Below are 51,569 nucleotides of genomic sequence, written 5' to 3' on the forward strand. Positions count from 1 at the left end.
ATGACTGGGTTGACAGGCCAGATATGGAAGCACAGTAATGTGTGGAGTTGACTGGTGCTGATAGGCCGAGGACTTGTTCACAAAGATTGCTCGCACCCACTATATGGTGTCTGAGACAACAACCATGTTGGTTGTTTGATCCAGGCTTCAATTGAATATGTGTGTCATCACCAGTGGATGGCGACCTAAGGTTTCCTGCCCTTGTGGGTGGGTTTGAGGGTTGTCGGTGGCGATGGCGGGGAGGGTCCGCCCGGTCCCATTCCGAACCCGGTAGCTAAGCTCCCCAGCGCTGATGGTACTGCACTCGACAGGGTGTGGGAGAGTAAGACACCGCCGACACACTAATTGGAAGAAGCCCTTTCTTCTTGGTTCCGACCAGGAAGAAAGGGCTTCTTTCTTTTGTGCGACCGGGTTTCCGCGTTGATCGTTCTCGTGCGGGGAACCCGGATCGGTGGGTTCCCCGCACGGGGAGAGCGGGCCTTCCGGCGTCAGGACAGCTTGCGGCGGAGCAGCTCGAAGCAGAGCACCGCTGCGGCGCTGGCGACGTTGAGCGATTCCACGTCACCGGCCATCGGGATGGCCAGCGGCTGGGCGATCCGGGACTGAACCTCCTCGGACAGGCCCGCGGTCTCGCTGCCCAGCACGAACACCGCGCGCGAACCGAAGTCGGTGGGTTCCCCGCACGGGGAGAGCGGGCCTTCTGGCGTCAGGACAGCTTGCGGCGGAGCAGCTCGAAGCAGAGCACCGCTGCGGCGCTGGCGACGTTGAGCGATTCCACGTCACCGGCCATCGGGATGGCCAGCGGCTGGGCGATCCGGGACTGAACCTCCTCGGACAGGCCCGCGGTCTCGCTGCCCAGCACGAACACCGCGCGCGAACCGAAGTCGGTGTTGTAGATGGTGTCGGTGGCGTCGGCTTCCAGCGCGTACAGCGGATATCCCGCATCGCTGAGCATCTCCGCGGCTTCCCCCGCCGTGCGGGAACGCAGCACCGGCGCGTGGAACGCGACTCCGGCCGAGGCCTTGATGACCAGCGGGTCGAGGCCGGCGACGCCGCGGTGCGGCACCACGATGCCGTCGATGCCCGCCGCGGTAGCGGTGCGCAGGATCATGCCGACGTTCGCCGGTGTCGTCAGCCCGTCCAGCAGCAGGATCGTGCCCGGGGCCTTGGCCGGGTCTTCGAGCGCATCGGAGAGCGGGCGCATCTTGCGGGCCACCACGTCGGCCAGCACGCCCTGGTCGTGGCGGCCGTTGCCGGCCAGCACCTTGACCCGGTGGGCGCTGGCCCGCTGGACGCGGACCGCGCGGTCGGCCGCGGCTTCCTTGATCTCCTCGATGACCGGTCCCCGCAGGCCCTCGGCCAGGACGACCTTGTCGACGCGGAGGTCGCGGTCGGCCAGGGCCTCCAGCACCGGCTTGCGCCCGTAAACGGTCAGGAAACGGTCTTTCGGGGAAACATCGCTGGTCACGCAACCAAGTGTCACATGCGGTGCGGCGCGGCAGACGACTGGAGCCCTCGGGCTCCGGCGGTTGTGTGCCAGGATCGCGGCATGCCCGATCGTCTCTCCGCCGTCGACGCGTCCTTCCTCTACCTGGAGGACTACACCACGCCGATGCACGTCGGCGGTGTCGCGGTGTTCCGGCGCCCGCGCAGCGGCTTCGACTACGACCGGGTGCTGTCGCTGATCGACCGCCGACTGGGGTTGGTGCCCCGCTACCGGCAGCGGGTGCGGCAGGTCCCCGGCCGGCTGGCGCGGCCGGTGTGGGTGGACGACCAGGACTTCGACCTGACCTACCACGTCCGCCGCTCCGCGCTGCCCAAGCCCGGCAGCGATGAGCAGCTGCACGACCTGGCCGCCCGGTTGATGTCGCGCAAGCTCGACCACACCCGCCCGCTGTGGGAGGTGTACCTGGTGGAGGGCCTGTCGAAGAACCGCGTCGCGGTGATCACCAAGACGCACCAGGCGATGGTGGACGGCATCGGCGCGATCGACATCGGCCAGGTGATCTTCGACGTGGCGCGCAACCGGGAGATCCCGGATCTCGACGAGCTGTGGATGCCGCGCCCGGAGCCGAGCCCGGCCGAGCTGGTGGTGGAGGCGGTGACCGATGCCGTGCAGCGGCCGGGCGAGGTGGTCGAGAACGTCCGCGCGGCGATGGTGGACGTGACGGCCACGGCGCAGAAGCTCTCCCGCGCGTTGGGCGGAGTCGCCTCGGCCCTGCGCACCGCTGTGGTCCCTGCGCCCAGCGGGCCGTTGAACGCGCCGACCTCGACGCAGCGCCGGTTCGCCGTGGCGCGGGCGAGGCTCGACGACTTCCGCGCGGTCCGGCGGGCCCACGGCAGCACGGTCAACGACGTGGTGCTGTCGGTGGTCACCGGTGCGCTGCGGAACTGGTTGATGTCGCGCGGTGAGGTGGTCGCGCCGTCGACCACGATTCGCGCGATGGTCCCGGTGTCGGTCCGCTCCGACGACGCCGAGGCGCGGGCCACCTACCCGGAGACGGGAAGCCTGCCGGTCGGCTCGGTGGGCAACAAGGTCTCGGCGTACCTGGTGGATCTGCCGGTCGGCGAGGGCAATCCGACGGTCCGGTTGCACCAGGTCAGCCATGCCATGCGGGCGCACGCCGAGTCGGGCCAGTCGGTGGCGGCCGGGGCCCTGGCGAAGGTGTCCGGGTTCGCGCCGCCGACGCTGCACGCCCTCGGGGCGCGGGTCGCCAACCAGCTCTCGGACCGGCTGTTCAACGTCCTGGTGACGAACGTTCCCGGACCGCAGGTGCCGTTGTACGCGGCGGGGGCGAGGATGGTGGAGATGTTCCCGGTGGTGCCGCTGGCGAAGAACCAGTCGCTGTCGGTAGGGGTGACCTCCTACGACGGCGGCGTCTACTTCGGGCTGAACGCCGATCGGGACGCGATGCCCGACGTGGACGTGCTGGCGGCGATGATCGGAGAAGCGGTGGACGAGATGATCGCCACGGTCGAGGCGTGAGCACCGGTCGGCACCGCACGATCTGCGAGCCTGAGAGTCTGTCGGCGAAGTGGTCATACATCAGGAGGGGCACCCGCAGTCCAGGGGGCCTCTCAGGTTCCGCTAAGCGACCACCCGAGCAAAGCAACCAGAATATAGGCTCTTATCGGTGATGCAGTGGCAGAGGAAAAGATGAGGATGGTCGAGGCATGAGGGTTTACCTGCCTGCCACGCTGCCGATGCTTCGGCAACTGGCGGAAGACAAGCAGTTGCAGCCGTTGGGGGGCACCGCGTTCGCGCTGACGCCCGCCCTGCGCGAGTCCTACGCCAGCGGTGACACCGAAGAGCTCGAGTACGCCGCGATGCGGGAGGCCGCGCGCGCCTCGCTGCGGTTGATCGCCGGTGAGGAGAAGCCGGAACTGCGCCGGGTGGTGATCTCCGCCGACGTCGACGAGGTGACGCTGCGCCCGGACCTGGACCACGCGGTGGTGAAGATCTCCGGGCCGGTTCAGTGGAAGCAGATCGCCGCGGTGCACGTGGACGCGGCGGAAGCGGAGGACGCGGTGCGCGCGGCAGCGGAGGTGATCGACGCCGCCGATCTCGGCGATCCGGACGCGGAGTTCGCGCTCGGCGACGCCGAGGACCACGAACTCGCCTGGTACGCGCCGCAGGAAGTGCCGTTCCTGCTGGAGCTCATGTAGTGCGGTGCGGCCGCCGGGCGGTGACCGCCCGGCGGACGCCGGCCGGCATCAGCCGGGCATGCCCGGCATGCTCGGCATGTCCTGGACCTGGTCGGCGGGCGGCACGGTGATCTGCACCGGCTTGCCCCAGTCCGAGTAGCGCATGCTCAGCTGGCTCTCCGGGATCTCCTGACCCTGGAACTTCAGCGCCGGCGTGGTCGAGTCGACCTTCAGCGGCAGCCCGTCGGAGTCGACCCAGACGGTCTGCTTGAGCTCGGTGACGCCCGAGTCCAGCATGATCTTCAGGCCCGCCTGCTGGGCCCCGGTGGCGTTGGCGGAGGCCTGCTTGAGGTCGGTCGTGACCTCGTAGCGGGTCGCGTCCTTGCCGTCGACCTGCTCCTCGGTGGTCGAGGTGATGGTGGACCCGGCGGGCAGCATGGCCTCGAAGTCACCGATCTTGCCCAGCTCGCCGAACTGCTGGGCCATCTCCTCGTTCGCGGGCACCTTCAGCCACGGCTTGCTCGGGTCACCACCGAGCTGGGCCAGCTGCGGGCTCTTCATGTAGATGCCCTCGGCGCTGACCACCATCTCGGAGGGGCCGCCGGCGCAGCCCATCGCGGCCTTCTCGACGTCCACCTCGCACTTCATGCTGGAGTACAGCTGGGCGATCGGCCCGGTGCCCGCGAAGGAGACGGTGACCGTCTTCTTCTCGTCCATGCTGGTCTTCGCCGTCTTGACCAGCGACGAGATGTCCTTGACCGGGGCGTCCCCGGCGGCGGGCGTTCCGGTGGGGGATCCGCCCTGGCTGCACGCTCCGAGACCGGCTGCCAGCGCGACAGCGGTGAGGGCGGTGGCGATGCGACGCACGAATAGTCCTCTCTGAGTGGACAAAGCAATACTCGGAACGTAGCAGCGCCTTGATCTGTTCAGGTGTGGTTTCGAGATGAATGTGGGCTATGTCGGCGTCATCGCGGGCCGTCCTGGAACACGCCGACCTGGTGCGCCGGCGGCACCGGGACTTCGACGGGTGCGCCCCAGTCGCGGTAGGTCGAGGTCAGCGACACCTGACCGGCCTGGGCGACCTGGCCGGTGGCCGCGAACCGCGCGGGCAGACCGGATTCGTCCAGCCACAGCTGGTACTCCAGCTCGGGTTCGCCGGAGTCGGCGGCCTTGCGGAACCGGGTTCGCTGCTGCGCATCGGTGGCCGCGTCGGCGGCTTGCGCGGTGACGATGCGCAGCTGGTAGCGGGTGGCGGGTCTGCCGTCGACCTGGTCGGGGGCGCTGCTCTGGATCCGGGTGGCCCGTTCGACGCCGCTGAAGGTGGCGCGCGGGTCGACGGCCTCGTGCACCTGGTCCAGGGCGGGGCTGAGCAGCTTGGAACCGAAATCGCCCGCACCGGGGGAGATGCGCAGCCAGGGCTTGTCCGGTGCCGGGCGGGCCAGCGGGGTCTGCAGGTAGCCGACGCCGTCCACGATGGACAGGTTGAGCCGCTGCGGTGGCTGGTTCCGGGTGTTGCGGGTCTGCCCGTCGAGCGCGAGGTCGGCTTGCGGGCCGCGGTAGCGCACGACGCCGTCGGCGGTGAGCTCACCCACCACGCCGAGGCTTCCGCGCACCTCGCTGCGCGTGCTGCCGCGTTCGCTGATCTTGCTGATCACCTGGGACAACATGGCGTCGGCTGCGGGACGGGGATCTGGGTTGGCGGCCAGGGCGTTCGTCGGCACCGGAGGTTCTCCGGCGCATCCGGCGGTTGCTGCGATCAGGGCGAGACCAGCGGAGATCACCGCGGTCCTGGTGCGGGCTCGGGACATCGGGCACGCTCCTCGGGCCGTTGTCGGCTCTTGGGCTCGTGCGGTGGGAACCGCACGGCGGCCTGCGTGAGCTGCGGAAACATCAACTTCCCACGTCGGCCTCGCGACCACGCTAACAACGAAGTCGTCATGCCACAGGGGACGATCGCCGCTCTAAAGGGGGAAATATTCGCGTTTTCCGGGAGCGATGCCTGTTGGTGGCCGGTCTGCGCGGGTGGTCGCTTGGCGGAACCTGAGTGCTTCCCTGGACCGCGGCTGCCGCCGCTTGCACAAGCGCGGACGGCTGCGCCGACAGGGCTCTTAGACGTCGTCGATCCCGGCGCGGGAACGCAGCAGGCGGCGCAGCGAGGCGAGCTGTTCCAGACCGCCGCCGTCGGCCGCGAAGGTGTCCAGGTGGCAGTCCGGATCGTCGGAACCACCGAGATGTCCGCAGTTCGGCGGGCACTCCTCGGCGGCCGCGGAGAAGCCCTCGAAGGCCGCGATCACGTCGTCCGCGGTGACGTGCGCCAGCCCGAACGAGCGGATGCCCGGGGTGTCGACCACCCAGCCCCGCTCCGGCAGCGGCAGGGCGACCGCCGAGGTCGAGGTGTGCCGGCCCTTGCCGACTCCGCTGACCTCGCCGGTCGCCCGGTCGGCGGTCGGGACCAGCTGGTTGACCAGAGTGGACTTGCCGACGCCGGAGTGGCCGACCAGCGCGGACACCCGGTCGGCGAGCAGCTCGCGCAGCTGCGCCGGGTCCTCGCCGAGACCGGTGATGGTGATCGGCATGTCCAGCGAGGAGTAGATCTTGATCCACTCGCCGGGATCGGCGAGGTCGGCCTTGGTCAGGCACAGCACCGGCTCGAGCCCGCCCGCGTACGCGGCGACCAGGCAGCGGTCGATGAAACCCGGTCGCGGCTGCGGGTCGGCGAGCGCGGTGACGATGACCAGCTGCTCGGCGTTGGCGACCACCACCCGCTCGTAGGGGTCGGTGTCGTCGGCGGTGCGGCGCAGCACGCTGGTCCGCTCGGAGACGCGCACGATCCGGGCCAGCGTGTCGGGCTTCCCGGAGGTGTCGCCGACCAGGTCCACCAGGTCGCCGACGACCACCGGGGTGCGGCCGAGTTCGCGGGCGCGCATGGCGGTGACGATCCGGTCCGGAGAACCGTCCAGCGCGCAGGTCCAGCGGCCGCGGTCGACGGCGACGACCATCGCGGCCTCGGCGTCGGCGTGCTTCGGGCGCTGCTTGCTGCGCGGTCTGCTGCCCCGCCCGGGGCGGACCCGCACGTCGGACTCGTCGAGGTGGCTCCAGCCGCGCTTGCTCATCGGTTCGCCTCCGGCCTCACACCGCTCCTCCGAGCATCGCCGACCACATCCCCGGGAAGTCGGGGATGGTCTTGCCGGTCGTGGCGATGTCCTCGACCAGCACGCCGGGAACCCGCAGCCCGAGGATCGCACCGGCGGTGGCCATCCGGTGGTCGGCGTAGGAGTGCCAGCTCCCGCCGGTCAGCGGCCGGGGCTCGACGACCAGCCCGTCCTCGGTCTGCTCGACGGCGCCGCCCAGCTTGGTCAGCTCGGTCTGCAGCGCGGCGAGCCGGTCGGTCTCGTGCCCGCGCAGGTGCGCGATGCCGCGCAGCCGGGAACGGCCGTCCGCGAGCGCGGCCAGCGCGGCCACGGTGGGGGTGAGCTCGCCGACGTCGTGCAGGTCGAGGTCGACGGCGCGGAGCTCGGCGGGACCGGAGACGGTCAGACCCGCGTCGGTGAGCTCCACCTGCGCGCCCATCCGGGCGAGGATGTCGCGGATCGCGTCGCCGGCCTGCGTGGTCCGGGTCGGCCAGCCGGGGACGGTCACGGTTCCGCCGGTGGCGGCAGCGGCGGCGAGGAACGGGGTGGCGTTGGACAGGTCCGGTTCGACGTCCAGGTCGAGCGCCCGGATGGGCCCCGGGAGCACGCGCCAGGTGTCGGCTTCCTGGTCGTCGACCTCGACACCGGCGGCGCGCAGCATCGCCACCGTCATCTCGATGTGCGGCAGCGACGGCACGGGCTCGCCCACGTGCCGGACCACGACGCCCTGCTCGAACCGCGGAGCCGACAGCAGCAGCCCGGAGACGAACTGCGAGGACGCGGAGGCGTCGATGGTCACCGAGCCGCCGGGCAGCTTCCCGCCGCCGCGGACCTGGAACGGCAGCGCGTCGCCGTCGATGTCGGCACCGAGCGCGCGCAGCGCGTCCAGCACCGTGCCGAGCGGGCGCTTCCGGGCGTGCGGATCACCGTCGAAGGCGATGATCCCCGAGGCGAGCGCGGCCATCGGCGGGACGAACCGCATGACCGTCCCGGCCAGCCCGCAGTCGACCTCGGCCGGTCCGCGCAGCGCGGCGGGGGTGACCTGCCACGACCCGTCCGGCCCGTCCTGCACCGCGACGCCGAGCGCGCGCAGCGCGCGGGCCATCAGCTCGGTGTCCCGGCTGCGCAGCGGAGCCCGCAGCGTCGAGGGGCCGTCGGCGAGCGCGGCGAGCACCAGGGCCCGGTTGGTGATCGACTTCGAACCGGGCACCGGGACGGTCGCGCGCACCGCGCCGGCGGCGGTAGGAGCAGGCCAGAGCTGGGTCATGAGGCAATGATCCCCCACCTCGCCCGGCGAATTCAGCGCCGGGGGCGCGTTGACCACCGCGTGTTGGCCGAGTGGCCCGCCGTGGCAGCTGTGGCACCGGCGGCGCGGCCGGGGGTTGAAGGCATGGGAACTTTCCTGTCACTCGCCGCGGTCGGTGGTGCGAGCACGGGAACCTTCCTGTCACGGCAGCGCGAGGATGGGAACTTTCCTGTCATCCGGCCCGCTCGGAGTTGCGAGCACGGGAACCTTCCTGTCATCCACCTCGAGGCGCGCGGAGATCTGCTCGTGCCGCTCGCCTGCGACGATCGGGACTGCCAGGATGGGTTCCGACACACCACCACTAGGTGACGGAGGTTCGTCCGGACATGTGCGGTAGGTACGCCTCCACGAAGGATCCGGGCAAGCTCGCGGCCGAGTTCGCCGCGCTGGACAGCACCGGCGGTGCCGCTCCCGGTGCGGACTTCAACGTCGCGCCGACCAAGCGGGTGCTGACCGTCGTGCAGCGGCATCCTGAGGACGACGCCGGGGAGCGGGACCTGGAGCGGACCGAGCGCAGCATCCGCGTGATGCGCTGGGGACTGGTGCCGATGTGGGCCAAGGACAAGTCCATCGGCAGCCGGATGATCAACGCCAAGTCCGAGACGGTGACGACCAAGCCCTCGTTCCGCACCTCGATCAAGCGCTACCGGTGCCTGCTGCCCGCCGACGGCTGGTACGAGTGGAAGCGCGAGGGCAACCGCAAGCAGCCGTTCTTCATGACCTCCCCGGACGGTTCCAGCCTGGCGATGGCGGGCATCTTCGCGACCTGGCGCGATCCGCAGGTCGAGGACGCCGAACCGCTGGTGACCTGCTCGGTGCTGACCACCAGCGCGATCGGGCAGCTGTCGGAGGTGCACGACCGGATGCCGCTGCTGCTGCCGCCCACCGCCTGGGACCACTGGCTCGATCCGGATCAGCCGGACGTCACCGACCTGCTCGCTCCGCCGTCGGAGGAACTGGTGGCCGCGCTGGAACTGCGCCCGGTGTCCACCACGGTCAACAACGTCCGCAACAACGGTGCCGAGCTCGTCGAACGCGTGCCGCTCGACCCGCAGCCGCAGGCGGTAGGTTTGGATCCCGGGTCGAAGTGAACCGGGAGCACGACGCGGGGTGAGTTCTGATGTGTGGGCGTTACGCCGTCGAGCAGGATCCGGCGGCGTTGGCCGAGGAGTTCGACGCGGCCGACCGCACCGGTGGTGAGGTGGTCGCGGACTTCAACGTGACCCCGACCAAGACGGTGCCGATCGTGGTCCAGCGCGGTGCCGAGCGCAGCGTCCGCCCGGTGCGGTGGGGGTTGATCCCGACCTGGGCGAAGGAACCGGGCAGCGGGCCGCCGATGATCAACGCCAGGGCCGAGTCGATCACCGAGAAGCCCGCGTTCGCCGAGTCCGCGCGGCGGCGGCGCTGCCTGATGCCTGCGACCGGCTGGTACGAGTGGCGGCCGGGCGACCGGCGGCGCCAGCCGTTCCTGTGCAGGCACCGGGACGGCGCGAGCTTGGCGATGGCCGCGGTGTTCTCCGCCTGGTGGGCGCCGGATTCGACCGATCCGCCGGTGGTGACCTGCGCGGTGGTCACCACTGATGCCGTCGGTGAGCTGGCCGACGTCCACCACCGGATGCCGCTGGTGCTGCCCCGGGAGCGCTGGGCGGACTGGCTCGACCCGCGCCGGACCGAGATCGGCGAGCTGCTGACCCCGGACGAGGGGATGCTCGACGAGCTGGCGCTCCACCCCGTCTCCACCGAGGTGAACAGCATGCGCAACAACCACCCGGACCTGCTGCGGCAGGTCGAACCGGCGCCCGAGCCCGCCGAGCAGGCAGCGCTGTTCGAGTCATGACCAGCGTCGACGTCGAGACCCCGCACGGCCCGGCCCGGGCGGAGCTGCACTGCGCCGAGGAGGGACGCGCCGCGCTGCTGCTCGGACACGGCGCGGGTGGCGGCATCGCCGCGCCCGACCTGGTCGCGGCGACCCGCGCGGCCACCGAATCCGGCGTGCACGTGGCGCTCGTCGAGCAGCCGTACCGGGTGGCCGGCCGACGAGCCCCGGCCCCGGCCAAGCAGCTGGACGCGGCGTGGCTCGCCGTGGCGGAGGACCTCGGCGAGCGCTGGTTCGCCGATCTCCCGCTGATCTTCGGTGGCCGTTCGTCGGGCGCGCGGGTGGCGTGCCGGACCGCGGAGGCCGGTGCGGCGTCGGCGGTGCTGTGCCTGGCGTTCCCGGTGCACCCGCCGGGCAAGCCGGAGAAGTCCCGGCTGCCGGAGCTGGACGGGGTCGAAGCTCCGGTGCTGGTGGTGCAGGGCGAGCGCGACGCGTTCGGGCAGCCCGAACCGTCGCACAACCGCGAGGTGGTGCTGGTTCCCGGCGACCACTCGCTGAAGGCCGACGTCGACGCGGTCCACCGGGCCACCCAGGAGTGGCTTGGCCGGGTCCTCCGCCTGCTCGACTAGCCGAACGGGGAAGCGGTTCCCAGCGCCAGGGATCGAGGGCGTGCTCGCCGATCGCCTACTTCGCGGTCTTGACGATGCTGTCGACCGCGGTGCGCAGAGCGTCGTGCTCGTCCTGCAGCCGCGATGACTCGGCTGGCAGGGCCTGTGCGATGGAGAGGCCGCTGACCACCGTCATCAAGAACTTGGCCCGCCGGGTGTTGTCGCCCGCTTCGATCGCTCCCTCGTTCTGCAGCACGCTCAGGCAGTACTCGATCCGCCGCAGCATCTCCCGCTCGAGCGCCAGGGCCTCCTCGCGGACTTCCGGCGTCGGCTCGGGCCTGATGTAGCGGTCGAAGGCGAGGATCCAGGCTTCGCGCGGGCTGGTCTTGGCCCCCTCGGGGGCGAGCAGGCGCTGCAGGCAGGCGATGAGCCTGTCGGCGGCCGGGATCGACGAGTCGTGGATGCTCTCCTGGGGCAGGACCATGTCGTAGACGACGGCGAGCACCGCATCCATGAGGGCGCGCTGCGTCGGGAAGTGATGGCGCAGCGACCCCGTGCTCACGTCCGCCCTCGCCGCGACCGCGCGCACGCTCAGCGCCGCTCCGGGCTTCTCCCCGAGCATCTTCGCCGCTGCCCACAAGATCCTCTCGCGACTGCTGAGGCCTTCCGGGGGTTGCTGGTTCACACGCGCCTCCAACACGCTGTACTAGTACGCCGTGATAGTAGCACCGGTGCGTGAACGCCCAGCCCGCATGATCTCGCCGTCGTCCCGAGCTGTTCGCACGGGTCGCCGCTGCACGGGAACCTTCCTGTCATCCCCGGCGCAGCGGTGCGAGCACGGGAACCTTCCTGTCATCCCGGAGGCCCCTGAACGAGTGATCTGGCAGGGCGCTCAGCTGCGGAAATCATCATCTGAAATCAACGGCGTTGTCCTGTTCACACCTGACTCGGACGATCAGCTGGGAGTTCGCCGCACGCGACCGCGAACCGGTTCTGGCACCTGAACCCGCGTCGCCGGACCGGGCAGCCGACTCCGCCGCCTCCCGGACAGGGCGTCCCCCTGCCTGTCCGGTTCCCCGGTGCGACTGTTGCGCGGCAGTGGCACCAGCGCCGGGGGAGCGACCCGTCATCGTCCGCCGGGCCGCTCCCCCTGCGCGGCATCAGCCGGCGATGTCGGCGATGTCGGCGAGCACCGCGTCGAGCAGCCGGACGAGGTCGGCGGCGGCGAGCTCGATCTCCAGGCCGCGCCGCCCGGCGCTGCAGTAGATCGTGTCGAAACCGGTCGCCGAGGAGTCGATCACGACCGGCAGCCGCTTCTTCTGACCCAGCGGGGAGATGCCGCCCGCGACGTAGCCGGTGGCGCGCTCGGCGGCGGCGACCTCGGCCATCTTCGCCTTCTTCCCGCCCACCGCGGCCGCGAGCGCCTTGAGGTCGAGCTGCCCGGTGACCGGCACCACGCCGACCGCGAGCTTGCCGTCCACCTCCGCGACCAGCGTTTTGAAGATCCGCTCCGGGGGCTGGCCGAGCGCCTCGGCGGCCTCCAGGCCGAAGGACTCGGCACGCGGGTCGTGGTCGTACGCGTGCACTTCGTGCGCAACCTTGCGCTTGGCCAACAGCGCCGTAGCGGGAGTGCCCTTACCTGCCATGCGCGTCACTCTAGAAGGCCGGAATAACAGGCCGCGGGTGTCGCGTTGCAGGGGACGTGACCATGGAATCGACGAACACCTGCGTGCTGGACCGCCCCGAGCGCGCACGGCTGTCACCGACGGGTACTCGGGGTCGGGCACGCGTATCCTCGGACCTGGACCATGCGAACGAACGCATGGGTTCGTCGCCTGCTGTCACTTCGTCCAGGCGGCGGGAAAGGAGCCCGGTGCCAAGCACCCCAGAGCGCCCGGACGTGGCCGGGAGACCGGACGACTCCGACCGCACCGCGGAGACCGACGAGCAGCGTGCCGCGCGTTTCGAGCAGGACGCGATGCCGCTGCTGGACCAGCTCTACGGTGCGGCGCTGCGGATGACCCGCAACGCCCAGGACGCCGAGGACCTGGTCCAGGAGACCTACCTCAAGGCGTTCTCCGCGTTCAAGTCGTTCACCCAGGGCACCAATCTGAAGGCCTGGCTGTACCGCATCCTCACCAACACCTACATCAACGGCTACCGCAAGCGGCAGCGCCAGCCGCAGCAGCAGCCGACCGACGAGATCGCCGACTGGCAGCTCGCGCAGGCGGAGAACCACACCTCCAGCGGGCTGCGCTCGGCGGAGGTCGAGGCGCTGGACCGGTTGCCGGACACCGATGTGAAGGCCGCGTTGCAGCAGCTGGCCGAGGAGTTCCGCATGGTGGTCTACCTCGCGGACGTCGAAGGCTTCGCCTACAAGGAGATCGCCGAGATCATGGGCACGCCCATCGGCACCGTCATGTCGAGGCTGCACCGCGGCCGCAGGCAGCTGCGTGAGATGCTCACCGACGTCGCCCGCGATCGCGGTTTCCTGCGGGAGACCAAGCGGGAGGTGAGCACTTCATGAACTGCGGTGGTTCGGACGAGGCTTCCTGCGAGGACATCCTCGCCGAGGTGTGGCTGTTCCTGGACAACGAGTGCGATCAGCAGCGACGCGCCGCGGTGCAGGAGCACCTCGATGGTTGCGGGAGCTGCCTGGAGCACTTCGGCATCGAGGAGCACATCAAAGCCCTGCTGCACCGCAAGTGCAGCGGCGAGCACGCGCCGACGGAGTTGAAGGAGCGCTTGCGCTCCTCGATCCGCGAAGCCGTCCTGAGCAAGGCCGAGGTGACCGTGGAACGCGGCCCCGACGGCACCTCGGTGGAGGTAAGAACCAAACGGATCTCCTCCGCGGAATGACCCCATTACGTCGAATGGCCCCGGACCTGTCTGGTCCGGGGCCATTCGCACGTTCGACGGCCAGTGCCGCCGGCGCTCACGAGTTGGGGCGCTTGCCGTGGTTGGCCTTGTTCTTCTTGCGGTCCTTCTTCTTGCGGGCGCGCTTACCCATCGGCATCTCCTCAAGCTCGGGTTCCAGCCAGTCCGGCGACCGGTCGGGCATCGAGGCCGACCCGCCTCCGCTGGGGTTTCAAGCATCCAGTTTGACATGCCCGCCACCTGCCGCCGGCGGGTGGTTCCGGTCATGCTTTCCTAAGGTGACCGGATCGCGGTCGCGGGTCGAGCCCGGCCGGGCCGGGGGGAGGGGCTGATCTTGTCCACGCTGAGTGATCTGCTCGCCGAGCACACCGGGCTGTCCGGTACCGCCGCCGACCACCTGCAGCTCGTGGTCGCCGAGTGGCAGCTGCTGTCGGACCTGTCCTTCGCCGACTTCCTGCTCTGGGTGCCGATCGGTCCGCAGGAGGCCCCGGACAGCCGCTTCCTGTGCGTGGCCCAGGCCCGGCCCACGACGGCCCCCACCGCCCACCCGGAGGACGTGGTGGGCACCGAGGTCACCGAGGAGGAGCACCCGCAGCTGCGCCGCGCGGCCCTGGAAGGCCGGATCTGCCGCGAGGAGGACCCGCGCTGGCACCTCGGCGTTCCGGTGCGCCGCGAGACGATCCCGGTCCGGTTGGGCGACGAGATCGTCGCGGTGCTCAGCCGCGACACCAACCTCGCGGTGCCGCGGGTGCCGAGCCCGCTGGAGATCTCCTACCTGGGCAGCGCCGCCGACCTGTGCCAGATGGTCGCCGACGGCACCTTCCCCACCCCGGAACCGGCGCCCGACGTGCACACCAGCCCGCGGGTCGGTGACGGCCTCATCCGCCTCGACAGCTCCGGGACCGTCGTGTTCGCCAGCCCGAACGCGCTGTCGGCCTACCACCGGATGGGCCACGCCGCGGATCTCGTCGGCGCGCAGCTCGCGCCGCTGACCCGGTCGCTGCTCAACGATCCGTTCGACGCCGACGAAGTGGCGCAGCGGGTGCGGCGCGCGATGGGCGGGCAGCCCAGCATGCGCATCGAGGCCGAGGCGCGCGGTGCGACGGTGCTGTTCCGGGCGCTGCCGCTGCGCCCGCGCGGACAGCAGGCGGGTGCGCTGGTGCTGGTGCGCGACGTCACGGAGGTCAAGCGCCGGGACCGCGCGCTGATGTCCAAGGACGCGACGATCCGCGAGATCCACCACCGGGTCAAGAACAACCTGCAGACGGTGGCCGCGCTGCTGCGGTTGCAGTCGAGGCGGACCGGGAACAACGAGGCGCGCCTCGCGCTGGACGAGTCGGTGCGGCGGGTGACGTCCATCGCGCTGGTGCACGAGACGCTGTCGATGTCGGTGGACGAGCGGGTCGACCTGGACGACGTGGTGGACCGCGTGATCCCGATGATGAGCGATGTCGCCGTGGCCGAGACCGGCGTGAAGGTGCGCCGCGAGGGCCGGTTCGGAGTGGTGTCCGCCGAGTTGGCCACCCCGCTGGTGATGGTGCTCACCGAGCTGGTGCAGAATGCTTTCGAGCACGCCTTCCCGGAAGGGCAGGGCGGCGAAGTCGTGGTGCAGGCGGAGCGTTCGGCGCGCTGGCTCGACGTCGTCATCTCCGATGACGGTCGTGGCCTGCCGAAGGGCTTCTCCCTCGAGCGCGCCGAACGCCTCGGCCTGCAGATCGTGCGGACCCTCGTGGAATCCGAGCTCCGAGGGTCGTTGAGCTTGCGCGGTCGCGGGCGGCAGCGGGGTACCGAGGCGGTGTTGCGCGTTCCGCTGAAGTACCGGCGCTGACGTCTGCCCGGTAGGTCGGGCGCCGCGCGGTGCGTCGATCCTGGTGATGCGGCGGTCGGGCGGTGTCGCATCGTGGCCGATCGGGCCGGGTTCCCGGATCCGCCTGCTCGAACGAGCTGTGAGCTGGGCGGTTCTTCCGGGGCCGACATCGACGCGGATCGGCCGGGGGTCTCGTCGGGGTGGGCGGGTATCTTTCGGTGCGATGGCCGTTCTTCGCGACCGGGGCGAAGACGCCGGGTCGATCACCGGGGGTGCGATCGACCCGCTGCGTCTTCAGCGAGTTTCGCTACTCAGGCGTTGGTGCGGGCCCGGGTGCGAGCGTTGCGCCGCTTGAGGGCACGCCGCTCGTCCTCGCTCATACCGCCCCAGACGCCGGCGTCCTGCCCGCTCTCCAGTGCCCATGCCAGGCACTCGGAGGCGACGGGACAACGGCGGCAAACGGCCTTCGCCTCGGCGATCTGCAGCACGGCAGGACCGCTGTTCCCTACGGGGAAGAACAGCTCCGGGTCCTCGTCACGGCAAACCGCATCGTGGCGCCAGTCCATCGTTCCTTGCTCCTCGCTAGGCGCGCCAACGCGCGCCGCTCGTACGTGTTCGGGGTGTTTGTGAATGCTTGCACGGAGTCCGTGTGCTTGTGAATGCTTTCACGAACTGCCGCGATGTCAAGAGTTCGATCTCGCGCGGTGAGGGAACTCACCTGAAAGATCGACAGGACTTGACCAGGGGTTTCGGTGTGTCACCGGTCGCAGACGGGGGTCGCGAGTCGGTAACTACGCCCATCCGTTACGAGAAGGTTATACGGCGACGCGGAGAGCTTCCGGGACTGAGAGGAACTCGATCTCCGAACGCTCACCCAGGCAATCGCCGTCGACCTGCAGGCGCAACGGCTCCGTACAGGTTACGCGGAGATGGGCCACGTCCGCACGTTGAATTAGGTTACTTCCGTGTGGTTTCGCTCTACCGCGTAGCATTTCCGCTACATGTCGTAACACAGGGTAAGTGCGCATGTTCTTCAGCGCGAAGACGCCCAGGCCGGTGTCGAAGCTGGTCTCCGGGCTCATCCGGACCGGGCGGGAGCCGAGGTAGGTCCAGGGGTCGGTGTTCGAGACGAACACGCTGTGCAATCCGCCGACCTGCGTTTCGTCACCGATTTGCAAGGTGAGCTTCGGCTCCTCGCGAGCCATCCGGAAGTAGCAGGCGAGCGCGGTGCGGGCGTACAGGGCGGGGGTCACGTTCCGGCCGGTCGAGCGCAGCCGCTCCACCTCGGCGACCACTTCCGCGTCCCAGCCCACACCCGCGTTGAAGGTGAACCAGCGCTCATCGGCGCGGCCGAGCCCGACCCAGCGGCCGCTGCGCTCGGCCACCGCGCGCAGCAGGCGGTGCGTGGCCTCGACCGGATCTCGCGGCAGCCCCAGGGCGCGGGCGAACACGTTGGCGGATCCGCCGGGCACCACGCCCAGCGTCGGCATCGCCCGGTCGCCCACGTCACCGGCCGAGAACATGCCGTTGACCACTTCGTTGACCGTGCCGTCGCCGCCGTGCGCGATCACCAGGTCCACGCCGTCCTCGACGGCCGCGCGCGCGGTGTCGGAGGCGTGGCCCCAGTACTGCGTTTCGACGACGTCCAGCTTCAGCTCGCTGGCCAGCGCGTGAGCGAGCACATCCCGGCCAGCCGCAGTGGTGGACGTCGCCTGCGGGTTGACGACGAGTACGGCGCGCACACCCGCAGCCTAGGCGAGACCGTTGGTTCAGCTCTCCCGCAGGGCCTCCTCCCGCCGCGATCGGTACTCCCACCAGCTGCGCTGCCCGACGCGGGCGGGGCGGGCCGGCTGAAGCACCAGGAGCGGGTGCGCCGTGCCGCTGACCTCCGCCGGGACCCGGTGGGAGCCGGACGCGCAACCCCGGAGCGCATCCGTTCGCCGTCCACCCGGGCCGGTCGGGCGCACGGCGGATGGCGCGGACACCCCGATATCCGCGATCGCCGTGGCAGCCATGAATCGATCATCGCGCGTGACGGTGGTCGCAGCCATGCGTCATTCAGGCGGTATTACCATCGACGGGGCATACGCAGAGTCACCGATTCCGCTTTCCGGAAGGGCAACCGCGACCGTGTCGATCGAAGCTGTCCCGCGCACCGTGCGCATCGCCGGCGTCCTGACCACGCTGCAGGCCGTGGCGGGGCTGATCTTCGTCGTCGCGCTGCTGATCCGCGGCACCAGTGCCGGTTCCGGCGGGGTGGGCGAGTTCGGCAGCGCCCAGACCTACGGGGAGGCCGGCTACTTCGCGCTGCTGTCGGCCGGAGTCCTCGCGGCGGGCCTCGGCATGCTCAAGGGAAAGCACTGGGCGCGCACCCCGGCCCTGCTGCTGCAGCTGATGCTCCTGGGCACCGCGTGGTACGCGTTCGGGCCGTCGGGTCAGCCGCTGGCCGGCACGATCCTCGCGATCCCGGCGATCGCGGTCCTGTACTTCATGTTCAACCGCGAAGGACGGCGCTGGTCGTACTACGGCAACGCCGCCCCCGACGCGGACCGCGAGGACTAGAGCTTTTCCAGGCTCGTTTTGCGTGGCGGTGCGGGTGGCGGAACCTCAGACGCCGCCTGGTCTGCGGGAGCCCGTTCTCATGTATGTCCAATACACGGCGAACGGGCTGTCCTCGCCAGACGACGTCTGAGAACCCGCGGCGGTGCCGGTTGCGTAGGTGGGTTATGCGCCTGCGGCGCATGCGATGCTTCCGATGCGGTGCCGGTTGTGTTTCGCGGTTGGCGCACCCGACCCGTTCAGGCAGGTGCTGAACCCGCCTCAGGCGCTGAAGGCGCGGAGCGGGTCGCCGGTGAGGCGGAAGACCGTCCACTCGTCCATCGGGATCGCGCCCGCCGCCTTGTAGAAGTCGATCGCCGGTTCGTTCCAGTCCAGGACCTGCCACTCCAGCCGCGCGTAACCGCGGTCGACGCACTCCTTGGCCAGCGTCTGCAGCAACGCCTTGCCCAGGCCGCTGCCGCGCTGCTGGGGCTGCACGAACAGGTCCTCCAGGTAGATGCCGTGCACGCCCTCCCAGGTGGAGAAGTTCAGGAACCACAGGGCGAGTCCCACCACCGCGCCGTCCACTTCGGCCACGTGCCCGAACAGCGCGGGGTCCGGACCGAACAGCGCCGTGCGCAGCTGCTGCTCGGTCAGGTGGCACAGCTCGGGCGCCTTCTCGTACAGCGCGAGCTCGTGCACCAGCTCGACCATGGCCGGGACGTCGGCTTCGGTCGCACGGCGGATCATCCATACCTCCACGGGTTCTGCCTACCGGGCCAGCATATTCGCGCCCGGCAGGCGACCCGCGCGGCTCAGCCCTGCTGCCAGGGTGGGATGTTGGAGCGCACCACCTGCGGTGCTCCGCGCTCGCGGCCGAGGACGGTGATCCCGGCCGGGTCCAGCGCGAAACCCACGCCGGCGACCGCGGGCAGGCCCAGCCAGCGGGCGATCAGGCAGCGGCTGAAGTGGCCGTGGCCCACCAGCACCACGTCGGAAGCGGTGTCGGCGATGCGGGCCAGCAGCTCGTCGGCGCGCGCCGACACCTGCTCCGCGCTCTCGCCGCCCGGGCAGGGGTGCGTCCACACCGTCCAGTCCGGGACCTGCTCGCGGATCTCCGGGGTGGTCAGGCCCTCGTAGTCGCCGTAGTCCCATTCCGCGAGCAGCGGTTCGGTGACGACGTCGTCCAACCCGGCCAGCACCGCCGTGCGCTGCGCGCGCTGGCGCGGGCTCGCGAGCACGACCACCGGTCCGGCGGGGCGCAGCGCGGTCAGGGTCTGCCCGGCTTGGCGGGCCCGCAGTTCGCCCTCGACCGTGAGCGGGATGTCGGACCGGCTGGTGTGCTGGCCGGTCTGGGACCACTCGGTGGTGCCGTGTCGGAGGAGGTAAACGCGGTTTTCGTCCGGTGCCACGGCCAGAGCGTAACCGCGCTAGGCCGGAAGCACCCCTTCGCGGACCGCCGCCACCAGCTCCGGGCCCGCCTTGTCGGGCGATCCGGCGTCGAACGGCGGCTGCGGGTCGTACTCCAGGGCCAGCTGGATCAGCTTCGCGCTGTCCTCGCCCCACAGCCGCGCCGCCAGCAGCAGGGCCATGTCGATGCCCGCCGACACCCCGGCGCCCGTGATCACGTCGCCGTCCACCACCACGCGATCGGTGCTGACCTGCGCTCCGAGCTCGGCCAGGACGTCGCGGACCGCCCAGTGCGTCGTCGCCCGCTTGCCGGTGAGGACACCGGCCTTGGCCAGCAACGTCGATCCCGAGCACACCGACGCCGTCCAGGTGGTGGTCGGGTGCACGGCGGCCAGCCAGGTGATCAGCTCGGTGCTCTCCAGCGCGGTGTGCCACCGGGAGCTGCCGGGGACCACGACGATGTCGGGCCGGGTCAGCTCGGCGAACGTCGTCGTCGGCTGGATCGGCAGGCCGGAGTCGCAGATCACCGTGTCGCGGCTCGCCGCGACGAAGTGCGGGGTGACGCTGTCCGGTCCGGCGAGGACCTCGTACGGGCCGATCAGGTCCAGCGCGGTGAACTTGTCGTAGAGCACGAATGCGATGTCCACAGTGGTCTCCTCAGTGGGTCGGCGCCGGTCGCCCGGCGGTGCTGAAGCGGTCGCGGTAGGTGCTGGGCGGGACCCCGAGCTGGCGGACGAAGGCGCGGCGCATGGTCTCGGCGCTGCCGAAGCCGCAGCGCCGCGCGATGCCGCGCTGGCCGCTTTCGAGCATCAAGCGCGCCGCTTCGACGCGCGCCCGCTCGACGTAGCGGCCCGGGCTGGTGCCCACCTGCTTGGTGAACAGCCGGGTGAAGTGGCGCGGGCTCATGGCCAGCCGGTCGGCCATCACCGGGACCCGGTGATCGCCCGCGGGGTTCGCGGCGATCTCGGCGAGCAGATCGTGCAGCGCGCTGTCGTGGACCGGCTGCGCGGAGTGCCACACGCTGAACTGCGACTGCCCGCCCGGGCGCTGGAGGAACACCACCATCCACTTGGCGATGGTGCGGGCGACCTCCACGCCGTGGTCGTCCTCGACCATGGCCAGCGCGAGATCGATCCCGGCGCTGACCCCGGCCGCGGTGAGCAGCGGGGCGTCGCGGACGTAGATCGCGTCCGGTTCCACCACGACGTCCGGGTAGGACGCGGCGAGCTCGTCGCACATCGCCCAGTGCGTGGTGGCCCGGCGCCCGGCCAGCAACCCGGCCTCCGCCAGCAGGAACGCCCCGGTGCAGACCGACGCCGTCCGCCGGGCGCGCTCGGACAACCGGCGCACCTGCCGGACCAGCTCGGGATCGGCGGCCGCTTCGCGGGACCCCCAGCCGCCCGCCACGACGAGCGTGTCGAGCTCGTCGACGTCCTGGAGCGCGAGGTCCACGCCCAGCCGGAACCGCGACGAGGCGATCACGTCGCGACCGCTGGGCGAGGCCAGGAGCACTTCGTAGCCCCGGCGGAGCAGCTGATCAGCGCCGTCGAAGACCTCCAGCGGCCCGGCGACGTCGAGCAGCTGGACGCCGTCGTGGACCAGGATGACCACTCGGTGCCTGTTCACCTCATCGAGCTTGGCCGTACCGGTGGGCGTCCTCAAGGACGAGCACCCCACCGATCAGGACATGTGCTCGGCACGTCCTTCCGCGTAGGCCGCGGCGAAGGTCTCCGGGGCGGTTTCGCGGGCTCGGGCGGTGATGCGGTCGACGTCGGCGCGTTCGGCCCGGGGGAGGGGCGCGCCGACCGATTCGCGGGTCACCGCGGCTCTTCCGAGCAGGCGCGCGGCCGCCGCGGCGTCGCCGAGGAGCGCTTTGACACCGGCCAGGCCTTCGAGGGCGAGGGCGATCGCGCGGGGATCTTCGGTGCTCTCGGCGGTGGCGAGGCCTTCGGTGTGGAGGCGGGTCGCGGTGTCGGCGTCGGCGCGTTGTTCGGCGATGAAACCGAGTTCTGCCAGTGCCAGGGCGACACCGGGGTGATCGCCGGCCCGGCGGCTCCACCGCAGCTGTCGGTGCCACAGCTGCTCGGCGTCGTCCAGGCGCCCTTGGCGGCGGGCGGTCAGCGCCAGGCCGAACTCGGCGTAGACCAGTCCCTGCTCGTTGCGGGCCGCCGCGGCGAGGTCGGCGGCGCGGCGGTGGTGGGTTTCGGATGCTTCGAGATCTCCGGTGAGCAGCGCGATGCGGCCGAGCCCGGAGAGCTTGTTGGCGGCCTCGGAGGCGAGGCCGAGGTCTTCGGCGATGCGCAGCCCGTCGCGGTGCGTGCGCGCGGCCATCGCGTAGTCGCCGGTGATCTCGGCGACCCTGGCCAGCAGCTCGGCCGCCTGCAACTGCCCCCACTGGTCGCCGAGCTCGTCGAACAGCGCCTTCGCCGTCGTCGCGTCCTCCCGGGACGCGGCGAGCTCACCGCGCACGATCCCGCGGCGGGCCCGGTTGGTGAGCACCGCGGCCTCGCCCCAGCGGTCCTCGGCCTCCCGGAAGACCCGCAGCGCCCGTTCCAGGACGTGCGGTGGCCCGGAGTAGTCGCCGACGTCGAGGTGGACGAACTCGAGGAAGCACTCGGCCCGCGCCCTGGCGACCGGATCGGTGATCTCGGGCCGCTCCCGGGCGACGTTGCGCTCGGCACCGGAGAGCACGGCCAGGGAATCCCGGCACGCCACCACCACCGGGTCGGCGCCGGCGCCCGCCAGCAGCTGGTGCGCTTCCCGGAACCGGCCGCGCAGGAAGAGGTGCCACGACGCCGCCGCGGCCAGGTGCCGCGTCGCCGCGGTGTCGCCGTGGCGGACCGAATCGTCCAGGCAGGAGCGGAGGTTCGGCAGTTCCAGGTCGAGCCGCCGCAGCCAGTTCCGCTGCTCGCCGCTGCGCAACCCGGCTTCGGCCCGTTCGGCCAGCTCGGCGTGGTGGCGGCGCGCCCGCTGCCGCACGGCGTCGGTCTCCTCGGCTTCGGCGAGCCTTTCCCGGCAGTAGGCGGCCACCGATTCCAGCAGCCGGTAGCGCGGACGTCCGTCGGGGAAGCCGACCGCCACCAGGCTGCGGTCGACCAGGCCGGTGAGCACGTCGAGCAGCGTGCTCGGCTCGTTCGCGCAGACCGCTTCGGCGGCGTCGAGCGTGCACCCGTCGGCGAAGACCGAGAGGCGGCGCAGGACGATCTGCTCCTCCTCGCCGAGCAGGCCCCAGCTCCAGTCGATGACCGCCCGCAGGGTCTGGTGCCGGGTGGGCGCGCGGCGGTTGCGGGCGGTCAGCAGGTCGAAGCGGTCGTCCAGGCGGGCGGCGAGTTCGCGCAGGCCGAGGCCGCGGATCCGGGAGGCCGCCAGTTCCAGCGCCAGCGGCAGGCCGTCGAGGCGGCGGCAGATCGCGGCGATCGCGGCGGCGTCGTCGTCCCGCTCGTCGAACCCGGCCGCGACCGCGCGGGCCAGGAACAGCTGCGCGGCGCTGGAATCGCGGACCGCCGCGGGCGTTTCGCCGTCGGGCAGGGCCAGCGGCTGGACCGGCCACAGCTGCTCGCCGGGCAGGTGCAGCGGTTCCCGGCTGGTCGCGAGGAGCCGCACGCCGGGCGCGGCGGCCAGCAGCCGGTCGGCCAGCGCGGCGGTCGCGTCGATGACGTGCTCGCAGTTGTCGAGCAGGAGCAGGAGGTGCTTGCCGCGCAGGGCTTCGGCCAAGCAGGTGGCGCCGTCCAGCGGGGATCCGGCGACCTCGTCGCGCAGGCCCAGCACGGCCGCGATGGCATCGGCCACCGCGGCTTCGGTGGCCGCGGCCTCGGTGTCGATGGCGGCGAGCTCGACCAGCCAGGCGCCGTCGGGGAAGGATTCCGCTGCGGCCCGGGTGGCCTCCAGGCCGAGCCGGGTCTTGCCGACCCCGCCCGGACCGGTCAGCGTCACCAGGCGTCCCGCGGTCAGCCGGGCGCGCACCGACTCCAGGTCGCCATCGCGGCCGATCAGCGCCGAGACGGCGGCGGGCAGGTTGTGCCCGGGAGCGGTGGCGGTGAGCGCCGGTTCCTGCCGGAGCATCGAACTGTGCAGCGCGGCCAGCTCGGGACCCGGGTCGATGCCGAGCTCGTCGGCGAGGCGGGCCCGCACCAGCTGGTAGGCCTCCAAAGCCTCGGCTTGCCGCCCGGAACCGTAGAGCGCGCGCAGGTGGACGGCTTGCAGGCGCTCGCGGTGCGGGTGGAGCGCGACCAGCTCGGCCAGGTCAGCGGCGACCCCGGTGTGCTCGCCCAGTTCGAGGCGCGCAGCGGCGTGCTCCTCCTGCGCGGCCAGGCGCTGGTCGTGCAACCGGGTGCGGGCGGGTGCAGCGAAGTCGGCGTCGGCGAACTCCGCGAACGCCTCGCCGCGCCAGATGTCGAGGGCAGCGGCCAGCGCTGCTGCTCGTGCCCTGGCATCGGGCGAGGTCTTGGCCTGCGCGCTCAGCGCTGCGAAGCGCCCGGCGTCGACGGCCTCGGCGTCGATGTCGAGCCGGTAGGCGCCGGAGCGGAACTCCAGCAGCGCGCGGGCTCCCGGCTCGGCGGAGTCCAGCACCTTGCGCAGCTGCGAGATCTTGGCGCGCAGCGTCGGCACCGGTTTGCCGGGCGGGGCCGAACCCCACAGGTCCTCGACCAGCCGGTCGGCGGAGATGAACCGGCCGGGCGTGACGAGCAGGTCCGCGAGCAGGGCCCGCACCTTCGCCTCCGGGACGGGCACCGGAGTGCCGTTGTCGGTCCACACCGCCAGCGGGCCCAGCACTCCGAAACGCACGACCCGACAGTACCCGGTGACCTGCGGTGATGGCCGACCGCAAGCGGACCCGAAGCGAACCGCAACCGGTGCCGCCCAAGCTTGGGCCAACTTCAGTGAGAGGACAGGCCATGAACGACGCACAGCAGAACACCGGTCGCGAGATCCGGCTGCGGTCGCTCCCCGACGGTGACCTCCGTGCCGAGGACTTCGAACTGGTCGAGACGCCGGTCCCGCAGCCCGGTGCCGGGCAGGTGCTGGTGCGCAACACCTGGATGTCGGTCGACCCCTTCATGCGGGACCGGATGGACCCCGCGGTCGCATTCCTGCCGCCGTACCAGGTGGGCGAGGTGCTCGACGGACCGGCGATCGGGCGGGTCATCGCCTCCGAAGCCGCGGAGGTGCCGGTCGGCACCGCGGTGCGGCACTGGCTCGGCTGGCGCGAGTGCGCGGTGCTGGACGCGGCCGCGGTCGAGGTGCTCGACACCTCGGTCGCCGGGGAGCAGGACTACCTCGGCCCGCTGGGCACGACCGGGCTGACCGCCTACGTCGCCACCACCGAGACCGCCCCGGTGCGCCCCGGTGACGTGGTGTTCGTGTCCGCCGCAGCCGGTGCGGTCGGCAGCGTGGCCGGGCAGCTGGCCCGCCAGTTCGGCGCGTCGAAGGTCATCGGATCGGCCGGTGGCCCGGTCAAGGCCCGGAAGCTGCGCGAGACCTTCGGGTTCGACGCGGCCATCGACTACCGATCGGCCTCGATCGCCGAGCAGCTCGACGTCGCCGCGCCCGACGGCATCGACGTCTACATCGACAACGTCGGCGGTGAGCAGCTGGAAGCGGCCATCGACGCGATGCGCGGCGGCGGCCGGATCGCCCTGGTCGGTGCCATCAGCGCGCACGGCGCACCGGCCTCGGGACCGAAGAACTACTTCCAGATGGCCATCAAGGAGATCACGATGCGCGGCCTGATCATCGGCCAGCACTTCGACCAGTTCCCGGAGTACATCGGCAAGGCCGCGAACTGGCTGCGCGAAGGAACCCTGCGCACCGAGACCACGGTGGAGCACGGGATCGAACGCGCACCGGAGGCGCTGCTGGGCGTGCTCCGAGGTGCGAACACCGGCAAGATGCTCGTCCACCTGGACGGCTGAAAACCCTTCCGGCGACGCCCTTTCGCGCCGGACTGCAAGATCATTCGACGTTTCCAACGCAGACAGGAGAAGTTCACCATGAATTCCCAGCCGGGAGGCCGTGCGCTCGTCGTCCTCGCGCACCCGCGGAGCGACTCGGTCACCGCTCGGAGCGCGGACCTGGTGCACCGCAAGCTGAAAGCGGCGCAGTACGAGGTCGACCTGCTCGACCTGCACGCCGAGGGCTTCGACCCGCGCATGACCACCGCCGACGAACCGGACTGGGCCGACCGGGAGAAGACCTACTCGCCCGAGGTCCGCGCCCACATCGCCCGGGTAGACGCCGCCGACGTGATCGTGGTGGTCTTCCCGGTGTGGTGGTTCTCCCTGCCCGCGATCCTCAAGGGCTGGATCGACCGCGTGTGGAACTACGGGTTCGCCTACGGGCGCAGCGAGCCGCGGCTGGCGGGCAAGCGCATGCTGTGGCTCGGCCTGGCCGGCGGATCCAGCGCTGGCTACGCGGAGGCGGGGCTCGCCGAGATGATGGACGTGCAGCTGCGGGTCGGCATCTCGAACTTCTGCGGGATCGAAGACGCTGACTTCGTGCTCGTCCACGACCTCGAAACCGCGAACGCCGAGCAGGTGCTGGTCGACGTCGAGGACAAGGCGGAGCGGTTCCTGGGCCGCTGAAACCGCGGGCACCGGCCGCTCAGCGGTCGGTGCCCACCAGGCCGCGCAGGATCGCACCGGCGTGCGTCCACAGCACCGAACCCCCGGCATCCGGCACCAGGTGGTGGCGGGCGGCGGGGATGCGCCCGGCCAACGTCACCCCGTGGTCGGGCGAGTGGCTGGGGCTGGTGTCGAGCCCGCCGTACCAGAGATCGACCGGGATCCGGATGTCCGCGACGTCGAACGGCCAGCGGCCCATGTCCAGGACGGTGTCGCGGGCATAACCGGCCGGTCCCTGCGCGAAGCCCTCGGCCATCGCCCGCCGGAAGACCGGTTCGAACTGCGGTGACCGGTAGACGGCGAGGTCGACCTCCGGGCTGAACCTGGTGATCAGCTGCCACAGCGAGTCGGCGCTGCCGAACTCGGCGAAGGACTGCTCGGCGGCGGCCGGGTCGGCGGCCACCAGCTCGACCATGCTCCGCAGGTCGTCCGGCAGGCCGCTGCCGAAGGACGCGAACTCGTCGGCGCCCGCGACGACGGCGGCCTGCGCCGCGATTCCGGCCGCGGCGCAGGACAGCGCGAACGGTCCGCCCGCCGAGTAGCCGACGACGGCGATCTCGGCCGAGCTCAGAACCGCCCGCCGCAGCTCGGCGATGTCGTCGGCGAAGCTGTCCAGCGTCCGGCCCGGTGCTGGATCGGAAGCGCCGAGACCCGGCCGGTCCACCGAGATCAGCCGGATGGCGAGCGCATCGACGACATCGGTGCCGAACCCGAGATGACGGCTCGTCGCGGCCCCGGGGCACAGCACGACGGGCGTCCCGTCCTGCGGCCCCCATTCGGCCCAGGCCAGGTTCCGCCCATCGGAAAGCACGTGCTGCCCGAGCCGATCCGGTCCGGAAACGTCCATGACAGTCGATTGTGGATTCACCGGTGCCGCGACGCCATCGATTTTCGGGCGCGGTGATGCCTTCAGCTGCTCTTGCGGACAAGCCCGGTGTACCCGGCGACGAAGAGCGTGGCGAAGGCCCACCCGAGGGCCTGGAGCAGGTAGCTGGACAGGTAGAGGACCTGGCCCGTGATCATGCACCGCTTCTCACCGCCGAGTGCCGAGGAACGCGAGGGCTCGCCAAGGCCGATGGCCGTAGCCGATGACGGCGCAGCTGAGGAGGTGGAGCGGCTTGCGGCCGCGACCGCCGAGGTCACCGCGCCCGCGGTGGTCTCGCTGCTGGGCGATGAGGATCCGCCGGACGTCCCGGTCGTGGCCCGCCGCGCGGTAGACGGCGGCGAGCTGCTGGTAGGGCTGAGCGGCGTAGTCGGGCGTGTGCCGCGCGAGCAGGCGAAGCCACTCCTGACATCCCTCCAGCGGGAGGGAGCCGTACGCGAACCCATCCAGTTCCACCTGGTGGGAGCCGGTGTCGCGCTTCTGGCTGTCCCCGTCCGTTCCGCAGGCCCGGTTCGGGTGAGGACGCCGCCGGGCGGACGAGTGCGATCAACGCCCCTCGCGGGTCCAGAGTGGACGATTTCCGGAATGCGGAAGTGACGAGAAAAGCGCCGACCGGCGAAGGTTCTCGCTGGTCGGCGCCTCGGTGAAGCTCGTGCCTCAGCCCTGCTTGGTCTCCCAGAAGATCTTGTCGATCTCCGCGATGTAGTCCAGCAGTTCCTGACCCTTCGCCGGGTCCATCGAACCCTTGGTGCCGCTGGCACCGGCCGCCTTGGTGGCCTTGTTGATCAGCTCGTGGAGCTGCGGGTACTTCTCGAAGTGCGGCGGCTTGAAGTAGTCGGTCCACAGCACCCACAGGTGGTGCTTGACCAACTCGGAGCGCTGCTCGGCGATCAGAATCGCTCGAGTGCGGAACTCCGGGTCCTCATTGGCCTGGTACTTCTCCTGGACCGCCTTGACGGACTCAGCCTCGATGCGCGCCTGGGCCGGGTCGTACACGCCGCACGGAAGATCGCAGTGCGCGGTCGCCTCCAGGCGAGGGCTGAGGATTCGCGACAGCAGTCGCATGATTCCTCCCTGACAGTGAGTGCTCCGACAGCGCCGACCCTACTCTTGAAGATCCCCGGCGTCCTACTGGAGGTGGCAGTGAAATCCCTCGGCCGGTGGCCCTGGCGCCGCTTGCTGGTGCGGGGACCGTCGATGGTTCCCACGCTGCGGGATCGCGATGTCGTGCTGCTGCGGCTGCGCGGTCGCGCCCGGCCGCGCGACGTCGTCCTGGTCCGCTGGGCGCAGCGGCCGGAGCAGCTGTCGATCAAGCGCGCGGTGCGCCGCGACGGCGGCGGTTGGCACGTGGAGGGCGACAACAGCTTCGGTTCGACCGACTCGCGGGAGCTGGGGCCGGCGGAGGTCCTCGGCGTCGTCCGCTGGCGGCTGTGGCCGAACCCGGGACGCCTGCGCTGAACAGCAGGTCAGCGCAGGGTTTCGTAATGCGCCAGGCAGGTTTCGTAGTCCGGTAGGAATCCTCGTTCCGCAGCTTCGGCGAGGCTGGGGGCGGAGCGGTCCTTCTCGGACAGGACCGGCTCGCAGTCCAGGACGTCCCAGGGGAGCGCGAGGGCCGGGTCGAGCGGGTTGATGCCGTGTTCCGCACCGGGGTTGTAGGGCGTCGAGCAGAGATAGCTCATCGCCGTGTCGTCGGTGAGCGCGATGAAGGCGTGGCCGAGTCCTTCGGGCACGTAGACGGCCCGGTACTCGTCGGCGTCCAGGCGCACCGCGTCCCACTTGCCGAAGGTGGGCGAGCCGACCCGGATGTCGACCACCACGTCGAGCAGCGCTCCCTGCGGGCAGTACACGTACTTGGCCTGGCCGGGCGGCACGTCGGAGAAGTGCACTCCGCGGATGACTCCGCGGGCGGACACGCTGTGGTTCGTCTGGGCGACCCGCAGCGGGTGGCCGAGGGCTTCGACGAACGCGGCCTCCTGGAACGGCGCGACGAAGAGGCCGCGGTGGTCGGGGAAGGCCTTCGGAATGAACTCGAACGCGCCCGTGTTCTCAAGTCGACGTGCCTGCACGACCGAAAGCCTATGGGGCCGGTCGGTGCGGGTTTTCGAGGGGTTTTCGGAGGGGCGGGATCAGCAGGACGTGCGTGCTGCACAGGGCTTCGGAAAATATGACGTTCGTTCTGCTAGCGGAAATTCTTGAAAACCGTACGTACGTACTGCCTTTTCGAGCCGAAAACCGGACGCCCGTACTGCCATCAGTCGTTGACATTTTGTTGAAGCCGCTGGTGAGATTGTGTGATCCCGGTCGCTGACATTGATCTGGGGGCCTGGCACACTGTTCGAACCGCAGCGTCCGCCGAGCCGCTGTCCGACCGGGGCAGCTGTGCTCGGTTCATTCACACACCGCCGACCGGAAAGCCCGGTGTGGCGGCGTAACCCGGGCGGCTCCGCGCCGCCCACTCGCCCGGCCCGGACCGTTCCCGGGCCGAAGGCATGGCTACAGGAGGGACGCCGTGACCGCCGTCAACGACCGCACCGACAGTGGTGCCGATTTGACCAACGAGGAAATTTTCGCCGCGCACGAGGGCGGCAAGCTGGGTGTGGAGGTGTCCGCTCCGCTGGCCAGCGCGCGCGACCTCTCGATCGCCTACACGCCGGGTGTGGCGCAGGTCAGCCGCGCGATCGCCGCCGACCCGGAACTCGTCGACCGCTACACGTGGACGCAGCGGTTGGTGGCCGTGGTCAGCGACGGCACCGCGGTGCTCGGGCTGGGCGACATCGGGCCGCGAGCGTCGCTGCCGGTCATGGAGGGCAAGTCCGCGCTGTTCAAGACCTTCGCCGGGCTGGACTCGATCCCGCTGGTGCTGGACACCACCGACGTCGACGAGATCGTCGAGACCCTGGTCCGGCTGCGCCCGTCCTTCGGCGCGGTCAACCTGGAGGACATCTCCGCGCCGCGGTGCTTCGAGCTGGAGCGGCGGGTCTCCGAGGCGCTGGACTGCCCGGTGATGCACGACGACCAGCACGGCACCGCGGTCGTGGCGCTGGCGGCGCTGAGCAACGCCGCCAAGGTGGTCGGTCGTGAGCTGGGCTCGATGCGCGTGGTCATCTCCGGTGCCGGTGCGGCCGGGGTGGCCTGCGCGAAGATCCTGCACACCGCCGGGGTCGGCGAGATCACGATGCTCGACTCGCGCGGCGTGATCCACTCCGGGCGGGAGGGGCTGACCCCGATCAAGCAGGAGCTGGCCGAGTTCACCAACGCCAGCGGGATCACCGGTGGACCGGCCGAGGCGCTGCGCGGCGCCGACGTCGTGATCGGTGTGTCGGTCGGGCAGCTGCCCGAGGAGCTGGTGGCCACGATGGCCGATGACGCGATCGTGTTCGCGCTGTCCAACCCGGACCCGGAGATCCACCCCGACGTCGCCCGGCGGCACGCCGCCGTGGTGGCCACCGGGCGCAGCGACTTCCCGAACCAGATCAACAACGTGCTGGCCTTCCCGGGCATCTTCAAGGGGGCGCTGGACGTCGGTGCCCGCAAGATCACCGACGGGATGAAGGTCGCGGCCGCCGAGGCGATCGCCGCGGTCGCCGCCGACGACCTCAGCGCCGACTACATCGTGCCCAGTCCGCTGGACCCGCGGGTGGCGCCGGAGGTCAGCGCCGCCGTGGCCAAGGCGGCCCGGGCCGAAGGCGTCGCCAAGGCCTGATCGCACCGATGCGCGCGACTGCCCGCCGGGTAGCAGCGGAGCCGGACCAACCGGGGCCGGGGAGACCGATCGTCTCCCCGGCCCCGTTGTGTCGACGGTTGTGGACTTTCGGTGCTTCGCGTCATCATGTCGGGGGACGGCTGTCACCTCTCCAGGGAATCCGGTTCCGGTCGCGGCACCATGGCGTTACCGCCGGTGCGGAGACCGGTATTGTCAGCCGCACGACCTGTTGTGTTGCAGATCACTCGTCAGTGGGGTGCGGTGCAACCCGGGGCAGCGGTCGCGCGGCTGCGACGCAGGAGGGGTGCTGTTGACCGAGCGGAGCGAGAGGACCCGGACGAGTTCCGGCGGTCTCGGCCTGGCCGGTGCCCGCTCCGAGGAGTTCGCCCTGTTGCCGCTGCCTGCCGCGCCCGCGCTGCTGAGCACCGCGGACGGCATCGTCGTCCGGGCCACCGAGCAGGCGGCGAAGCTGGCGGGCGAGACCACGCCCGCGGCGCTGATCGGCTGCCGTCTCGCCGACCTGGTGACCCGCGACGGCGCGGTCTCGCTGCTTCGGGCCAGGGGCGGCAGCTACCCGGTCCGCCCGATGAGCTGGCCGCACGTCCAGGACGACCGGCTGCGGGTCACCGTGCTGGTCGACGTCTCCGACCTGGCCGACGCCGGGCACGACGCGGCCGAAGCCGCGGACGGCAACGAGCGGCGCTGGCTGATCGAGGCGCAGCGGATCGCCAAGGTCGGCAGCTGGGTGTTCTACCCGGAGACCGGTGAGCTCTACCGCAGCCCGGTGCTCGCCGAGTTCCTCGGTGATCCCGGCGGCCAGGAGGCCGTGGGCGTGCAGGCGATGATCGAGGCGACCCACCCCGACGACGTGGCCCGGGCCCAGCAGTTCTACCTGGACGTGCTCACCGCGCCCGAGGACGAGCTGCTGGAGGTCGAGCTGCGCGACCGCCGCGGGGAACGCGTCTACCTGTGCACCGGGCGGGCCGAGTACAACCGGGCCGGCCGGGTCGAGCGGGTGCAGGGCACCGTGCAGGACGTCACCGAGCACCGGGCGCTGGAGCGGCAGCTCCGCGACGAGCGGCGCAAGCTGCAGGACGCGCAGCGGATCGCCCGCCTCGGCACCTGGGAGTGGGACGTGCGGTCCGGCGTCATGCGGTTGTCGAACATGCTGCACGAGATCATCGGCAAGCCCGCGAACGCGCCGATCACCTTCGACAGCTACCTGGACCGGGTGCACCCCGACGACCGCGGCTGGGTGCGCCAGGCCTGGCGGCCGCTGATCGAGGAGCACGACCCGATCGAGGTCGAGCACCGCTACCTGCGCATCGACGGCACCACCCGGATCCTGCGGTTGCACGGCACCGCCATCACCGACGCCGACGGCCGGGACGTGCTGGTCGGCACCGCCCAGGACGTCACCGAGCAGCGGGCCGTGGTGACCCGCATGGAGCGCTCCAGCCAGCGGTTCACCGACCTGGTCAGCATCACCCCGGTGGGCATCGGCCTGTTCGACCGGGCCGAGCGGTTGGTCGACGCCAACGACGCGCTGTGCGACCTGCTCGGCTACCAGCTGGAGCAGCTGCGCGGGATGACCGCGAAGGACATCACCCACCCCGAGGAGCAGAACACCGGCCTGCCCACCCCGGCGGAGAACTCCGGCATCCGCCGCCGGGTGCCGCAGCGGGTGCTGGTGCGGGCCGACGGCGAACCGGTGTACTGCGAGCTGCGCACCTCGGCGTCCGTGCAGGACGACGGCACCCACTTCTGGCTGGTGGTGTTCCAGGACATCACCGAGCGGCGGCGGGCCGCCGAGGCGCTGCGCTACCAGGCCACCCACGACGACCTGACCGGCCTGCCGAACCGCACCGCGGTCAAGGACCTGCTCTACCAACTGCTGGGGCGGGCCGACTCGGACCGGGTCGCGGTGCTGTTCTGCGACATCGACAACTTCAAGCGGGTCAACGACTCGCTGGGCCACGACGCGGGCGACGAGCTGCTCGTGGCGCTGGCGCGCCGCCTCGAGGGCGGGCTGCCCGACGGGTGCACGGCGGCGCGGCTCTCCGGCGACGAGTTCGTCATCATCTGCTCGGACATCGAGGCCGTCGGCGGTGTCGATTCGCTGGCCAACCGGGTGTCCGGGCTGCTGCGCACCGCGGTTCCGGTGCACGGCCAGCTGATCCGGGTCTCCGCGTCGATCGGGGCCGCGGTGCCCGACGGCAGCGCCTCCGGGGGTGAGGACCTGCTGCGCTTCGCCGACGCGGCCATGTTCGAGGCCAAGGGACGCGGCACCGGCAAGGTCTCGCTGGCCAGCCCGGCGCTGATGGCCTCGGCGGACCGTCAGCTGCACCTGGAGGGCCAGCTGCGGGAGGCGCTGAACAGCGACGGCCTGGCCCTGCACTACCAGCCGGTGGTCGACGCCGATGGTGTGGTGGTCACCGCCGAGGCGCTGGTGCGCTGGCCGCACCCGGACCGCGGGATGCTCGCCCCGGACGCCTTCCTGCCCGTCGCCGAGCAGGGCGATCTGCTTCGCGAGCTGGACCGCTGGGTGCTGCGGACCGCGTTGCGGGAGGCGGCGACCTGGCCGGTGCGCGGCGGCCGGGCGGTGGGCGTGGCCGTGAACCTGGCCGGGCTGGTGCCGGGCGGGCCGGAGTTCGTCGACGCGGTCGCCGACATCGTTGCCGAGGCCGGCATCTCCTGGGACCGGGTGATCCTGGAGCTGGTCGAGACCGCCCTGGTCGACCTGCCGTCGCGGACCCGGCACGAGATGGGTGAGCTGGTCTCGCGGGGGGTGCGGTTCGCGGTGGACGACTTCGGCACCGGCTACTCCTCGTTGGCGCGGCTCAAGGACCTGCCCGCGCAGATCATCAAGGTGGACCGCCGGTTCGTCGCCGGTGTCGGGGGTGACGCCTCGGACTTCGCCGTGGCGCGTGCGGTGGTGGACATGGCGCGGGCGATGGGCAGGCAGTGCGTGGCCGAAGGCGTGGAGACCGCTACCCAGTTCCACGTGCTGTCCGGTGTCGGGGTGGACGCCTATCAGGGTTGGTTGTTCTCCGGTGCCGTTCCGGCTCGCGAGTTCCGGGATCTCATTGCTCGTGGGCCCATGTCCATTCCCGCTGGTTGAGTTCTTTCCACTGTGGACGGAAATGGTGGGTGGGGCGGCTGTCGTCGACGTGCTTGACGACAGCCGCCTCCGTGCCGGGTGGGGGTCCTGGTGCAGTCGTCCTCGTTCTTGAGTTTTCAAGGTGCGCGGTACTTTTGTCGGTTGTGTTGTGGTGGGGGTCATCCCCGTGGTTTGGTGGATTGTGGGGGCTGTGGTCCGGATGTCAAGCCCGGCCTGGCGGCCGCCCCTTCGGGGTTTCAGGCTTGACATCCGGACCACAGCCCCCACAATCCACCAAACCACGGGGATGACCCGGTGTGGAACGGACCCAGGCTGTCGCTGGTGGGTCTCGGGGTGTGGGTGGTTGGGGCCTGTGCGGGTTGGTTGGTGGGTTGCTCCGTCGCCGGGGAAGTGGGTCGGAGTCGCCATGTGCTGCGGGCTCGCTGTTGGGTGGGGTGTCGCAGCGTGACGTGTGTGGTGGTGTGGGCGGTGTGCTCGTTCATTTCGGGTGAGTTTCCTTTCTGGTTGGGTTTTGTTGCGGGGCTTCTTGGTTGTCGTGGTTGTGATGTGTGGGTGGTGGGTAGGGGGCGCCTGCGGCGTGTTGTGAGTTTCTGTTGTTCGGTTTCTGTGGCTGGTTGGGTTCGGTTGGGGTTGGGGTTATCTGGTTGTCGGTCAAGACTTTGTAGGTCAGATGGCGAGTAGTGGGTCACGCTGGGTGCTGGGTGCTGGGTGCTGCGTTGGTTCGCTGGTGTGGGTTCGGGTGGTTTTCGGTGGGGTGTGGGCGAGTCTGGGGTTGTGGGTGGTGCGGCTGGATTGGGTTGGTGTGGGCAGGGTGGGGTGCCCCACCCGGGGGCGGGTGGGGGTTATCGGGTGCCCTTTCTCGGTCTGCTCCCTGGTGGTGTTCCACCGGGGGTTGCCAGGTGGTGGAGGGCGTGGCGGTGTGCGGCGGGTTGGGCTTTCCCGCCGGGCCTGGGGGTGCGTGTCGGGTCCGCGGTCGCCGGTGGAATGAACACCGGGCGTCCGTTGTGGAATTCGATGCGCCAGTGCTGGTTGTGGGTCGTGCGGTGGTGCTGGGGGCACAGCATGATCATGTTGTCGACGCTGGTCGGACCGCCGTCCGCCCAGTGCACGACGTGGTGGGCTTGGGGAGTTCCCGGGGGATGGTCGCAGTCCGGGAACGCGCATGCCCCGTCTCGTGCCAGCAGTGCCGCGCGAATGTGGGTGGGTGCGGTGCGCTGCGTGGTTCCCACGTCCAGCGGCAGGCCGTCGCCGCCGAGGACGATGGGCAGGACGTCGCAGTCGCAGGCGATCCTGCGGATCGTGTCCGGGCTGAGGTGCTGGCCCGTGGCCTCCAGCTGTCCCGCACCACCAGCAGCGTCCTTGGCGGTGTGGACCTGGTTCTTGAGGTCGGTGTAGTCGATGGTGACCGTCAGGTGCGGCTTCTGGCCGCCGGTGCGGGGCATGCCGTCGGTGTCCAGCACGAGGTCGAGCAGGGTGGACAGGCCGTCGGCGTTGCGCTGCCCGGCCGTGCGGGGGTCCTTGGTGCCGTCGGTCTCCGGGCGCGGTGCTGCCAACGGCTGCAGGGCGGTGACGAACTTCGCGCCGGTCTCCCGGTCCAGGCGAGCTTTGATCACCAGCATTCCGTCACGAGCCGTGGCGTAGTGCAGCTCCCGTGACTCGAACTGGGCGCGCTCATCGGCAACGGGGCCGTCGCGGTCGAGCATGTAGCGGACCCGGTCCGCGAGCTTCGCCAGCTCGCTCGGGCATTGGCGGCAGGCGTGCTCCACCAGCAGTCGTTCCACCTCATCCGCGCGGTAGCGGGCGTGCTCGGGCAGGCGGGCCAGGCAGCGGGAGATCACCTGCGCGTGCGGCAGTGCGATCACGCCGTCCGTCAGGGCTCGCGCCGTGGCCGGGAGGTGGACGTCGGTTCCTGCAGCACCGGTGTTGTCCACCGCGGAATCGGCGGTGGCAGTGGCGATGCGGACGCGAGCGGTGGCTTCCGGGCCGTCGATGTTGAGCAGGCACTTCAGCCACGCCTGGGTGGAGCGTGCGCCTTGGGTGGCGTGCAGGCGTCGGCGGTCCGCTTCGGCGATCAGTCGTAGCTGCTGCATGCGGGTCTGGCGGATCTCTCGTTCCAGCTGGCCGATCCGGGCCGTGAGTTCCTCGTCGGTGTAGGAGGTCACCGCAGGCGGCCACGACCCGCCCGGCGCGGGCATGTCCCACGCGGGCAAGGCGGACACGACAGTGCCCGCGCCAGCGGCGGGGGTCGCGTCCTGGGTGGTCGTCAGCGGTGTCATGCATCGATTCTCTCAAAGGGTCGAACTGGATTTCGATCAAATAATGGTCGCTCGATCAGGTGAAAGAGTGGGGATTAACGTGAAAAACGTTGCGCAACAAGGGGATCGAGCGGTTTGACGTGCTGCGGAAGCAAGGTGGTGCAGGGCAATCGGAATCGTGTGTGCAAAGAGCGTCCTATTAGGACAATGAAGGCTCGCCGGTGGGGCAAGGGGTGTCGATCATCGTGCTGATCTCGTTCGCCGTGGTAGGCGCCGGAAGGCCAGCTGTGGGGATGTGGACCTTTCAGTCTGCGGGTGCCGGGTGGAGGATCTGTGGTGTCGTGGTTCGTCTTGGGCGGATCTTCGGGACTCGGGTGTTGGGGACTTTTGTGACTGCGGTGAAGCACGGCCGGTTCGTGGCGCGGCGGATGACGGCCGTCGAGCAGTTCCGGGCGGAGAAGAAGGTTTGGCGGCTGGTTCAGCTGCTGGTGGGGCTCGTCGGCTACGGGACGGCGCTGACGTTCCTGGTCGGCTCTGCCTTGGGGGCGTCGGCCTGGGCCGTGCTCGCCGAGGGGCTGTCGGTGCGCAGCGGGATGTCGTTCGGCCTGGCGACGAGCCTGACGGCCGTCGTCGTGCTGCTCTGCTGGATCCCGCTGCGCGAGCTGCCGGGCTTGGGGACGGTCCTCAACGTGGTGCTGGTCGGTGCCTCGGCCGACGTCGCCGCGGTGTTCGTGCCCGCGCCTAGTTCGTTGGCGCAGCAGATCGGCTACCTGCTGCTGGGCGTGCTGATGCTGACCTTCTTCGACGCGGTCTACCTGGGGGCGCGGTTCGGTTCCGGGCCGCGCGACGGCTTGATGACCGGGGCGGTCCGTCTCACCGGGAAGCCGATCTGGCTGGTGCGCACGGCGATCGAGCTGATCGTGCTGGTCGTCGGCTGGCTGCTCGGCGGCACGGTCGGCGTCGGCACGGTGCTGATCGCGCTGGCCATGGGACCGCTGGTCCAGCAGTTCCTCCGCTTCACCACCGTCCGCCTCAAGAGCGACGGCTAGCTCGAAGTTCTAGGGTGCCGCCATGGGCGACGACGCGAGCCGCGGCCGGTTGAGCCGGACCTTCGACGAGGACGCGGAGCTCTACGACCGGGCCAGGCCGGGCTATCCGCCGGAGCTGTTCGACGATCTCGCCGGGCTGGCGGACATCGGTCCCGGCCGTCGCGTCCTCGAAGTGGGTGCGGGCACTGGCAAGGCGACCTCGCCGCTCGCCGAGCGCGGTTGCCGGATCACCGCCGTGGAGCTGGGTGCCGACCTGGCCGCCGTTGCCAGGCGCAACCTCGCCGGGTTCGAAGCGGTGCAGGTCGTGACGGCGGACTTCGAGACCTGGCCGCTGCCGCCGGAACCGTTCGACGCGGTCGTCTCGGCCACGGCCTTCCACTGGATCGACCCGGCCGTCCGGGTGCCGAAGGCCGCCGAAGCGCTGCGTCCGGGCGGTGCTCTCGCCGTGATCACCACTCACCACGTCGCTGGCGGCAGCGAGGAATTCTTCGCCGAGGTCCAGGGCTGCTACGAGCGCTACGACGCGGCCACCCGGCCGGGGCTGCGGCTTCCCACCGCGGCGGACATCGACAGCTCTGATCACGAGGACGAGGTCGCGCGCAGCGGTCGGTTCGGCCCGCTCGTCGTCCGGCGCTACGAGTGGGATCTGGCGTACCGGACGTCGGAGTACCTGGATGTGCTGCGGACTTATTCCGGCCACCGCGCGCTTCGGCCGGAGGCGGCCGAAGGACTGCGCGGATGCATCGCCGCGCTGATCGACCGCAGTCACGGCGGCCGGATCATCAAGCGGTACCTCACGGAGCTGCGGGTGTCGGTGCGGCGCTGAGCAGGTGCTTCACCTCCGGGTAGCTGCCGGTGGCCTGGACGCGGCCGTCGCCGAGCACGACGACGTCGTCGGCCGCCTGGATGGTCGACGGGCGGTGCGCGATGACCAGCAGGGTGCACTCGGAGCTGATGTGCTCGATGGTGCGGGTCAGGGCGGCCTCGTTCGCGGCGTCGAGGTGCGAGGTCGGCTCGTCGAGCAGCAGCAGGTGCGGTCTCGGCAGCAGGGCGCGGGCGATCGCCACCCGCTGCTGCTCGCCGCCGGAGAGGGCGCTGCCGTGCTCGCCCACCGGCGTGTCCAGGCCCTGCGGCAGGCGGGCGACGAGCTCTTCGAGGCCGGCCAGCCGCACCGCGCGGTCGATCTCGGCGGCAGCGGCGCCGGGCTGGGCGTAGGTGATGTTGTCGCGCAGACTGCCGTGCATGACCGGCGCGCTCTGCTCGACGATGCTGATCGCCGCGCGGCATTCGTCGACGGTCATCTCGCGCGCGCAGTCGCGTCCGTCGAGCAGCACCTGCCCGGCCTGCGGGTCGTGGAAGCGGGCGATGAGGGCGAAGATCGTGGACTTGCCCGCGCCCGACGGGCCGACCAGCGCGACGTGGCTGTTGCGGGCGACGCGGAAGGACACCTCGCGCAGGACGGGTCGGCCGGGCTCGTAGGCGAAGCCGACCTCGCGGAACTCGATCGCCGGGGCATCCGGGTCACCGCTGGAAGCGCGCCGCACCACCGGGCGGGTGGCCTCCTCGGCTTCGGTGGGCAGCTGCGCGATGTCCTCCACCCGCTGCAACGCGGCCAGGCCCTGCTGGAGGGTGGCGAACACGTCGAACAGGTTCGACATCGGTGTGGCGATGTAGGTGACGTAGAGCAGGAAGCCGATGAGCTCGGGCAGCTCGGCGGCGCCGCTGGCCACCCGCAGCCCGCCCACGACGAGCACGGTGATCATCGCGCCGTGCACGGCCAGCGTCATCGCCGGGTTGATCACGGCGTTGCGCTTGGCGGCCTGGAGGTTGTGCGCGTAGGCCTGGCGGGCCAGATCGCCGATCCGGTCGCGCTCGCGGTCCTCGGCTCGCATGACGCGCACGGTGCGGATGGCCGACAGCGCGCGTTCCAGCTCCGCGCTCATGCCGCCGAGGCTGTCCTGCGCGTCGTGGATCGCGCGGCGGATTCCCGCCAGCAGAAGCAGGGTCAGGCCGCCGATCGCGCCGACGATGGTGATGACGATGAGGAACATCATCGCGTCCAGCCAGAGCATCATGGCGATGCCGCCGAGCACGACGAACACGCCGACGCTCGCCTCGACCATGTCGTAGGCCAGCGAATCGCGCAGCAGCGTGGTGTCGCTGGTGGTGCGGGTGAGCAGGTCGCCCAGCCGGTGCTGCTGGTAGCGCCGCATCGGCCAGCGCAGCAGCCGGTCGACGATGCGCAGCCGCAGCCCCAGGACGATGCCCTCGCCGGTGCGCTCCAGCAGGTAGTGGCCGAACCCGGTGATCACCGCCTCCGCCACGAACACCACGGCGAGCAGGCCCAGCAGCCCGAGGTACGGGTGCTGGTCGGAGAACGCCTCGATCGTGCGGGCGGCCAGCAGCGGCTGCACCAGGCCCATCACCCCGCCGAGCAGGGCGAGCGCCATGGCCGCGGCGATCACGGCCCGGTGCCCGCGGGTGATCCGGACCAGGTGGCGCCAGTCGACCTTCTCGCCGGTGCCCGCCGGTTCGTCGTCCGCGCCGTCCAGGTCTGCTGCCCGGTCGGGGCGAATCTTGTTCAGCACTTAGGGATTCCTCGTTTCAACGGGTTCGACGGTCATCAGCGGCAGGAAGGCCTGCGCCTGCTCGCCCTCGTCGACGGCGAAGCCCGCCGCTTCGACCCAGGCGTGAGCTCCGAACGGGGCGGCGCGGACCCCGACCTTCCACGTCGGCCAGCAGCCGCGCGCCCGGCACAGCAGCGCGGTGGCGATCGAGCGCGGCAGGCATCCCTTGCCGGCGCAGGTGGTGCTGACCGCGATGACCGCGGATCGCGCGGCGCTGGCCTGGTCGTAGGTGGCGGGCGGTGCGCCGCGCCGGGCGAGCACCAGGACGTGCCGGATCCGCCGCGGCGAGAGGTGCGCCATCGGCAGCGCGATCGCCACCGCGACCCGCGCGGCCATCCGGACGCGCAGCGGCGGCCGGTCGGCGGTGAACAGCGCTTCCGGTGTGCTCATCGCCGCACCACCAGGCCCGCCCGCACGAGCTCCCCGATGACGGCGCGGCGCTCGTCCGCGCCGACCAGGCTCATCCGCAGGGTGAGCAGGCCGCTCTCGTTCAAGTGCCAGTACTGGCCGGATCTTTCGTCCAGCAGCACGCCGCTGCCGTCCTCGGCGTCGGTCAGCGACACGTGGTCGCGCAGCCGGATCGTCATGGCTTGGCCTCCGTGGTGACGAGCTGCTCCTGATCGCGCAGCCACCGCTCGGTGCTGGTGGTGGTGGAGATGGCGTACGGGGTGAACATCCGCATCTGGAAGCCGGTGCAGATCTCGCGCAGCACCCGGGGATCGATCAACCCGAGCCGGCCGAGCCGCGAATCCTCGCACAGCGCAACCAACTTCTCCGCGTTGACCCGCAGGACGACATGCTCCACATTGGACCCTTCAGCCTTGGTCGAGCGCGCCAGGCACCGGTCCGGCACGACTCCCCGCATCACGGCCACCAGCAGCGGCTTGTACGCCCAAGGTGTGCGGCGCTCGTGCGTGCGGGCGGTCATGCACGCGTGCAGCACGGCATCGTCGAGGTACGGGGAGTTCAGGCGGATGCCTTCGGCGGCGTAGAGCGGGCCGGCCGCGCGCACCAGGCTCGCGCACAGCTGGATTCCCAGGACGGTGTGGTGGGTGGTCCAGTCGGGCCCGCGCTGATGCGTCCGCTCCGCTTCTTCCAGCAGCAGTTCCCTGGCGAGCTCGACCGCCTCCGGCGTGGCCCACGGCGGCAGCTGCACGAGGTTCGCGGCTCCCTCGTCGTCCAGCGGCGAGGCGATGATGCTGCGGGCGCGCCGGGCCAGCCACTCGGGGTAGGCCGCGCGCCGCTCGCGCGCGTACATGGCGATGTCCCGCCACCGCCAGCGCTCCAGCGCGCGGTAGGCCCGCAGGTACCGCAGGCCGGTCAGGGGACTGCGGCGCAGCAGCTCGAAAACGCCGGTGGCGCCGCCCATCAGCGTTTCGTCGCCGCCGTCGCCGGTGAGGTGGAGCTGCGATCCGGCGGCGGCCAGCCGGGCCGCCATCGCGCGGTACATCGGCCGGTCCTCCACGCCGGGGAACGGTTCCTCGGTCGGTGGCAGCGGTTCGAGCACGTCGCTGTAGTGCGCCGGGATCTCGGTGAAGGGGACGGTGATCCGCCGCAGGCCGGGCAGGTGCTCGGCGGCGATGTCGGCCCACTGCGGGTCGTCGTCGCCGATGTCGGCGGCGAGCTTGGTCAGCGCGGTCAGCGAGCGCCCGTGCTGTGCGGCGAGGAAGCACAGCGTGGTCGAGTCCAGGCCGCCGGACAGGTCCGCCGTCACGGTCAACCCGGAGTTCATCCGGGCCCGGACCGAATCGCCGAGCGCGGTGCGGAGCGCTTCGGCGGCCTCGTGCAGCGGCCGGTCGTCCGGCGGCGGTTCCCACCGGCGCCGGGATCGAGCGCGCCCGTCGGCGGCGAGGAGCAGGCAGGAGTCCTCGTCGACCGCGTGCACGTCACGCCACAGCGGCGCGTTCATGGTGTGCAGCGGGATTTCGGAGAGCAGGAAGCGCAGCACCAGCCGCCGCCTGTCGAGCTCGGCATTCGACAGCGCGGCCAGCACGTCCGCGCGGGTCGCCGCGACGGTGATCCCGCCGATCTCGGCGTGCACGACGCGGCGCAGTCCGGACAGGCTTCCCTGGACGCGCACCACGCCGTCGACGGCTGCGATCAGGTGGTAGCAACCGGGCAGCTCCAGAGCGTCCAGCGCGGTGGCATCCGTTATCCGCGCCGCGATCTGCGCCAGCCGTTGCGGAGTGACCGAAACCGGCCCGAGAACGGCGATCGACGTCTCGTCGGCCGACGCGGTCCGGAAATCGGCCGATTCCCATTCGCCGACGATCCACGGTCTGCCCGACGGGTGATTCAGCCGCTGCGGTGCCGTGCCGAGCGCGGCGACCACCGCGGCGGCGGCCGGGTGGTCGGGAAGTGCGACCAGCCATTCACGAGAATGACTCACATTCATTGGTGAGCTGTCTCCCGGTTCGGATGGATGGCGCCGCAGCGGCGCGAGGACTGCGTGCGGGATTGCTCGCGCCGCTGCGGTGCTCACCTGCGGTCAGAGCAGGGCGTGGCGCGGACGGCGGCGATGGGCCTTGTCCTTGCGGGACGGCCTGCTGTGCATCGTCAACCGCTCGAACGCCCCGAGCTTCTGCAGCTTCGGCTTGGAGTACATGTGCGCACTTCCTTCCCCGGTGCGGAATTCGAGTGGAACGTGTTTGTGCGCAGCGCTGCACGACGTCGTGCGGCGCTACATTAATTGGTCTCGACCAGAATGAACAACATTGGCGGTGAGAATGCCCGCCGATGGAGCAGCGCATTTATGAGGGCAACTTCATGAATGCGTAGTCGAATGGTGTCGCACCGGCGAACGGCCTATTCGAACGGGTCGATCGCCCGGAGGAATATGCCGCGAAGATAGGTGGCGCAATGAAACAATTGTGCCTTCAACGAATCCGGAATTGCGTGCGGTGCGGGTGGTGACCGCACCGCACGCGCCGGTCAGAGGTGCGGCAGGAGCTCTTCGATTCGGTGCCGGGGGAGGTCGATCAGGCGCAGGTCCAGGTCGTCGGGCACCGGGGCGAGCGCGGCGATGCGCTCCTTGGCGGCGCGCTTGGTGAGCTCCGGGTCGACGTGCGCGATCAGGCCTTCGCGCCAGACGTTGCCGAGCTTGCCGTGCGCCCGCTGCAGCAGGTGACCCGCCGCCGAGTCCGGTTCCACCAGCTCGGCCACCACGACGGCGTGCTTGGCGTCCGGCGTGCTGCGGTGGAAGCGCAGCCGGTACTTTGCCGCGACCAGTTCGGACAGCGCGCGCTGGGCGCGTTCGCTGGTGATGTCCGGGTGGTTGTTGCCGACCACGAACCCGACCCGGTCGGCGTTGGCGGCCAGCAGCATGCGCAGCAGCCACGGCCCCGGGTCCGAGCGCAGGTCGTGCACCGACGGCTGCCGCCTGCCCGGTCGCGTCCAGCCGGGCTCGTGCAGCGCGGTGACCGGGCTGCCGAGGCGTTCGCCGATCGCGGCCAGGAACTCCGGCGGTGCCGCCGCTTCCCGCGCCTCCACCGACTGCGGGCCGTGCGTGTAGATGCCGGGCGCCTGGCGCAGCGCGAGCTTGCGGGTGTGCGCGGTCGGCTGGCACACGTAGAGGTCGCTGGCGCTGCCGATGGCCTGCGCGCCGAAGTAGCGGTGGAACCGCGGCAGGATCGCCTCGAACACCATGCCCAGCCGCAGCAGCTCCTGCTGCACCTTGTGCCCCAGCGCCGGCGTCCGCGGGCTGTAGCCGTAGGCGACGAGCAGCCTGCTCTGCGGCCCGGCCAGGCATTCGGCCGCGCGGGTGGCGAACAGGCCGATGCCCTCCGGGGTGTAGGGCGGGTCGGTGAACACCAGGTCGGCCCAGCCCTCCAGCACCGGCGGCAGCCCGAAGCGCAGGTCGGCGTGCAGCGTGCGGACGCCGAAACCGCGCTCGGCCGACACCGCGTCGATGTGCTGCAGGATCCGCTCGTCGACGTCCACGACGGTCACCGACACCGACGGCGCCACCAGGCCCAGCGCCAGCGAGGCCAGGTCGTGGTCGCCGAGGCAGAGCACGTTGGCCCCGCGCAGGTCGTAGTTGTCGCGCAGCCACTCCGCGCGGCGCAGCGCGGTTTCCGGGGTGGCGGTGACGTGGTCGAGCGCGGCCGCCGGTTCCGGCCCGCCCTCGATGAACTCGCGCATCAGCGCCAGCTGCGCGGCTCCCGCGGGCGCGGGCGACTCGTCCAGCGCGAAGTGCTCCCGGTAGCGGTCGCGGGCCCGCGGGGCGATCCGGTGGGCGCTGCCGGTGGTCTCCAGATCGGGGCCGATCGCGGCGAGCAGGTCCTCGACGGTCCGCCGCGCCACCGCGGTGCGGCGGATCAGCTCGTCGAGCTCGACGGGATCACCCGTGAGCTGCGCGAGGACCTCGCGCAGGCGGCGCGCGAGCACACCGGCGTCGGCGAGCAGTCCCTGCACGGCGTCGATAGGACCTGGAGTGGCATGCGGAGCAGTCATGGGGTGAATCAGCTTACGTGGCCTGGTCCGGGCCTGCGCTCCCACCAGGCGGAACAAGATCACGCATAGGTATCGGCGATCGCAGGATGCGTCCGATCGAGCTAGGGTCGGCCGGGTTTGAGGGGGACCGCGACTTACGTGAGGGGGCTCGCTTGATCGAGTTCCAGGCCGTGCGCAAGGAGTACCAGAACGGCACCGTCGCCGTCCACGAGCTCAGCCTGTCGGTGCGGACAGGCACCATCACCGTGCTGGTGGGTCCTTCCGGGTGCGGGAAGACCACGTTGATGCGGATGGTGAACCGGATGATCGAGCCGTCGTCGGGCAAGGTGCTCGTCGGTGGCACCGACGTGCGCGAGCGCGACCCGGCGGAGCTGCGCCGCGGCATCGGCTACGTGATCCAGCAGGCGGGGCTGTTCCCGCACCGCACCGTGCTGGACAACATCGCGACCGTGCCGCTGCTGCACGGCCGCGGCAAGCAGGAGGCCCGGCAGCGCGCCGGTGAGCTGCTGGAGCTCGTCGGGTTGCAGCCGGAGCTGGCCAAGCGCTACCCGGCGCAGCTCTCCGGCGGTCAGCAGCAGCGCGTCGGGGTGGCCCGCGCGCTGGCCGCCGACCCGCCGGTGCTGCTGATGGACGAGCCGTTCAGCGCGGTCGACCCGGTGGTGCGCGAGGGCCTGCAGGACGAGCTGCTGCGGTTGCAGGACGAGCTGGACAAGACGGTCCTGTTCGTCACCCACGACATCGACGAGGCCATCAAGCTCGGGGAGAAGGTCGCGGTGCTGCGGCAGGGCGGGTACCTCGCCCAGTACGCCGAGCCCGACGACCTGCTGGCCGAACCGGCCGACGACTTCGTGACCGCCTTCGTCGGCCGCGACCGCGGCTACCGCCGGCTGTCCTTCGTGGACTCCGACAGCCTGAGCCCGCAGCCGGTGGACACCGTCGAGCTCGGCACCAGGGTGGACCGTCAGCAGCAGTGGCGGCTGGCGCTGGACGAGGCGGGCCGGCCGCGCGGCTGGCTGCCGCCGGAGACCGAAGTGGACGGTCCGCTGGGCGAGGACCGGCTGGTGGCGGGCGGTTCGCTGTACTCGCGGGGCGCTCCGCTGCGCGGCGCGCTGGACGCCGCGCTGTCGGCGCCGACCGGGCTGGGCGTGGTGGTCGACGGCGACGGCGGGTACGTCGGCGTGGTCACCGCCGAGCACGTGCTCGGCGTGATCGAGCGGCACCGCCGCCCCGAGGGGCTGCCGTGATCGACTACTTCGGCAGCCCGAGCAACCGCGAACTGGTGCTCGAACAGCTCACCGAGCACATCTACCTGGCCCTGCTGCCGCTGCTGCTCGGCGTGCTGCTGGCGCTGCCGCTGGGACGGCTGGCGCAGCAGGTGCGCTGGCTGCGCGGCGCGCTGCAGGGCACCGCGAACGTCGTCTACACGATCCCGTCGCTGGCGCTGTTCGTGATCATCCCCGGGGTGCTGGGCACGCCGCTGCTGTCGTCGGTCAACGTGGTCATCGCGCTGACGCTCTACACCGCGGCGCTGCTGGTCGGCCCGGTCAAGGACGCCCTCGACTCGGTGCCGGTGCACATCGTCGCCGCCGCCACCGCGCTGGGCTACCGGCCCGCCCGGCGCTTCCTCACCGTGGAGCTGCCGCTGTCGGTGCCGGTGCTGGCCGCCGCCGTGCGGGTGGCCTCGGTCAGCAACATCAGCATGGTCAGCGTCGGCGCACTGGTCGGCATCGGCGGGCTGGGCAGGCTGTTCACCGACGGCTTCCAGCGCGACTACCCGGAGCAGATCGTCATCGGCATCGTGCTGACGCTGCTGCTGGCGCTGGTGGTGGACCTGCTGCTGGTGCTGCTGTGGCGGCTGGCCACGCCGTGGGCGCGGGCGGGGGTGAACGCGGCATGATCGGCGCGCTGATCGCCTGGCTGACCGACCCGGCGCACTGGACCGGGCCGGGCGGAATCCTGGCGCAAACGCTGCGGCACCTCTACTACTGCGCGGTGTCGGTGGCGGCGGCCTCGCTGGTGGCCGTCCCGCTGGGCGTCTACATCGGACACACCGGTCGCGGTGCGGTGCTGGTGGTCGGCGTCGGCAACGCGATGCGCGCGCTGCCCACCCTCGGCCTGGTGACGCTGCTGGTGCTGGGCTTCGGGCTCGGTGAGCTGCCCGCGCTGGCCGGACTGGTGATCCTGGCGATCCCGTCCATCCTGTCCGGCACCTACGCCGGGATCCGCAGCGCCCCGGCCGATGCGGTGGACGCCGCCCGCGGCATGGGCATGACCGCCGCGCAGCGGCTGTGGCAGGTGGAGCTGCCGACCGCGCTGCCGCTGGTGCTCGGCGGGGTGCGCAGCGCGATGCTGCAGGTGGTGGCCACCGCGGCCGTCGCGGCCTACGTCGGGCTCGGCGGGCTGGGGCGGATCCTGCTGGACGGTTTGAAGATCAGTGACTACGCACAGATGGCTTCGGCCGCGATCGTGATCGCGGTCCTTGCGGTGCTGCTCGACCTGGTGCTGGCCGGGGTGACCCGGCTGCTGGTGCCGCGCGGTCTGCAGCTGGCCGCCCGACGAGGAGGTAAGGACTGATGAAGCGGTTGCTGGTGTGCGCTGCCGCGGCGGCGCTGCTGCTGACCGGCTGCGGATCGCAGGACCCGCTGGCGGCCAGCGGGAACCAGGGCGGAACGCTGGTGGTCGGCTCGGCGGACTTCGCGGAGAGCGAGCTGCTGATGCACATCTACGCGGAGGCGCTGAAGACCACCGGCGCCGACGTGCAGACCAAGCCCCGCATCGGCGCCCGCGAGTTCTACGTGAACGCGGTGCGCAACGGGGAGCTCTCGGTGGTGCCCGACTACACCGGGAACCTGCTGGCCTACCTGGACCCGGCGGCCACCGCCACCGAGTCGCAGCAGGTCTACGACCAGCTCGCCAAGACCGTGCCCGGCGAGATGGAGCTGCTGGCGCAGTCCCCGGCGGAGGACTCCGACGTGCTGACCGTCACCGCCGCCACCGCGAACAGCGGGCTGCGCTCGATGGCCGACCTCGGGCCGCGCTGCGGTGAGCTGGTGCTGGGCGCCCCGGCGGAGTGGAAGTCGCGCTGGGAGGCCAAGATCGCCGAGGACTACGGCTGCACGTTCAAGGAGATCCGGCCGGTCGAGGCGGGCACCATCACGGTGAACGCGCTGACCGACGGGCAGATCCAGGTGGCGAACCTGTTCACCACGTCCTCGCAGATCGCGGAGAAGGACCTGGTGAAGCTGGACGACCCGAAGAACATGTTCCCGGCGCAGAACGTGGTTCCGCTGGTGCACAAGGGGAAGCTGACCCCGGAGCAGGGCGCGGCGCTGGACAAGGTGTCGCAGGCGCTGACCACGGAGAAGCTGACGGACCTCAACCGCCGCCTGGAAGTGGACAAGGCCAACCCGGCGGACCTGGCCAAGGAGTTCATCGCCACCGCGGGCCTGTAGCGGCGGGGATCTCGGAGGGCGCTTCCACCACGTGGAGGCGCCCTTCGTCGTTCAGACGTCCTGGTCAGGACCCGTGAGTGTTTTGTGGGGCTATAGCACCACAAAGTGCTCACGGGACCAGCCGACACGGAGCTTCCACGCGACCGTTCAGGGGCGCCGTCAGGTGGGGCGGCCGCTGATCCTGGTGGTGAGTTCGGCCGCTGTGCGGTGGACCTGGGCCGCCAGGTCGGGCCAGGTCTCGGCGCACGGGCCGTCGCAGAGGTGGCGGAAGGTCACGCTGATCGCCGCGATCGGGCGGCCGCCGTGGTCGAACACCGGGCACGCCACCGAGGCGAAACCCGCCGTGACGAAGCCGTCCTCGACGGCCCAGCCGAGGCGCTGCTCGGTGGCGAGCAGACGGCGCAGCTCGGGGAGGTTGCGGGGCCCTCGGTCGGTGCGGCGGACGAACCGCTCGTTGGAGGGCAGCAGGGCGCGCACCTGCGCCGCGGGCAGGTGCGCCAGCATCGCGCGGCCGGACGCGGTCAGCTGGGCGGGCAGGCGCACGCCCACGTCGGTCACCAGCGTCTGCGGCTGCGACGGGCGCTCCTTGATCAGGTACAGCGATTCGCCGCCGTGCAGGACGCCCAGGTGCGCGGTGGCGCCGACCTCGTCGACCAGGCGGCGCAGCAGCGGCCCGGCCAGCCGCTCCAGCGGGTCGTGGCGGAGGTAGGCGGAGCCGAGCTCGAAGGCCGCCATGCCCAGGCCGTAGCGGCGCTCCTCGGGCAGGTGGGTGACGAATCCGGCCGCCACCAGCTCGGCCAGCAGGTGGTAGGTGGTGGAGCGGGGCAGCTCCAGGTCGCGGGCGATGACGCCGGCCGACACCGGCCCGGCCCGCCCGGCCAGCAGCCGCAGGACCGCCAGGCCCCGCCGCAGCGCGGGCACGTCGCTGCTGCTCACGGCACCTCCTCGAGCGCGAACCGAGCTGTCTGGGATGCCAGACAGTGTCACTCTATCCGGGCTTCTGCGAATCGTCTCCGGGCGCTGGTATGGAGGCATGGAAGACAACGCGCTGAACCTCGGCCCGGAACCGCTCGGCCGCGACCAGGTCATCTCGGTCGCCCGCGGTGGGGCCCGGGTGGTGCTGACCCAGCTCGCCGAGCAGGGCATCGCCACCACCCGCAAGCACGTCGAGGCGCTGGCCGCCGAGCAACGCCCGGTCTACGGGATCTCCACCGGGTTCGGCGCGCTGGCCGTCCGGCACATCCCGGCCGACCGGCGCGCGGCGCTCCAGCAGGCCTTCGTGCGCTCGCACGCCGCGGGCACCGGGCCCGCGGTGGAACCGGAGGTGGTGCGCGCGCAGATGCTGCTGCGCCTGCACACCGTCGCCACCGGCCGCACCGGGGTCCGCCCGGCGACCGCGCACGCGCTGACCTCGATGATCAACGCCGGCATCGTGCCGGTGGTGCACGAGTTCGGCTCGCTGGGCTGCTCCGGCGACCTCGCGCCGCTGGCCGCGGTGGCGCTGGCGCTCACCGGCGAGGGCGAGGTCTTCGACGCCGACGGCGTCCGGCGCCCGGCCGCCGAGGCGCTGGCCGCAGCCGGCATCGAGCCGGTGACGCTGGTGGAGAAGGAAGGCCTGGCGCTGACCAACGGCACCGACGGCATGCTCGGCATGCTGGTGCTCGCGGCGCACGACATCAACGCCCTGCTCGACGTGGCGGACGTGACCGCGGCGATGAGCGTGGAGGCGCTGCTGGGCACCGACCGGGTCTTCGCCGCCGACCTGCAGCGGCTGCGCCCGCACCCGGGTCAGGCGGTGTCGGCGGCGCGGATCCGCGCGCTGCTGGCCGGATCGCCGATCGTCGCCAGCCACCGCGGCCCGGACTGCACGCGCGTGCAGGACGCCTACTCGCTGCGCTGCTCCCCGCAGGTGCACGGCGCGGCGCGCGACACCGTCGCCCACGCCGAGGCGGTCGCGGACTGCGAGCTGGCCGCGGCCATCGACAACCCGGTGGTGCTCGACGACGGGCGCGTGGAGTCCAACGGCAACTTCCACGGCGCGCCGCTGGCCTACGTGCTGGACTTCCTGGCCATCCCGCTGGCCGACGTGGCCAGCATGGCCGAGCGCCGCACCGACCGGATGCTCGACGTGGCCCGCTCGCACGGGCTGCCCGCGTTCCTGGCCGACGACCCGGGCGTGGACTCCGGGCACATGATCGCGCACTACACCCAGGCCGGGCTGGTCTCCGAGCTCAAGCGCCTCGCGGTGCCCGCGTCGGTGGACTCGATCCCGACCAGCGCGATGCAGGAGGACCACGTGTCGATGGGCTGGTCGGCGGCCCGCAAGCTCCGCCGCGGCATCGACGCGATGGTCAGCGTGCTGGCCGTCGAACTGCTCACCGCGGCCCGCGCCCTCGACCTGCGCGCGCCGCTGGAGCCCGGCCCGGCCACGGCTGCGGTGCGGGACCTGCTGCGCACCCGCGTGCCCGGCCCGGGCGCCGACCGGCACGTCGCGCCGGAGATCGCCGCGGCCGAAGAACTGATCCGCTCCGGCGCGGTGCGTGACGCCGTCGCCGAGTTCCTGTGACCCGGAGGGTTGTCATGAGCCAAGCCCGACCCGTGCGCGCCGCGCGCGGCACGACGCTGACCGCGCGCAGCTGGAGCACCGAAGCGCCGCTGCGGATGCTGCAGAACAACCTGGACCCGGAGGTCGCCGAGCGGCCCGATGACCTGGTGGTCTACGGCGGCACCGGCAAGGCGGCCCGCAACTGGTCGTCCTTCGACGCGATGGTGCGCGAGCTGACCGACCTGCGCGAGGACGAGACGCTGCTGGTGCAGTCCGGCAAACCGGTCGGCGTGCTGCAGACCCACGAGTGGGCGCCGCGGGTGCTGATCGCCAACTCCAACCTGGTCGGCGACTGGGCGAACTGGACGGAGTTCCGCCGCCTCGACGCGCTCGGCCTGATGATGTACGGGCAGATGACCGCGGGCTCGTGGATCTACATCGGCACGCAGGGCATCCTGCAGGGCACCTACGAGACGTTCGGCGCGGTGGCCGCCAAGCGCTTCGGCGGCACCCTCGCCGGCACCCTGACGCTCACCGCCGGGCTCGGCGGCATGGGCGGCGCGCAGCCGCTGGCGGTGACCATGAACGACGGCGTGGCGCTGGTCGTGGAGTGCGACCCGGAGCGCGCGCACCGCCGCGTCCGGCACAACTACCTGGACGAGGTCGCCGCGGACCTCGACGACGCGATCGACAAGGCCGTTGCGGCGAAGAAGGAACGGCGCGCCTACTCGGTCGCGGTGATCGGCAACGCGGCCGAGGTGCTGCCGGAGATCCTGCGCCGCGGCGTGCCGGTGGACATCGTCACCGACCAGACCTCCGCGCACGACCCGCTGTCCTACCTGCCGCTGGGCGTGGCGCTGGAGGACTGGGCCGACTACGCCGCGGCCAAGCCCGAGGAGTTCACCGAGCGGGCGCGCGAGTCGATGGCCAAGCACGTGGAGGCGATGGTCGGCTTCCTCGACGCGGGCGCGGAGGTGTTCGACTACGGCAACTCGCTGCGCGGTGAGGCGCAGCTCGCCGGCTACGAGCGGGCGTTCGCCTACCCGGGCTTCGTGCCCGCCTACATCCGGCCGCTGTTCTGCGAGGGCAAGGGCCCGTTCCGGTGGGCGGCGCTGTCCGGCGATCCGGCCGACATCGCCGCGACCGACCGGGCGATCCTGGAGCTGTTCGGCGAGGACGAGCACCTGTCCCGGTGGATCAAGATGGCGGGCGAGCGGGTGTCGTTCCAGGGCCTGCCCGCGCGGATCTGCTGGCTCGGCTACGGCGAGCGCGCGGCGGCCGGGGAGCGGTTCAACGAGATGGTGGCCTCCGGCGAGCTCAAGGCGCCGCTGGTGCTGGGCCGCGACCACCTGGACTGCGGTTCGGTGGCCTCGCCGTACCGGGAGACCGAGGCGATGGCCGACACCTCGGACGCGGTCGCCGACTGGCCGCTGCTGAACGCACTGGTCAACACGGCCTCCGGAGCGACGTGGGTGTCGCTGCACCACGGCGGCGGCGTCGGCATGGGGCGTTCGCTGCACGCCGGTCAGGTCACCGTCGCCGACGGCACGGCGCTCGCCGGGCAGAAGCTGGCGCGGGTGCTGACCAACGACCCGGGCATGGGCGTGATCCGCCACGTCGACGCCGGCTACTCGCGCGCCGAGGAGGTCGCGGCGGAGCGCGGCGTCCGGACGCCGCTGGTGTGATGCGGTGCGGCGTCGGTTTCGCCTGAAAACGAAGCCCCC

51 protein-coding genes and 1 rRNA gene are annotated in these 51,569 nt (G+C 71.2%); 23 read left to right on the forward strand and 29 right to left on the reverse strand.

Annotation, left to right across the window (positions count from 1 at the left end):
• Positions 1–222: 222 nt before the first annotated feature.
• Positions 223–339, forward strand: a 5S ribosomal RNA gene (rrf, locus tag OU416_RS38750).
• A 149-nt stretch (positions 340–488) separates the two neighbouring features.
• On the opposite strand, the gene OU416_RS40345 is transcribed toward rrf, so the two are convergent.
• Both OU416_RS40345 and OU416_RS38760 read right to left on the reverse strand, forming a co-directional pair.
• Entirely contained in the window at positions 489–773 is a 285-nt protein-coding gene (locus OU416_RS40345) for a TrmH family RNA methyltransferase (protein WP_408642295.1), read from the reverse strand.
• A complete protein-coding gene (locus OU416_RS38760) occupies positions 707–1,468 on the reverse strand; it encodes a TrmH family RNA methyltransferase (RefSeq protein WP_270932082.1) in 762 nt (253 codons plus the stop codon). The genes OU416_RS40345 and OU416_RS38760 overlap by 67 nt, the downstream gene beginning before the upstream one ends.
• An 81-nt stretch (positions 1,469–1,549) precedes the next feature.
• Between OU416_RS38760 and OU416_RS38765 the strand changes: the two genes are divergently transcribed.
• A complete protein-coding gene (locus OU416_RS38765; RefSeq protein ID WP_270932083.1) occupies positions 1,550–2,986 on the forward strand; it encodes a WS/DGAT/MGAT family O-acyltransferase in 1,437 nt (478 codons plus the stop codon).
• A gap of 188 nt (positions 2,987–3,174) precedes the next feature.
• Positions 3,175–3,666 (forward strand): DUF6912 family protein, encoded by a 492-nt coding sequence (locus OU416_RS38770; RefSeq protein WP_270932084.1) that lies wholly within the window; start codon positions 3,175–3,177, stop codon positions 3,664–3,666.
• A 48-nt stretch (positions 3,667–3,714) separates the two neighbouring features.
• On the opposite strand, the gene OU416_RS38775 is transcribed toward OU416_RS38770, so the two are convergent.
• The 4 genes from OU416_RS38775 to aroA all read right to left on the reverse strand — a co-directional run bounded on the left by OU416_RS38775 (position 3,715) and on the right by aroA (position 8,043).
• Positions 3,715–4,512, reverse strand: coding sequence for a hypothetical protein (locus OU416_RS38775; protein ID WP_270932085.1), 798 nt, complete (start codon positions 4,510–4,512; stop codon positions 3,715–3,717).
• Positions 4,513–4,610: 98 nt separating this feature from the next.
• Positions 4,611–5,453: a hypothetical protein gene (locus OU416_RS38780; RefSeq protein ID WP_270932086.1), complete on the reverse strand. Its 843-nt coding sequence runs from the start codon at positions 5,451–5,453 to the stop codon at positions 4,611–4,613.
• A gap of 300 nt (positions 5,454–5,753) precedes the next feature.
• Positions 5,754–6,758 (reverse strand): ribosome small subunit-dependent GTPase A, encoded by a 1,005-nt coding sequence (rsgA, locus tag OU416_RS38785; RefSeq protein WP_270932087.1) that lies wholly within the window; start codon positions 6,756–6,758, stop codon positions 5,754–5,756.
• 16 nt (positions 6,759–6,774) lie between these two features.
• Positions 6,775–8,043 carry a 3-phosphoshikimate 1-carboxyvinyltransferase gene (gene aroA / locus OU416_RS38790; RefSeq protein WP_270932088.1) on the reverse strand — a complete coding sequence of 423 codons (1,269 nt, stop codon included), beginning with the start codon at positions 8,041–8,043 and terminating at the stop codon, positions 6,775–6,777.
• 365 nt (positions 8,044–8,408) lie between these two features.
• Between aroA and OU416_RS38795 the strand changes: the two genes are divergently transcribed.
• The 3 genes from OU416_RS38795 to OU416_RS38805 are packed head-to-tail and all read left to right on the forward strand — an operon-like array spanning position 8,409 to position 10,527.
• Positions 8,409–9,173, forward strand: a complete 765-nt coding sequence (locus OU416_RS38795; protein ID WP_270932089.1) for an SOS response-associated peptidase — start codon at positions 8,409–8,411, stop codon at positions 9,171–9,173.
• A 29-nt stretch (positions 9,174–9,202) separates the two neighbouring features.
• Complete coding sequence (locus OU416_RS38800) at positions 9,203–9,919, forward strand: SOS response-associated peptidase (protein WP_270932090.1); 717 nt, start codon at positions 9,203–9,205, stop codon at positions 9,917–9,919.
• Positions 9,916–10,527: an alpha/beta hydrolase family protein gene (locus OU416_RS38805; protein WP_270932091.1), complete on the forward strand. Its 612-nt coding sequence runs from the start codon at positions 9,916–9,918 to the stop codon at positions 10,525–10,527. The genes OU416_RS38800 and OU416_RS38805 overlap by 4 nt, the downstream gene beginning before the upstream one ends.
• A gap of 55 nt (positions 10,528–10,582) precedes the next feature.
• Here the strand turns inward: OU416_RS38805 and OU416_RS38810 are convergent, their stop codons facing one another.
• Positions 10,583–11,191: a TetR/AcrR family transcriptional regulator gene (locus OU416_RS38810; protein ID WP_270932092.1), complete on the reverse strand. Its 609-nt coding sequence runs from the start codon at positions 11,189–11,191 to the stop codon at positions 10,583–10,585.
• A gap of 475 nt (positions 11,192–11,666) precedes the next feature.
• Complete coding sequence (ybaK, locus tag OU416_RS38815; protein WP_270932093.1) at positions 11,667–12,152, reverse strand: Cys-tRNA(Pro) deacylase; 486 nt, start codon at positions 12,150–12,152, stop codon at positions 11,667–11,669.
• A 227-nt stretch (positions 12,153–12,379) separates the two neighbouring features.
• Between ybaK and OU416_RS38820 the strand changes: the two genes are divergently transcribed.
• A complete protein-coding gene (locus OU416_RS38820) occupies positions 12,380–13,033 on the forward strand; it encodes a sigma-70 family RNA polymerase sigma factor (RefSeq protein ID WP_270932094.1) in 654 nt (217 codons plus the stop codon).
• A complete protein-coding gene (gene rsrA / locus OU416_RS38825; protein ID WP_270932095.1) occupies positions 13,030–13,365 on the forward strand; it encodes a mycothiol system anti-sigma-R factor in 336 nt (111 codons plus the stop codon). The genes OU416_RS38820 and rsrA overlap by 4 nt, the downstream gene beginning before the upstream one ends.
• Positions 13,366–13,441: 76 nt before the next feature.
• Here the strand turns inward: rsrA and OU416_RS40350 are convergent, their stop codons facing one another.
• Positions 13,442–13,516, reverse strand: a complete 75-nt coding sequence (locus tag OU416_RS40350) for a 50S ribosomal protein bL37 (RefSeq protein WP_103908190.1) — start codon at positions 13,514–13,516, stop codon at positions 13,442–13,444.
• Positions 13,517–13,717: 201 nt separating this feature from the next.
• Between OU416_RS40350 and OU416_RS38835 the strand changes: the two genes are divergently transcribed.
• Positions 13,718–15,211, forward strand: coding sequence for a PAS domain-containing sensor histidine kinase (locus OU416_RS38835; RefSeq protein WP_270932097.1), 1,494 nt, complete (start codon positions 13,718–13,720; stop codon positions 15,209–15,211).
• Between the two features lie 290 nt (positions 15,212–15,501).
• Here the strand turns inward: OU416_RS38835 and OU416_RS38840 are convergent, their stop codons facing one another.
• The 3 genes from OU416_RS38840 to OU416_RS38850 all read right to left on the reverse strand — a co-directional run bounded on the left by OU416_RS38840 (position 15,502) and on the right by OU416_RS38850 (position 17,205).
• Positions 15,502–15,756: a WhiB family transcriptional regulator gene (locus OU416_RS38840; protein WP_093157940.1), complete on the reverse strand. Its 255-nt coding sequence runs from the start codon at positions 15,754–15,756 to the stop codon at positions 15,502–15,504.
• 249 nt (positions 15,757–16,005) lie between these two features.
• Positions 16,006–16,932: a diacylglycerol/lipid kinase family protein gene (locus tag OU416_RS38845; protein ID WP_270932098.1), complete on the reverse strand. Its 927-nt coding sequence runs from the start codon at positions 16,930–16,932 to the stop codon at positions 16,006–16,008.
• Between the two features lie 27 nt (positions 16,933–16,959).
• Positions 16,960–17,205, reverse strand: a complete 246-nt coding sequence (locus OU416_RS38850; protein ID WP_270932099.1) for a hypothetical protein — start codon at positions 17,203–17,205, stop codon at positions 16,960–16,962.
• A gap of 115 nt (positions 17,206–17,320) precedes the next feature.
• Here OU416_RS38850 and OU416_RS38855 point away from each other — a divergent pair, with 115 nt between their 5' ends.
• Positions 17,321–17,752 (forward strand): hypothetical protein, encoded by a 432-nt coding sequence (locus tag OU416_RS38855; protein WP_270932100.1) that lies wholly within the window; start codon positions 17,321–17,323, stop codon positions 17,750–17,752.
• Between the two features lie 258 nt (positions 17,753–18,010).
• Here the strand turns inward: OU416_RS38855 and OU416_RS38860 are convergent, their stop codons facing one another.
• From OU416_RS38860 to OU416_RS38880, 5 genes are all read right to left on the reverse strand, one after another.
• Complete coding sequence (locus tag OU416_RS38860) at positions 18,011–18,478, reverse strand: GNAT family N-acetyltransferase (protein WP_270932101.1); 468 nt, start codon at positions 18,476–18,478, stop codon at positions 18,011–18,013.
• Between the two features lie 65 nt (positions 18,479–18,543).
• Positions 18,544–19,140 carry a histidine phosphatase family protein gene (locus OU416_RS38865; RefSeq protein ID WP_270932102.1) on the reverse strand — a complete coding sequence of 199 codons (597 nt, stop codon included), beginning with the start codon at positions 19,138–19,140 and terminating at the stop codon, positions 18,544–18,546.
• An 18-nt stretch (positions 19,141–19,158) separates the two neighbouring features.
• The gene (locus tag OU416_RS38870) at positions 19,159–19,785 is read right to left on the reverse strand and encodes a DJ-1/PfpI family protein (protein ID WP_270932103.1); all 627 of its coding nucleotides are present in this window, start codon (positions 19,783–19,785) and stop codon (positions 19,159–19,161) included.
• Between the two features lie 10 nt (positions 19,786–19,795).
• Complete coding sequence (locus OU416_RS38875; RefSeq protein WP_270932104.1) at positions 19,796–20,764, reverse strand: GlxA family transcriptional regulator; 969 nt, start codon at positions 20,762–20,764, stop codon at positions 19,796–19,798.
• A 54-nt stretch (positions 20,765–20,818) separates the two neighbouring features.
• Entirely contained in the window at positions 20,819–23,923 is a 3,105-nt protein-coding gene (locus OU416_RS38880) for a BTAD domain-containing putative transcriptional regulator (protein WP_270932105.1), read from the reverse strand.
• Positions 23,924–24,033: 110 nt separating this feature from the next.
• Between OU416_RS38880 and OU416_RS38885 the strand changes: the two genes are divergently transcribed.
• Positions 24,034–25,050 carry an NADP-dependent oxidoreductase gene (locus tag OU416_RS38885; RefSeq protein WP_270932106.1) on the forward strand — a complete coding sequence of 339 codons (1,017 nt, stop codon included), beginning with the start codon at positions 24,034–24,036 and terminating at the stop codon, positions 25,048–25,050.
• A 78-nt stretch (positions 25,051–25,128) separates the two neighbouring features.
• Entirely contained in the window at positions 25,129–25,719 is a 591-nt protein-coding gene (locus tag OU416_RS38890; RefSeq protein WP_270932107.1) for an NAD(P)H oxidoreductase, read from the forward strand.
• A 19-nt stretch (positions 25,720–25,738) separates the two neighbouring features.
• Here the strand turns inward: OU416_RS38890 and OU416_RS38895 are convergent, their stop codons facing one another.
• The 3 genes from OU416_RS38895 to sodN all read right to left on the reverse strand — a co-directional run bounded on the left by OU416_RS38895 (position 25,739) and on the right by sodN (position 27,706).
• Complete coding sequence (locus OU416_RS38895; protein ID WP_270932108.1) at positions 25,739–26,605, reverse strand: alpha/beta fold hydrolase; 867 nt, start codon at positions 26,603–26,605, stop codon at positions 25,739–25,741.
• A gap of 186 nt (positions 26,606–26,791) precedes the next feature.
• Complete coding sequence (locus tag OU416_RS38900; RefSeq protein WP_270932109.1) at positions 26,792–27,097, reverse strand: hypothetical protein; 306 nt, start codon at positions 27,095–27,097, stop codon at positions 26,792–26,794.
• A gap of 201 nt (positions 27,098–27,298) precedes the next feature.
• Positions 27,299–27,706: a superoxide dismutase, Ni gene (gene sodN / locus OU416_RS38905; protein WP_270932110.1), complete on the reverse strand. Its 408-nt coding sequence runs from the start codon at positions 27,704–27,706 to the stop codon at positions 27,299–27,301.
• Between the two features lie 78 nt (positions 27,707–27,784).
• Between sodN and OU416_RS38910 the strand changes: the two genes are divergently transcribed.
• On the forward strand, positions 27,785–28,099 hold the full coding sequence (locus tag OU416_RS38910; protein ID WP_270932130.1) for a S24/S26 family peptidase: 315 nt from the start codon (positions 27,785–27,787) through the stop codon (positions 28,097–28,099).
• A gap of 8 nt (positions 28,100–28,107) precedes the next feature.
• Here OU416_RS38910 and OU416_RS38915 read toward each other — a convergent pair whose 3' ends face one another.
• Complete coding sequence (locus OU416_RS38915) at positions 28,108–28,707, reverse strand: dTDP-4-dehydrorhamnose 3,5-epimerase family protein (protein WP_270932111.1); 600 nt, start codon at positions 28,705–28,707, stop codon at positions 28,108–28,110.
• A gap of 443 nt (positions 28,708–29,150) precedes the next feature.
• On the opposite strand from OU416_RS38915, the gene OU416_RS38920 reads away from it, so the two are divergent.
• Together OU416_RS38920 and OU416_RS38925 are read left to right on the forward strand one after the other, a co-directional pair.
• Positions 29,151–30,344, forward strand: a complete 1,194-nt coding sequence (locus OU416_RS38920) for an NAD(P)-dependent malic enzyme (protein WP_270932112.1) — start codon at positions 29,151–29,153, stop codon at positions 30,342–30,344.
• A 304-nt stretch (positions 30,345–30,648) separates the two neighbouring features.
• On the forward strand, positions 30,649–33,465 hold the full coding sequence (locus OU416_RS38925) for a sensor domain-containing protein (protein ID WP_270932113.1): 2,817 nt from the start codon (positions 30,649–30,651) through the stop codon (positions 33,463–33,465).
• An 842-nt stretch (positions 33,466–34,307) separates the two neighbouring features.
• Here OU416_RS38925 and OU416_RS38930 read toward each other — a convergent pair.
• Positions 34,308–35,741, reverse strand: a complete 1,434-nt coding sequence (locus OU416_RS38930) for an HNH endonuclease signature motif containing protein (protein WP_270932114.1) — start codon at positions 35,739–35,741, stop codon at positions 34,308–34,310.
• A gap of 368 nt (positions 35,742–36,109) precedes the next feature.
• Between OU416_RS38930 and yczE the strand changes: the two genes are divergently transcribed.
• Both yczE and OU416_RS38940 read left to right on the forward strand, forming a co-directional pair.
• Positions 36,110–36,769 (forward strand): membrane protein YczE, encoded by a 660-nt coding sequence (yczE, locus tag OU416_RS38935; RefSeq protein ID WP_270932115.1) that lies wholly within the window; start codon positions 36,110–36,112, stop codon positions 36,767–36,769.
• 22 nt (positions 36,770–36,791) lie between these two features.
• Positions 36,792–37,595, forward strand: coding sequence for a class I SAM-dependent methyltransferase (locus tag OU416_RS38940; protein ID WP_270932116.1), 804 nt, complete (start codon positions 36,792–36,794; stop codon positions 37,593–37,595).
• Here the strand turns inward: OU416_RS38940 and OU416_RS38945 are convergent.
• From OU416_RS38945 to OU416_RS38970, 6 genes are all read right to left on the reverse strand, one after another.
• Entirely contained in the window at positions 37,564–39,357 is a 1,794-nt protein-coding gene (locus OU416_RS38945; RefSeq protein ID WP_270932117.1) for an ABC transporter ATP-binding protein, read from the reverse strand. The two genes, OU416_RS38940 and OU416_RS38945, sit on opposite strands and share 32 nt — an antisense overlap.
• Positions 39,358–39,786, reverse strand: coding sequence for a lasso peptide biosynthesis B2 protein (locus OU416_RS38950; protein WP_270932118.1), 429 nt, complete (start codon positions 39,784–39,786; stop codon positions 39,358–39,360).
• On the reverse strand, positions 39,783–39,983 hold the full coding sequence (locus OU416_RS38955; RefSeq protein ID WP_270932119.1) for a hypothetical protein: 201 nt from the start codon (positions 39,981–39,983) through the stop codon (positions 39,783–39,785). Before OU416_RS38955 ends, OU416_RS38950 begins: the two co-directional genes overlap by 4 nt.
• On the reverse strand, positions 39,980–41,791 hold the full coding sequence (locus OU416_RS38960; RefSeq protein ID WP_270932120.1) for an asparagine synthase-related protein: 1,812 nt from the start codon (positions 41,789–41,791) through the stop codon (positions 39,980–39,982). The genes OU416_RS38955 and OU416_RS38960 overlap by 4 nt, the downstream gene beginning before the upstream one ends.
• Before the next feature lie 93 nt (positions 41,792–41,884).
• Positions 41,885–42,001, reverse strand: a complete 117-nt coding sequence (locus OU416_RS38965; RefSeq protein WP_270932121.1) for a lasso RiPP family leader peptide-containing protein — start codon at positions 41,999–42,001, stop codon at positions 41,885–41,887.
• 326 nt (positions 42,002–42,327) lie between these two features.
• Positions 42,328–43,848, reverse strand: a complete 1,521-nt coding sequence (locus OU416_RS38970) for a bis-aminopropyl spermidine synthase family protein (RefSeq protein ID WP_270932122.1) — start codon at positions 43,846–43,848, stop codon at positions 42,328–42,330.
• 152 nt (positions 43,849–44,000) lie between these two features.
• On the opposite strand from OU416_RS38970, the gene OU416_RS38975 reads away from it, so the two are divergent.
• From OU416_RS38975 to OU416_RS38990, 4 genes are read left to right on the forward strand one after another with little or no spacing between them, the layout of a single operon-like run.
• The gene (locus OU416_RS38975; protein ID WP_270932123.1) at positions 44,001–45,092 is read left to right on the forward strand and encodes an ABC transporter ATP-binding protein; all 1,092 of its coding nucleotides are present in this window, start codon (positions 44,001–44,003) and stop codon (positions 45,090–45,092) included.
• Complete coding sequence (locus OU416_RS38980) at positions 45,089–45,745, forward strand: ABC transporter permease (protein ID WP_270932124.1); 657 nt, start codon at positions 45,089–45,091, stop codon at positions 45,743–45,745. Before OU416_RS38975 ends, OU416_RS38980 begins: the two co-directional genes overlap by 4 nt.
• A complete protein-coding gene (locus OU416_RS38985; RefSeq protein ID WP_270932125.1) occupies positions 45,742–46,422 on the forward strand; it encodes an ABC transporter permease in 681 nt (226 codons plus the stop codon). Before OU416_RS38980 ends, OU416_RS38985 begins: the two co-directional genes overlap by 4 nt.
• A complete protein-coding gene (locus tag OU416_RS38990) occupies positions 46,422–47,300 on the forward strand; it encodes an ABC transporter substrate-binding protein (protein ID WP_270932126.1) in 879 nt (292 codons plus the stop codon). Before OU416_RS38985 ends, OU416_RS38990 begins: the two co-directional genes overlap by 1 nt.
• Positions 47,301–47,459: 159 nt before the next feature.
• Here the strand turns inward: OU416_RS38990 and OU416_RS38995 are convergent, their stop codons facing one another.
• The gene (locus OU416_RS38995; protein WP_270932127.1) at positions 47,460–48,236 is read right to left on the reverse strand and encodes an IclR family transcriptional regulator; all 777 of its coding nucleotides are present in this window, start codon (positions 48,234–48,236) and stop codon (positions 47,460–47,462) included.
• A 97-nt stretch (positions 48,237–48,333) separates the two neighbouring features.
• Here OU416_RS38995 and hutH point away from each other — a divergent pair, with 97 nt between their 5' ends.
• Positions 48,334–49,866 (forward strand): histidine ammonia-lyase, encoded by a 1,533-nt coding sequence (gene hutH / locus OU416_RS39000; RefSeq protein WP_270932128.1) that lies wholly within the window; start codon positions 48,334–48,336, stop codon positions 49,864–49,866.
• 14 nt (positions 49,867–49,880) lie between these two features.
• Positions 49,881–51,530, forward strand: a complete 1,650-nt coding sequence (gene hutU, locus OU416_RS39005) for a urocanate hydratase (protein ID WP_270932129.1) — start codon at positions 49,881–49,883, stop codon at positions 51,528–51,530.
• Positions 51,531–51,569: the final 39 nt, after the last annotated feature.

Origin of the sequence: Saccharopolyspora indica (assembly GCF_027853965.1) — a bacterium.
Classification (GTDB): domain Bacteria; phylum Actinomycetota; class Actinomycetes; order Mycobacteriales; family Pseudonocardiaceae; genus Saccharopolyspora; species Saccharopolyspora indica.

Bases quoted from the DNA above. Each gene is read 5' to 3' on its own strand.
- OU416_RS38950 (WP_270932118.1), bottom strand. From the start codon at position 39,786: ATGAGCACACCGGAAGCGCTGTTCACCGCCGACCGGCCGCCGCTGCGC.
- OU416_RS38795 (WP_270932089.1), top strand. From the start codon at position 8,409: ATGTGCGGTAGGTACGCCTCCACGAAGGATCCGGGCAAGCTCGCGGCC.
- rsrA (WP_270932095.1), top strand. From the start codon at position 13,030: ATGAACTGCGGTGGTTCGGACGAGGCTTCCTGCGAGGACATCCTCGCC.
- OU416_RS38860 (WP_270932101.1), bottom strand. From the start codon at position 18,478: ATGATCCGCCGTGCGACCGAAGCCGACGTCCCGGCCATGGTCGAGCTG.
- OU416_RS38800 (WP_270932090.1), top strand. From the start codon at position 9,203: ATGTGTGGGCGTTACGCCGTCGAGCAGGATCCGGCGGCGTTGGCCGAG.
- OU416_RS38780 (WP_270932086.1), bottom strand. From the start codon at position 5,453: ATGTCCCGAGCCCGCACCAGGACCGCGGTGATCTCCGCTGGTCTCGCC.
- aroA (WP_270932088.1), bottom strand. From the start codon at position 8,043: ATGACCCAGCTCTGGCCTGCTCCTACCGCCGCCGGCGCGGTGCGCGCG.
- rsgA (WP_270932087.1), bottom strand. From the start codon at position 6,758: ATGAGCAAGCGCGGCTGGAGCCACCTCGACGAGTCCGACGTGCGGGTC.
- OU416_RS38930 (WP_270932114.1), bottom strand. From the start codon at position 35,741: ATGACACCGCTGACGACCACCCAGGACGCGACCCCCGCCGCTGGCGCG.
- OU416_RS38890 (WP_270932107.1), top strand. From the start codon at position 25,129: ATGAATTCCCAGCCGGGAGGCCGTGCGCTCGTCGTCCTCGCGCACCCG.
- OU416_RS38955 (WP_270932119.1), bottom strand. From the start codon at position 39,983: ATGACGATCCGGCTGCGCGACCACGTGTCGCTGACCGACGCCGAGGAC.
- OU416_RS38965 (WP_270932121.1), bottom strand. From the start codon at position 42,001: ATGTACTCCAAGCCGAAGCTGCAGAAGCTCGGGGCGTTCGAGCGGTTG.
- OU416_RS38805 (WP_270932091.1), top strand. From the start codon at position 9,916: ATGACCAGCGTCGACGTCGAGACCCCGCACGGCCCGGCCCGGGCGGAG.
- OU416_RS38765 (WP_270932083.1), top strand. From the start codon at position 1,550: ATGCCCGATCGTCTCTCCGCCGTCGACGCGTCCTTCCTCTACCTGGAG.
- OU416_RS38940 (WP_270932116.1), top strand. From the start codon at position 36,792: ATGGGCGACGACGCGAGCCGCGGCCGGTTGAGCCGGACCTTCGACGAG.
- OU416_RS38840 (WP_093157940.1), bottom strand. From the start codon at position 15,756: ATGGACTGGCGCCACGATGCGGTTTGCCGTGACGAGGACCCGGAGCTG.
- OU416_RS38960 (WP_270932120.1), bottom strand. From the start codon at position 41,791: ATGAATGTGAGTCATTCTCGTGAATGGCTGGTCGCACTTCCCGACCAC.
- hutH (WP_270932128.1), top strand. From the start codon at position 48,334: ATGGAAGACAACGCGCTGAACCTCGGCCCGGAACCGCTCGGCCGCGAC.
- OU416_RS38885 (WP_270932106.1), top strand. From the start codon at position 24,034: ATGAACGACGCACAGCAGAACACCGGTCGCGAGATCCGGCTGCGGTCG.
- OU416_RS38970 (WP_270932122.1), bottom strand. From the start codon at position 43,848: ATGACTGCTCCGCATGCCACTCCAGGTCCTATCGACGCCGTGCAGGGA.
- OU416_RS38985 (WP_270932125.1), top strand. From the start codon at position 45,742: ATGATCGGCGCGCTGATCGCCTGGCTGACCGACCCGGCGCACTGGACC.
- OU416_RS38990 (WP_270932126.1), top strand. From the start codon at position 46,422: ATGAAGCGGTTGCTGGTGTGCGCTGCCGCGGCGGCGCTGCTGCTGACC.
- sodN (WP_270932110.1), bottom strand. From the start codon at position 27,706: ATGCGACTGCTGTCGCGAATCCTCAGCCCTCGCCTGGAGGCGACCGCG.
- ybaK (WP_270932093.1), bottom strand. From the start codon at position 12,152: ATGGCAGGTAAGGGCACTCCCGCTACGGCGCTGTTGGCCAAGCGCAAG.
- OU416_RS38850 (WP_270932099.1), bottom strand. From the start codon at position 17,205: ATGGCTGCCACGGCGATCGCGGATATCGGGGTGTCCGCGCCATCCGCC.
- OU416_RS38770 (WP_270932084.1), top strand. From the start codon at position 3,175: ATGAGGGTTTACCTGCCTGCCACGCTGCCGATGCTTCGGCAACTGGCG.
- hutU (WP_270932129.1), top strand. From the start codon at position 49,881: ATGAGCCAAGCCCGACCCGTGCGCGCCGCGCGCGGCACGACGCTGACC.
- OU416_RS38895 (WP_270932108.1), bottom strand. From the start codon at position 26,605: ATGGACGTTTCCGGACCGGATCGGCTCGGGCAGCACGTGCTTTCCGAT.